The organism is Nocardia sp. NPDC004340 (assembly GCF_053602575.1).
Window position 1 is genome coordinate 55,063 of sequence record NZ_JBSGDW010000016.1, and the last position, 41,000, is coordinate 96,062.

General features: G+C 66.5%; 50 protein-coding genes (1 of these 50 running past the window's edge). 26 read left to right on the forward strand and 24 right to left on the reverse strand.

Annotated elements, in window-relative coordinates; translation table 11 throughout:
• The 3 genes from ACWEOI_RS33750 to ACWEOI_RS33760 form a co-directional block, all read right to left on the reverse strand.
• On the reverse strand, nucleotides 1-2,034 hold the 5' portion of the coding sequence (locus tag ACWEOI_RS33750; protein WP_452362207.1) for a polyribonucleotide nucleotidyltransferase. Its footprint begins 228 nt before the window's first position; 2,034 of the gene's 2,262 nt are visible here — the first part of the coding sequence; it begins with the start codon at nucleotides 2,032-2,034; the stop codon falls past the left edge of the window.
• 448 nt (nucleotides 2,035-2,482) lie between these two features.
• Nucleotides 2,483-2,752: a 30S ribosomal protein S15 gene (gene rpsO, locus ACWEOI_RS33755; protein WP_213556830.1), complete on the reverse strand. Its 270-nt coding sequence runs from the start codon at nucleotides 2,750-2,752 to the stop codon at nucleotides 2,483-2,485.
• Nucleotides 2,753-2,885: 133 nt separating this feature from the next.
• Complete coding sequence (locus ACWEOI_RS33760; RefSeq protein WP_433672225.1) at nucleotides 2,886-3,845, reverse strand: bifunctional riboflavin kinase/FAD synthetase; 960 nt, start codon at nucleotides 3,843-3,845, stop codon at nucleotides 2,886-2,888.
• A gap of 174 nt (nucleotides 3,846-4,019) precedes the next feature.
• Here ACWEOI_RS33760 and ACWEOI_RS33765 point away from each other — a divergent pair, with 174 nt between their 5' ends.
• Nucleotides 4,020-4,793 carry an iron dependent repressor, metal binding and dimerization domain protein gene (locus tag ACWEOI_RS33765; protein WP_433672224.1) on the forward strand — a complete coding sequence of 258 codons (774 nt, stop codon included), beginning with the start codon at nucleotides 4,020-4,022 and terminating at the stop codon, nucleotides 4,791-4,793.
• Between the two features lie 31 nt (nucleotides 4,794-4,824).
• Here ACWEOI_RS33765 and ACWEOI_RS33770 read toward each other — a convergent pair whose 3' ends face one another.
• The gene (locus ACWEOI_RS33770; protein ID WP_452362208.1) at nucleotides 4,825-5,286 is read right to left on the reverse strand and encodes a phage tail protein; all 462 of its coding nucleotides are present in this window, start codon (nucleotides 5,284-5,286) and stop codon (nucleotides 4,825-4,827) included.
• Between the two features lie 178 nt (nucleotides 5,287-5,464).
• Here ACWEOI_RS33770 and ACWEOI_RS33775 point away from each other — a divergent pair, with 178 nt between their 5' ends.
• Nucleotides 5,465-5,737, forward strand: coding sequence for a hypothetical protein (locus tag ACWEOI_RS33775; protein ID WP_433672222.1), 273 nt, complete (start codon nucleotides 5,465-5,467; stop codon nucleotides 5,735-5,737).
• Nucleotides 5,738-5,755: 18 nt separating this feature from the next.
• Here the strand turns inward: ACWEOI_RS33775 and ACWEOI_RS33780 are convergent, their stop codons facing one another.
• Nucleotides 5,756-6,478: an SDR family oxidoreductase gene (locus tag ACWEOI_RS33780; protein ID WP_433672221.1), complete on the reverse strand. Its 723-nt coding sequence runs from the start codon at nucleotides 6,476-6,478 to the stop codon at nucleotides 5,756-5,758.
• 397 nt (nucleotides 6,479-6,875) lie between these two features.
• A complete protein-coding gene (locus ACWEOI_RS33785; protein WP_452362209.1) occupies nucleotides 6,876-7,154 on the reverse strand; it encodes a hypothetical protein in 279 nt (92 codons plus the stop codon).
• A gap of 429 nt (nucleotides 7,155-7,583) precedes the next feature.
• Here ACWEOI_RS33785 and ACWEOI_RS33790 point away from each other — a divergent pair, with 429 nt between their 5' ends.
• Entirely contained in the window at nucleotides 7,584-7,991 is a 408-nt protein-coding gene (locus tag ACWEOI_RS33790) for a YciI family protein (protein WP_433672220.1), read from the forward strand.
• Nucleotides 7,988-9,133 (forward strand): RNA polymerase sigma factor, encoded by a 1,146-nt coding sequence (locus ACWEOI_RS33795; protein WP_452362210.1) that lies wholly within the window; start codon nucleotides 7,988-7,990, stop codon nucleotides 9,131-9,133. Before ACWEOI_RS33790 ends, ACWEOI_RS33795 begins: the two co-directional genes overlap by 4 nt.
• A gap of 8 nt (nucleotides 9,134-9,141) precedes the next feature.
• Here the strand turns inward: ACWEOI_RS33795 and ACWEOI_RS33800 are convergent, their stop codons facing one another.
• On the reverse strand, nucleotides 9,142-9,741 hold the full coding sequence (locus tag ACWEOI_RS33800) for a TetR/AcrR family transcriptional regulator (RefSeq protein ID WP_452362211.1): 600 nt from the start codon (nucleotides 9,739-9,741) through the stop codon (nucleotides 9,142-9,144).
• Between the two features lie 60 nt (nucleotides 9,742-9,801).
• On the opposite strand from ACWEOI_RS33800, the gene ACWEOI_RS33805 reads away from it, so the two are divergent.
• On the forward strand, nucleotides 9,802-10,539 hold the full coding sequence (locus ACWEOI_RS33805) for a nuclear transport factor 2 family protein (protein WP_433672217.1): 738 nt from the start codon (nucleotides 9,802-9,804) through the stop codon (nucleotides 10,537-10,539).
• 3 nt (nucleotides 10,540-10,542) lie between these two features.
• Here ACWEOI_RS33805 and ACWEOI_RS33810 read toward each other — a convergent pair whose 3' ends face one another.
• Nucleotides 10,543-11,004 (reverse strand): PaaI family thioesterase, encoded by a 462-nt coding sequence (locus ACWEOI_RS33810; protein ID WP_452362212.1) that lies wholly within the window; start codon nucleotides 11,002-11,004, stop codon nucleotides 10,543-10,545.
• A 175-nt stretch (nucleotides 11,005-11,179) separates the two neighbouring features.
• On the opposite strand from ACWEOI_RS33810, the gene ACWEOI_RS33815 reads away from it, so the two are divergent.
• Nucleotides 11,180-12,049, forward strand: coding sequence for a class I SAM-dependent methyltransferase (locus tag ACWEOI_RS33815; RefSeq protein WP_452362213.1), 870 nt, complete (start codon nucleotides 11,180-11,182; stop codon nucleotides 12,047-12,049).
• On the opposite strand, the gene ACWEOI_RS33820 is transcribed toward ACWEOI_RS33815, so the two are convergent.
• Complete coding sequence (locus ACWEOI_RS33820) at nucleotides 12,046-13,326, reverse strand: oxygenase MpaB family protein (RefSeq protein WP_452362214.1); 1,281 nt, start codon at nucleotides 13,324-13,326, stop codon at nucleotides 12,046-12,048. The two genes, ACWEOI_RS33815 and ACWEOI_RS33820, sit on opposite strands and share 4 nt — an antisense overlap.
• Before the next feature lie 62 nt (nucleotides 13,327-13,388).
• Between ACWEOI_RS33820 and ACWEOI_RS33825 the strand changes: the two genes are divergently transcribed.
• Complete coding sequence (locus tag ACWEOI_RS33825; RefSeq protein ID WP_452362215.1) at nucleotides 13,389-14,003, forward strand: TetR/AcrR family transcriptional regulator; 615 nt, start codon at nucleotides 13,389-13,391, stop codon at nucleotides 14,001-14,003.
• A 28-nt stretch (nucleotides 14,004-14,031) separates the two neighbouring features.
• Here the strand turns inward: ACWEOI_RS33825 and ACWEOI_RS33830 are convergent, their stop codons facing one another.
• Complete coding sequence (locus tag ACWEOI_RS33830) at nucleotides 14,032-14,640, reverse strand: TetR/AcrR family transcriptional regulator (RefSeq protein ID WP_452362216.1); 609 nt, start codon at nucleotides 14,638-14,640, stop codon at nucleotides 14,032-14,034.
• A gap of 62 nt (nucleotides 14,641-14,702) precedes the next feature.
• Here ACWEOI_RS33830 and ACWEOI_RS33835 point away from each other — a divergent pair, with 62 nt between their 5' ends.
• The 6 genes from ACWEOI_RS33835 (at nucleotide 14,703) to ACWEOI_RS33860 (ending at nucleotide 19,320) form a co-directional block, all read left to right on the forward strand.
• Entirely contained in the window at nucleotides 14,703-15,776 is a 1,074-nt protein-coding gene (locus ACWEOI_RS33835; protein ID WP_452362217.1) for a saccharopine dehydrogenase NADP-binding domain-containing protein, read from the forward strand.
• A complete protein-coding gene (locus ACWEOI_RS33840; protein WP_452362218.1) occupies nucleotides 15,776-16,708 on the forward strand; it encodes an alpha/beta hydrolase in 933 nt (310 codons plus the stop codon). Before ACWEOI_RS33835 ends, ACWEOI_RS33840 begins: the two co-directional genes overlap by 1 nt.
• 111 nt (nucleotides 16,709-16,819) lie before the next feature.
• Entirely contained in the window at nucleotides 16,820-17,707 is an 888-nt protein-coding gene (locus ACWEOI_RS33845) for a patatin-like phospholipase family protein (protein ID WP_452362219.1), read from the forward strand.
• 115 nt (nucleotides 17,708-17,822) lie between these two features.
• Nucleotides 17,823-18,752, forward strand: a complete 930-nt coding sequence (locus ACWEOI_RS33850; protein WP_452362220.1) for a DUF808 domain-containing protein — start codon at nucleotides 17,823-17,825, stop codon at nucleotides 18,750-18,752.
• Between the two features lie 125 nt (nucleotides 18,753-18,877).
• The gene (locus ACWEOI_RS33855; protein WP_433672207.1) at nucleotides 18,878-19,072 is read left to right on the forward strand and encodes a DUF1918 domain-containing protein; all 195 of its coding nucleotides are present in this window, start codon (nucleotides 18,878-18,880) and stop codon (nucleotides 19,070-19,072) included.
• Between the two features lie 47 nt (nucleotides 19,073-19,119).
• Nucleotides 19,120-19,320: a DUF5988 family protein gene (locus ACWEOI_RS33860; protein WP_433672206.1), complete on the forward strand. Its 201-nt coding sequence runs from the start codon at nucleotides 19,120-19,122 to the stop codon at nucleotides 19,318-19,320.
• 209 nt (nucleotides 19,321-19,529) lie between these two features.
• Here ACWEOI_RS33860 and ACWEOI_RS33865 read toward each other — a convergent pair whose 3' ends face one another.
• A complete protein-coding gene (locus ACWEOI_RS33865; protein WP_433672205.1) occupies nucleotides 19,530-20,159 on the reverse strand; it encodes a TetR family transcriptional regulator in 630 nt (209 codons plus the stop codon).
• A gap of 90 nt (nucleotides 20,160-20,249) precedes the next feature.
• Here ACWEOI_RS33865 and ACWEOI_RS33870 point away from each other — a divergent pair, with 90 nt between their 5' ends.
• Nucleotides 20,250-21,689: a carotenoid oxygenase family protein gene (locus ACWEOI_RS33870; RefSeq protein WP_452362221.1), complete on the forward strand. Its 1,440-nt coding sequence runs from the start codon at nucleotides 20,250-20,252 to the stop codon at nucleotides 21,687-21,689.
• On the opposite strand, the gene ACWEOI_RS33875 is transcribed toward ACWEOI_RS33870, so the two are convergent.
• Nucleotides 21,646-22,752 (reverse strand): serine/threonine protein phosphatase, encoded by a 1,107-nt coding sequence (locus tag ACWEOI_RS33875; RefSeq protein ID WP_452362222.1) that lies wholly within the window; start codon nucleotides 22,750-22,752, stop codon nucleotides 21,646-21,648. The two genes, ACWEOI_RS33870 and ACWEOI_RS33875, sit on opposite strands and share 44 nt — an antisense overlap.
• A gap of 87 nt (nucleotides 22,753-22,839) precedes the next feature.
• Here ACWEOI_RS33875 and ACWEOI_RS33880 point away from each other — a divergent pair, with 87 nt between their 5' ends.
• Nucleotides 22,840-23,685, forward strand: a complete 846-nt coding sequence (locus ACWEOI_RS33880; RefSeq protein ID WP_452362223.1) for a hypothetical protein — start codon at nucleotides 22,840-22,842, stop codon at nucleotides 23,683-23,685.
• A gap of 14 nt (nucleotides 23,686-23,699) precedes the next feature.
• Here the strand turns inward: ACWEOI_RS33880 and ACWEOI_RS33885 are convergent, their stop codons facing one another.
• Nucleotides 23,700-25,058 (reverse strand): lipase family protein, encoded by a 1,359-nt coding sequence (locus tag ACWEOI_RS33885; RefSeq protein WP_452362224.1) that lies wholly within the window; start codon nucleotides 25,056-25,058, stop codon nucleotides 23,700-23,702.
• A gap of 178 nt (nucleotides 25,059-25,236) precedes the next feature.
• Between ACWEOI_RS33885 and ACWEOI_RS33890 the strand changes: the two genes are divergently transcribed.
• A complete protein-coding gene (locus tag ACWEOI_RS33890) occupies nucleotides 25,237-25,824 on the forward strand; it encodes a hypothetical protein (protein WP_452362225.1) in 588 nt (195 codons plus the stop codon).
• Between the two features lie 84 nt (nucleotides 25,825-25,908).
• Here the strand turns inward: ACWEOI_RS33890 and ACWEOI_RS33895 are convergent, their stop codons facing one another.
• Nucleotides 25,909-27,216, reverse strand: coding sequence for a nitric oxide synthase oxygenase (locus tag ACWEOI_RS33895; RefSeq protein ID WP_452362226.1), 1,308 nt, complete (start codon nucleotides 27,214-27,216; stop codon nucleotides 25,909-25,911).
• Nucleotides 27,217-27,391: 175 nt separating this feature from the next.
• Here ACWEOI_RS33895 and ACWEOI_RS33900 point away from each other — a divergent pair, with 175 nt between their 5' ends.
• Nucleotides 27,392-27,688, forward strand: a complete 297-nt coding sequence (locus tag ACWEOI_RS33900; protein ID WP_433672198.1) for an antibiotic biosynthesis monooxygenase — start codon at nucleotides 27,392-27,394, stop codon at nucleotides 27,686-27,688.
• A gap of 26 nt (nucleotides 27,689-27,714) precedes the next feature.
• Here the strand turns inward: ACWEOI_RS33900 and ACWEOI_RS33905 are convergent, their stop codons facing one another.
• Entirely contained in the window at nucleotides 27,715-28,125 is a 411-nt protein-coding gene (locus ACWEOI_RS33905; RefSeq protein WP_452362227.1) for a tRNA-dependent cyclodipeptide synthase, read from the reverse strand.
• Between the two features lie 55 nt (nucleotides 28,126-28,180).
• Here ACWEOI_RS33905 and ACWEOI_RS33910 point away from each other — a divergent pair, with 55 nt between their 5' ends.
• Complete coding sequence (locus ACWEOI_RS33910; RefSeq protein WP_452362228.1) at nucleotides 28,181-28,498, forward strand: DUF222 domain-containing protein; 318 nt, start codon at nucleotides 28,181-28,183, stop codon at nucleotides 28,496-28,498.
• A gap of 81 nt (nucleotides 28,499-28,579) precedes the next feature.
• Here the strand turns inward: ACWEOI_RS33910 and ACWEOI_RS33915 are convergent, their stop codons facing one another.
• Nucleotides 28,580-29,236 carry an SDR family oxidoreductase gene (locus ACWEOI_RS33915; RefSeq protein ID WP_433672195.1) on the reverse strand — a complete coding sequence of 219 codons (657 nt, stop codon included), beginning with the start codon at nucleotides 29,234-29,236 and terminating at the stop codon, nucleotides 28,580-28,582.
• Between the two features lie 79 nt (nucleotides 29,237-29,315).
• On the opposite strand from ACWEOI_RS33915, the gene ACWEOI_RS33920 reads away from it, so the two are divergent.
• The 5 genes from ACWEOI_RS33920 to ACWEOI_RS33940 all read left to right on the forward strand — a co-directional run bounded on the left by ACWEOI_RS33920 (nucleotide 29,316) and on the right by ACWEOI_RS33940 (nucleotide 32,825).
• Nucleotides 29,316-30,218 carry a LysR family transcriptional regulator gene (locus tag ACWEOI_RS33920; protein ID WP_452362229.1) on the forward strand — a complete coding sequence of 301 codons (903 nt, stop codon included), beginning with the start codon at nucleotides 29,316-29,318 and terminating at the stop codon, nucleotides 30,216-30,218.
• 62 nt (nucleotides 30,219-30,280) lie between these two features.
• Complete coding sequence (locus ACWEOI_RS33925; RefSeq protein WP_452362230.1) at nucleotides 30,281-31,186, forward strand: class I SAM-dependent methyltransferase; 906 nt, start codon at nucleotides 30,281-30,283, stop codon at nucleotides 31,184-31,186.
• Between the two features lie 38 nt (nucleotides 31,187-31,224).
• Nucleotides 31,225-31,608 (forward strand): hypothetical protein, encoded by a 384-nt coding sequence (locus ACWEOI_RS33930; RefSeq protein WP_433672192.1) that lies wholly within the window; start codon nucleotides 31,225-31,227, stop codon nucleotides 31,606-31,608.
• A gap of 2 nt (nucleotides 31,609-31,610) precedes the next feature.
• Nucleotides 31,611-31,970, forward strand: coding sequence for a winged helix-turn-helix transcriptional regulator (locus ACWEOI_RS33935; protein ID WP_433672191.1), 360 nt, complete (start codon nucleotides 31,611-31,613; stop codon nucleotides 31,968-31,970).
• A gap of 111 nt (nucleotides 31,971-32,081) precedes the next feature.
• Nucleotides 32,082-32,825 carry a hypothetical protein gene (locus tag ACWEOI_RS33940; protein WP_452362231.1) on the forward strand — a complete coding sequence of 248 codons (744 nt, stop codon included), beginning with the start codon at nucleotides 32,082-32,084 and terminating at the stop codon, nucleotides 32,823-32,825.
• A gap of 96 nt (nucleotides 32,826-32,921) precedes the next feature.
• Here the strand turns inward: ACWEOI_RS33940 and ACWEOI_RS33945 are convergent, their stop codons facing one another.
• Nucleotides 32,922-33,473, reverse strand: coding sequence for a S1 RNA-binding domain-containing protein (locus tag ACWEOI_RS33945; protein WP_452362232.1), 552 nt, complete (start codon nucleotides 33,471-33,473; stop codon nucleotides 32,922-32,924).
• Nucleotides 33,474-33,772: 299 nt separating this feature from the next.
• Here ACWEOI_RS33945 and ACWEOI_RS33950 point away from each other — a divergent pair, with 299 nt between their 5' ends.
• The gene (locus ACWEOI_RS33950) at nucleotides 33,773-34,630 is read left to right on the forward strand and encodes an ADP-ribosylglycohydrolase family protein (protein ID WP_452362233.1); all 858 of its coding nucleotides are present in this window, start codon (nucleotides 33,773-33,775) and stop codon (nucleotides 34,628-34,630) included.
• A gap of 167 nt (nucleotides 34,631-34,797) precedes the next feature.
• Entirely contained in the window at nucleotides 34,798-35,322 is a 525-nt protein-coding gene (locus tag ACWEOI_RS33955) for a DUF4334 domain-containing protein (protein ID WP_452362234.1), read from the forward strand.
• A gap of 362 nt (nucleotides 35,323-35,684) precedes the next feature.
• Here the strand turns inward: ACWEOI_RS33955 and ACWEOI_RS33960 are convergent, their stop codons facing one another.
• The 3 genes from ACWEOI_RS33960 to ACWEOI_RS33970 all read right to left on the reverse strand — a co-directional run bounded on the left by ACWEOI_RS33960 (nucleotide 35,685) and on the right by ACWEOI_RS33970 (nucleotide 37,616).
• Nucleotides 35,685-36,092, reverse strand: coding sequence for a hypothetical protein (locus ACWEOI_RS33960; protein WP_452362235.1), 408 nt, complete (start codon nucleotides 36,090-36,092; stop codon nucleotides 35,685-35,687).
• A gap of 333 nt (nucleotides 36,093-36,425) precedes the next feature.
• Nucleotides 36,426-36,896 (reverse strand): hypothetical protein, encoded by a 471-nt coding sequence (locus ACWEOI_RS33965; RefSeq protein WP_433672170.1) that lies wholly within the window; start codon nucleotides 36,894-36,896, stop codon nucleotides 36,426-36,428.
• 108 nt (nucleotides 36,897-37,004) lie between these two features.
• Nucleotides 37,005-37,616 carry a hypothetical protein gene (locus ACWEOI_RS33970; RefSeq protein ID WP_452362236.1) on the reverse strand — a complete coding sequence of 204 codons (612 nt, stop codon included), beginning with the start codon at nucleotides 37,614-37,616 and terminating at the stop codon, nucleotides 37,005-37,007.
• A gap of 129 nt (nucleotides 37,617-37,745) precedes the next feature.
• Here ACWEOI_RS33970 and ACWEOI_RS33975 point away from each other — a divergent pair, with 129 nt between their 5' ends.
• Nucleotides 37,746-38,162 (forward strand): hypothetical protein, encoded by a 417-nt coding sequence (locus ACWEOI_RS33975; RefSeq protein WP_433672168.1) that lies wholly within the window; start codon nucleotides 37,746-37,748, stop codon nucleotides 38,160-38,162.
• Between the two features lie 325 nt (nucleotides 38,163-38,487).
• Here the strand turns inward: ACWEOI_RS33975 and ACWEOI_RS33980 are convergent, their stop codons facing one another.
• From ACWEOI_RS33980 to ACWEOI_RS33995, 4 genes are all read right to left on the reverse strand, one after another.
• A complete protein-coding gene (locus ACWEOI_RS33980; RefSeq protein WP_452362237.1) occupies nucleotides 38,488-38,736 on the reverse strand; it encodes a transposase in 249 nt (82 codons plus the stop codon).
• Between the two features lie 85 nt (nucleotides 38,737-38,821).
• Complete coding sequence (locus tag ACWEOI_RS33985) at nucleotides 38,822-39,409, reverse strand: IS110 family transposase (RefSeq protein ID WP_452362238.1); 588 nt, start codon at nucleotides 39,407-39,409, stop codon at nucleotides 38,822-38,824.
• A 245-nt stretch (nucleotides 39,410-39,654) separates the two neighbouring features.
• Complete coding sequence (locus ACWEOI_RS33990) at nucleotides 39,655-40,302, reverse strand: hypothetical protein (RefSeq protein ID WP_452362239.1); 648 nt, start codon at nucleotides 40,300-40,302, stop codon at nucleotides 39,655-39,657.
• A 171-nt stretch (nucleotides 40,303-40,473) separates the two neighbouring features.
• Nucleotides 40,474-40,947, reverse strand: coding sequence for a hypothetical protein (locus ACWEOI_RS33995; RefSeq protein ID WP_452362240.1), 474 nt, complete (start codon nucleotides 40,945-40,947; stop codon nucleotides 40,474-40,476).
• Nucleotides 40,948-41,000: the final 53 nt, after the last annotated feature.

The following is a 41,000-nucleotide window of genomic DNA, read 5'->3' on the forward strand; positions in this document are numbered from 1 at the left end:
GGCGGTGGTCTTGACGACCGTGCCCAGGAAGCGCTCGCCGACCTTCGGCAGCTGCGGGTTGGCGATGGCGTTGATCGCGTCGATCGCGGCCTGCGCCGACGGGCCGTCGGTCGCACCGACGAACACGGTGCCGTCATCCTCGATGGAGATGTTGGCGCCGGTGTCCTCGGTGATCTGGTTGATCACCTTGCCCTTGGGTCCGATCACCTCGCCGATCTTGTCGACCGGGATCTTGATGGCGGTGACGCGCGGAGCGTAGGGGCTCATCTCGTCCGGGGTGGCGATGGCCTCGGCCATCACGTCCAGGATGGTGTCGCGGGCGTCCTTGGCCTGGTTCAGCGCGCCGGCCAGCACCTGCGACGGGATGCCGTCGAGCTTGGTGTCGAGCTGCAGGGCGGTGACGAAGTCGCGGGTACCGGCGACCTTGAAGTCCATGTCGCCGAAGGCATCCTCGGCGCCCAGGATGTCGGTGAGGGCCACGTAGCGGACCTCGTCCTCACCCTTGTCGTTCTTCACGGTGTCCGACACCAGGCCCATGGCGATACCAGCGACGGGGGCCTTCAGCGGCACACCGGCGTTCAGCAGCGACAGGGTCGAGGCGCAGACCGAGCCCATCGAGGTGGAACCGTTGGAGCCCAGCGCCTCCGACACCTGACGGATGGCGTAGGGGAACTCCTCCTGCGAGGGCAGCACCGGCATCAGGGCGCGCTCGGCGAGGGCGCCGTGGCCGATCTCGCGACGCTTGGGCGAACCCACGCGACCGGTCTCACCGGTGGAGAACGGCGGGAAGTTGTAGTGGTGCATGTAGCGCTTGGAGGTCTCCGGGCCGAGCGAGTCGACCTGCTGCGCCATCTTCACCATGTCGAGGGTGGTGACGCCCAGGATCTGGGTCTCGCCACGCTCGAACAGCGCCGAACCGTGCGCGCGCGGCACCACGGCGACCTCGGCCGACAGCGCGCGGATGTCCGCGAGGCCACGACCATCGATGCGGAAGCTGTCGGTCAGGATGCGCTGGCGGACCAGCTTCTTGGTGACCGAGCGGAAGGCAGCGCCCAGCTCCTTCTCACGACCGGCGAAGGACTCGGCCAGCTCGGAGAGCACGGCCAGCTTGATCTCGTCGATGCGCTCGTCGCGCTCCTGCTTGCCCGCGATGGACAGCGCCTCGTTCAGCTCACGCTTGGCGGTGCCCTCGACGGCCTCGTAGGCGTCGGGCTGGTACGGCAGGAAGATCGGGAACTCTTCGGTCGGCTTGGCCGCCAGGGCGGCCAGGTCGGCCTGCGCCTTGCACAGGCGGGCGATGAACGGCTTGGCGGCCTCGAGGCCTTCGGCCACAACGATTTCCGTCGGGGCGGAGGCGCCGTCGGCGATCAGGGCCAGCACGTTGTCGGTGGCCTCGGCCTCGACCATCATGATGGCGACGTCACCGTCGACCACGCGGCCGGCGACGACCATGTCGAACACGGCGTTCTCGAGCTGCTCGACGGTCGGGAAGGCGACCCACTGGCCCTCGATCAGGGCGACGCGCACGCCGCCGACCGGGCCGGAGAAGGGCAGGCCCGCGATCTGGGTGGACGCCGAGGCGGCGTTGATCGCGACCACGTCGTACAGATCCTTCGGATCCAGCGACATGACGGTCACGACGACCTGGATCTCGTTGCGCAGGCCGTCGACGAAGGACGGGCGCAGCGGCCGGTCGATCAGGCGGCAGGTCAGGATCGCGTCGGTGGAGGGGCGGCCCTCACGACGGAAGAACGAGCCGGGGATGCGGCCCGCGGCGTACATGCGCTCCTCGACGTCCACCGTCAGCGGGAAGAAGTCGAACTGATCCTTGGGCTGCTTGGAGGCCGTGGTGGCCGAGAGCAGCATGGTCTCGTCGTCGAGGTAGGCGACGACGGAACCCGCGGCCTGCTTGGCGAGGCGGCCGGTCTCGAAACGGATGGTGCGAGTACCGAAGGCGCCGTTGTCGATCAGGGCGACGGACTCGAATACGCCGGGCTCGACCTCGGCGGCGGAACTGGTCTGGGTGTCGGACATCTTTGTTATCTCAACCTCTCGTCTTCGCCGGATCCGGCACGTGTTCGTTCACGTGCCCACCGGCAGGCAGCCGTACCCGGCATGGGCGCGTGGCAGCCCTCGTGGCTGCCGCAACGCACACCCGGCCGGTATCCCCTTGGATACGGCGACGCGGAGGCGGTCATCGATCGAAGCCCTCCGGGCGCGCATGGTTCATCTCATACTTCGCGCCCCGAAAAGCCACTACCGAAGACCGACGCCACGCGACGGGTGCATACGGCTCGTGTTGGCGTATACCCGGCCGTGTTCCCCCTCGTGGGGAACCTCCGGCCACATATACGAAAGGCCAACGAGAAGGATTCTATGCCTCCCCGTTGGCCGGTTCGTCAACTACCTCTGCGAACAGAGGTCAAGTCCCTCGGCTGGCCGAGAGAGTATCCCTCGGCGGACCGAGAGAGCGCCACTGAATTCAGCGACGCAGGCCGAGACGCTCGATCAGCGAACGGTAGCGGTTGATGTCCTTGTCCTGCAGGTACTTCGACAGCCGCTTGCGACGACCGATCAGCGCCATCAGACCGTGGCGGGTGTGGTGGTCGTGCTTGTGCTTCTTGAGGTGCTCGGTGATGTCGGCGATCCGCTTCGACAGCAGCGCGATCTGCGCCTCCGGGGAACCGGTGTCCTTCTCGTGGACGCCGTACTCGGCGAGAATGGCCGACTTCTGCTCAGTGGTGAGAGCCACAGATACTCCTTGTTTCAGACCGCGCTCGGAAGTGACCGGGAAAACCCGGTTGGGCGCCACCGCGGACCGCAGCAAACCCGACGGGCCAGCTTACCGGAGCACCTGGTGTCGCGGAAATCGGCCCTGGCGTGCCCTACTCCTCGACTTCGCCGCCGAGGACCTTGCGGGCCTGATCGCAGTCGCGGCGGATGGCCTCGACCAGTTCCTCGATCGATTCGAACTTGCGCATGCCGCGCAGCTGCTCGACGAAGTCGACGGCCACGTGCTTGCCGTAGAGGTCGGCGTCGAAGTCGAGGATATGGGGCTCGACGGTGCGGTTGCGGCCGTCGAAGGTCGGGTTGGTGCCGACCGAGATGGCGGTCATGTGGCGTTCGCCCGCCAGCGGGTCGCCGGGCTCGAGGACGGTGAACCAGCCCGCGTAGACGCCGTCGGCGGGGATGGCGGCGTGCATGGTGGGGGCGACGTTGGCGGTCGGGAAGCCCAGGCCCTTGCCGCGGCCGTCGCCGTGCACGACCACGCCCTCGACGCGGTGCGGGCGGCCCAGCGCCTCGGCGGCGGCGCCCACATTGCCCTCGGACAGGCAGCCGCGGATGTAGGTGGAGGAGAAGGTGACCGCGTGCTCGCCCAGCAGCTGCACGCCGTCGACCTCGAAGCCGTAGCGGTTGCCCAGCTCGCGCATGGTGTCGAGGGTGCCGGCGGCCTGCTTGCCGAAGGTGAAGTTGTCACCCACCACGACCTCGGACACGTGCAGGCGGTTCACCAGCAGTTCCTCGACGTACTCCTCGGGGGTGAGCTTCATGAAGTCGCGGGTGAACGGCATCACCACGAAGACGTCGATGCCGAGTTCCTCGACCAGTTCCGCGCGCCGGTCCAGGGTGGACAGCTGCGGCGGATGCGTTCCCGGGCGCACCACGTCCACCGGATGCGGGTCGAAGGTCATCAGCACCGACGGAACGCCGCGCACCGCAGCGGATTTCACCGCGCGGCTGATCAGCTGGGTATGCCCGCGGTGCACGCCGTCGAACACCCCGATGGTGAGGACACACCGGCCCCAGTCCGCGGGCATCTCCTCGAGGCTTCGCCATCTCTGCACACCGGAAGCCTACGCAAAGCGCGTCTCGGACAATATTCCGCCGTGCGGAAGACCACGGCCGGAAGCATGCCCGTCACCGTGTGTTCACCGGTCCGGGGCGCTCGGTGGCGGGTGCCTCTACCAGCGAGCGCGCCGATGTGTGAAACCGCGCGGCATGTGCCTAAGCTCGGTTACGTGCCCGGAAAACGAGACATCGCCACCCGCCGCGAGCTGGCCGATCCGTCCGCACCTTCCGAACTTCACGGGACCACCCTCACCGCCGCGAGCGGGGCGTCCAGCGTCGCACCGGTGCTGTCGTCGGTGGCCCAGGACTATCTGAAAGTGATCTGGACCGCGCAGGAGTGGTCGCAGGAGAAGGTGTCGACGAAGCTGCTGGCCGAGAAGATCGGCGTGTCGGCGTCGACGGTGTCCGAGGCGGTACGCAAGCTGGCCGATCAGGGCCTGGTCGAGCACGCCCGGTACGGGGCCATCACCTTGACCGAGGACGGGCGGCGGGCCGCCATCGCCATGGTGCGGCGGCACCGGCTGATCGAGACCTTCCTGGTCAACGAGCTCGGCTACGGGTGGGACGAGGTGCACGACGAGGCCGAGGTGCTCGAGCACGCGGTGTCGGAGACCTTGATGGAGCGGATCGACGCCAAACTCGGGCATCCGGACCGGGATCCGCACGGCGACCCGATTCCGTCGGTGGACGGGGCGGTGCCCACTCCCCCGGCACGGCAGCTCAGCGATTTCGGCGCGGGTGAATCCGGGCGGGTGGCACGGATTTCCGATTCCGATCCGGCGATGCTGCGGTACTTCGATTCGCTGGGGATCGCGCTGGATACGCCGATCGCGGTGGTGGAGCGACGCGACTTCGCGGGAACCATCGCGGTGCGGGTCGACGAGCGGACCATCGATCTGGGCAGCATCGCCGCCGAGGCCATCTGGCTGAGCGAAGCCCACTAGTCCGGGTCGGACGCCGCCATCTCGGCGAGGTTCAGTACTCGCCCTTGATGACGAAGAAGGACCCTCGAATGGTGCCCGCCAGCTTCGACTTCTGCCGGGCGAATTTGAACGAGTCCAGCTCCTCGGGGATTTCCATGCCGTCGGAGAGTTTGAATCCGACGGCGCGCTTGCCGGAGTCCGCGAGGGTGTACATCACGTTGATCGACAGGCCGCTCTCGTAGAAGACATAGGCCATGCGAATGCCCTCGACCTCGAATTCCGTTGCCTCGAGCGGCTTCGACTCGATGACGATCCCGCGCTCGTCGGCGAGAATCCTGCTCACCCAGGCGATGGTCTTCTTCGCCTTGCTCGCGGGCTCGACCGTGAAGACGTGGTCGTATTTGTTCTTGAAGTAGCGGGCTTCGTTGGCCCGCAGGCCCGCCAGGGCGGGTGCGACCGGGGACGACTCCAGGCCGACGGTCGAGACCGTGGTGAAATCCACCGCATAGGACATGCCGAATCTCCTGAACGTGTCGGTCGTTTCGTGCCGGACCCTGCTCTCGAATTCTGCGCAATCCTAACTTCTTCGGACGGCCGTCCCGGTTAACCCGCGCCCGGGACTTCCGATAAGTACTCTTTGCCGCGGCATCACCCAGATGCCGGTGCAGCACAGCCATATCCGAAGGACCCGTATGAAGCGCGCATTCGTCACCGGCGCGGCCGCCGCCGCCCTCACCCTCGGCACCGTGGCCTCGGCCGCCGCCGCTCCCCTCGCCCTCGAGCCCGCTCCCGCCCCGGTCGCGGACAGCGGCAGCGGCGGGGGCGGCAGCGTCGGTGTCCTGGAGTACGCCTACCAGCACGGCGGCATCCCCGAGCTGGCGAGCAACCTGCTCAGCTACGCGCTGCTCTCCCCTTCCGCGGTGGCGTGCGGGCTGTCGGTGGACTGCACCCACATCACCCTCTGATGTGCGCCCGGCACCGGCTCACACCAGCCGGTGCCCGCCGTCCACGTGCGCCACGGTCCCAGTGACGAACGCGCTCCTCAGCAGCGAAACCACCGCCACCGCAATGTCTTCCGGCTGCCCCAGCCGCCGCGCGGGCAACTTCTCCGCCATCGCCCGCCACCGCTCCTCCTTGTCCGGCCACGGCATCGCCTCCCAGATCCCGGTCATCACCCACCCCGGTGACACCGCGTTCACCCGGACCGGCGCCAACTCCACCGCGAGCGCCCGCACGAGTCCCTCCAGCGCCGCGTTGACCGCCGCCACCATCGCCCCACCCGCCGCCGGGCGATACGCCGCGATACCGGAAACAACAGTGAGCGACCCGTTCTCGCTGAGCCGCGCATGCTTCGCCAGCAACATCGACCCGATCAATTTCGTCTCGATGAATCCGCGCCCCTTCTCGAAATCGAACGTCGAGATCGGCCCATAGGCCCCCGCCACCTCCGCCGCGGTACTGATCACATGGTCGACGGTCCCCACCGTCTCGAACACCCGCGAAACCTGCCCCTCATCACTGACATCCGCCGCGACGGCGCTGACCTTCCCGTCCCCCAACTCCCGCACGGCATCGGCCAGCCGTTCTTCCGACCTTCCGACGATCACCACCTCATACCCCTCCGAGAGCAGCGAATCGGCAATGGCGAACCCCATTCCCGACCCACCTCCCACCACAACCGCGCGCCCAATCCCGTTTTCCGTCATGCCATTCAGCCAACCGCCGCGGACGCCCCCGGTCCACGACGCTTCCCCGAACCCGCCTTAGCTCCGACCTAACACCCCCGATCACCCGATCGAGGCAACCCGTTCACCGCGTGAAAGGTGATCCGAGGCTCCCCGACAATCCCGGCCCGCCCGGCAACCGGCATGAGCCGCTCAGCAACAAACCGCCGAAACGCCCCCTCCGATTCCCACACCTCCACAACCCGAATCCCGTTCTCCGTGGCCACAACCCACCCGAACAACCCCCCATCCGGCATCGCCCCACCGGCAGGCGCCCCCGCCATCTCCATCACACACGCGTACTGCTCGAGCGTCACCCCGTCGAACTCGATCTCCACCCCGACCACCATGTCCGGTCCCCCTTTCACTATCGAGAAACCTATTGGGCCAGACCACTCCCACCCCAGCACGCCCCCGAAACTCGGGGCTGTAGCAGCGGCTCCGGACCAGCCCGAATCCGGTGTACTCGCCACACGCGTGTCGCTCCGCACGCTCCTTCTGCGGCCCTACCGGCTGCGAGCACCGTGCCATCGGCAAGGACTCCGAGTGTGCGACGCCAGCCCGCGGCGATTGCTACGACGTCCCGCCAGGCAGCTACGTCGCATTGCCCGTCGCTGTTCCATCCGGTCGCCAGCAAGGTCAGCGACTGGCGCGACATCGTCGCCGTTTCGGCCGGCCGCCAGTGCCGACGTGCGCGCTTTCATCCGGGCCTCCCGACCAGTCGAGGTAATGGACGATCAGCCCCTCGGCCTTGCCGAAACCGCCGACCACTTCCGAGGGTGAAGTCGACGAAAACCGTTCTCCGCCAGCCACTACGCCAAGTCCGCCCGATACTCGGCCGATACTACGGCGACCGCTGCGGGCGGTTGAACCGACGTGAGCAGCGAACCGCGGCTGCCCGCGCGGGGTCGGCGCGGGAGGGGTAATGGCGGTGAGCCTGGTCGGCGGGCTGATGCGGTCGCTGACACGCATTTCGGTCGCATCCGAAGTTTGTGTGCGGTGGGTGTCGAGAATGGGCGGGTGGCTCCGTCCCAGGGGTGACAGACACATTCGACCGGGCTGGTCGAAGCGAACCTAGGGAGACATCATGGCCAAGTATCTGCTGCTCAAGCACTATCGGGGCGCGCCGGCGGCGGTCAATGACGTGCCGATGGACCAGTGGACGCCGGAGGAGGTGACCGCGCATGTGCAGTACATGCGGGACTTCGCGGATCGGCTGGAGCGGAGCGGGGAGTTCGTGGACGCGCAGGCGCTGGCGCAGACCGGGACGTGGGTGCGGTCCGACGGGGAGGGGCAGCCGCCGGTGACCGACGGGCCGTTCGCGGAGACGAAGGATCTGATCGCGGGGTGGATGGTGATCGACGTGGACTCCTACGAGCGGGCGATCGAGCTGGCCGGGGAGTTGTCGGCGGCGCCGGGAGCGGGCGGGAAGCCGATCCACGAGTGGCTCGAGCTGCGGCCGTTCCTGAACGAGTCGGCGACGGCGACCGAGTGAACGAGGCGCTGCTGCGTGCGCTCGTCCCCGCGGTGATCGGCGTGCTCGTGCGCCGCGGGGCCGAGTTCGCGGCCGCCGAGGACGCGGTGCAGGAGGCGCTGATCCGGGCGTTGGAGACGTGGGACGCCGATCCGCCGCGGGACCCGAAAGGGTGGCTGGTCGCGGTCGCTTGGCGGAAGTTCCTGGATGCCGCGCGGGCCGAAACCTCGCGGCGGGGACGGGAACTCGCCGTGGAGGAGGAGCCCGCGGCGGGGCCGGTCTCCGCGACCGACGACTCGCTGTGGTTGTACTTCCTGTGCGCACATCCCTCGCTGTCGCCGGGGTCGGCGGTGGCATTGACGCTGCGGGCGGTCGGCGGGTTGACGACCCGGCAGATCGCGGCGGCCTATCTGGTGCCGGAAGCGACCATGGCGCAACGGATCAGCCGGGCCAAGCGGCGGATCACGGGGCAGCCGCTGGATCGGCCCGGGGACCCGGGGACGGTGTTGCGGGTGCTGTATCTCGTGTTCAACGAGGGGTACAGCGGGGATGTCGACCTGGCGGCCGAGGCTATTCGGCTCACGCGGCAGCTGGTCGCGGCGACCGAGGAGCCCGAGGTGTCGGGCCTGCTCGCGTTGATGCTGCTGCATCACGCGCGCCGCGCGTCCCGCACCGGGGCGGACGGTCGGCTGGTGCCCTTGGCGCAGCAGGACCGATCCCGTTGGGACACAGTCCTGATCGCCGAGGGCGTGGCGATTCTGCAAGCCGCCCTGGCCCGCGACCGGCTGGGCGAGTACCAGGCCCAGGCCGCGATCGCCGCCCTGCACGCGGATGCCCCGAGCACCGCCGAGACCGATTGGGTGCAGATCGTCGAGTGGTACGACGAACTGCTGCAGCTCACCGACACTCCCGTGGTGCGGCTGAACCGCGCGGTGGCGGTCGGCGAGGCGGACGGGCCGCGCGCCGGGCTGGCGGAGTTGGCCGACCTGGACCCGAATCTGCCGCGCCACACCGCGGCTCGCGCCTACCTCCACGAACGTGCCGGTGACCTCGGACAGGCCGCGGACCTCTACGCGGAGGCGTCCCGTGTGGCCACCACCGTGCCCGAGCGTGACCACCTCACCCGGGAGGCGGCCCGGGTACGGCAGGCGCTGCGCTCCTGAGCCCGTGATCAGGACCGGGTGACGGCTCCGAGCTGTGGCACGAGTTGTGTTGCGACAGTGGAGACATGCTCGACGAAGGCGGCCCGGTCGGTGCCGAGGCTGCCTTCGGTCCACTCCACGAACAGGGAGATGATCGCCCCGAACAGCGCGGAGAACTGCATCCGGATCGCGGGGTCGTCGGGTGATCCGGCGACGAGATCACCGAGCGTGGCGGTGGTGATGGCCGGAAGGGTGTCGCGGACGTAGCGGCGCAGGCGGGCGTCGGCGACGGGTTCCATCAGCAGGATCCGGCAGATTCGCGGGTCGGACTCCATCAGCCGGGCGGCCGCGTCGAACAGCCCGGCCAGATCGCGGGCGCCGATGGCGGGCCGGATGGCCTCCTCGAGTCGCACGAGCGCCGCCATGTACACGGCGTGCAGCAGGTCGTCGATGTCGGCGAAGCTCTCGTAGAAGAACTTCTGACTCAACCCGGCCGCACGGCACACGGCCCGCATGCCCAGTGCGGCAACGCCTTCCGTCCCGACGATCTCGGTCCCGGCCTCGATGAGCCGGACGCGCCGGTCCGCCACCCGGTCGTCGGTGCTGCGTCCGCCATAGCTCCTTGACACACCGAGACGATATCAGGAAGCATCTGCTTCAGAAAGCAGTTGCTTCCCGATGGAGTCGCGATGTTCACCGACCACCAGTTCCAGCAGGCCCTCGCACAATCCCGCCTGGCCCAACCGATCCCGAAGATCCTGGGCAACCGAGCCGCCCCGGTCGAAGTCCTCGACGAGCAGGCTCTGACCGCCATGACCACCCGGTGGTTCGACGAATACGAGCAGAAGATCGCGTTCTACGCCGACCACGGCCTGGACATCGCCTGGACCCTGGACTGGGCCAAGAAGTACTGGTGGAGCTGGCAAGCCCGCGATATGAGCTACAACCACGAGCTCTACACCCCCGACCTCCGCTACAAGGACGTCACCACTCTGGGCGCCACCATCGTCGGCCTCGACGAGTTCGTGGCCTACAACTTCGCCTTCTTCGACGCCATCCCCGACTGGCGCTACGACCCCATCCCCGGCCAGTCCTTCGTCGACATCACGCCCGGCGGCGAGGTGCGAATAGTGGTGCGCTACTACGGCAGCGGCCATCTGCGCGGGCCCTTGAAACTGCACCCGTACGGCGACGACGCCGTCTCCATCCCCGGCAATGGCGCCTTCGTCCAGTGCACCGCCGTGGACCGCTACCACTTCAACACCGACCACCTCATGTACGAGGGCGAAACCCTCTACGACCTGGTCGACGCCGTGCAGACGGCCGGCTTGCTACCGGGCCCGAAGACGGGCTCCTTCCGGTGGATGATGCGCGGCGCGGCCCTAGCGACGCGGGCGGCAACGGCCCTCGGCCGCAGCGCCCGCTGACTCTCACTTCGACGCGTTCCCGGCGGCGGGGAGTTCGATATTGCGCATGGTGACCAACGCGGTCGCGCACAAGGTCTCCTCGCCCTGGTCGACGCCGAAGACGTCGGCCGCCGCGACCGTGATCGCCTTGCCGGGCTTCACCACCCGCCCACGCGCCACGATCATCTCGCCGCGTGCCGGCGCGAGCAGCTTGACCGTGTAGTCGACGGTCATGTTCACCCACCCGACCGGCAGCAGGGTGCCCGCCGCCGACCCACCCGCGAAGTCCGCGAGCGAACCGATCACCCCGCCTTGAAAGTTCCCGTTGTGCTCGGTCAGCTCCGCGCGGTACGGCTGAATGATCTCCGCCTCCCCCGCGGCCACCCGGCCGAACGAGAACCCGAGGTGCTTCGCCGCCGGCATGCTGAGGACCACCGCCCGCACGGCCTGTAGGACTTCCGGATTCGCCGTCTCCCACTCGCTCATACCGGTACCGTACCTCCCGAATCTGACCCGAACTTGAATTCGGCGTCAAATTTGGACCCAATGCGGGACTCGCCGGTTCCGGCGTGGCACAACCCACACCCACTCCCCCACCTGGATCCTCTATAAATGTAGAGGAAACCCGATACGGATCGGGCGGGCGAAGGAGTTGAGCCGAATGTCGTTGCAACCACTGGTCACTCACGTGTCCGACACCGCGCGGTGGGTGGCCGCGCACCGCGCCATCGAATCCGCCCGGCCGGACGCGCTGTTCCGCGACCCGCTGGCCGACCGTCTGGCCGGTCCGATCGGCCGCGAGATCGCGGCGGCCGCCGGGCAGTCGATGGCGGACGACTGGTTCCTGGTCACCCGCACCCGGCTGATCGACGACCAGATCACCGAGGCGGTCGCGGCGGGTTGCGATCTCGTGCTGAATCTCGGCGCGGGACTGGACGCCCGGCCGTATCGGATGGATCTACCGGCCGAGCTGCGGTGGATCGAAGCCGATCTGCCCGGCCTCATCACCGAGAAGAACGCGCTGCTCGCGGCGGAGACGCCGCGGTGCCGGCTGACCAGGACCGCCCTGGACGTCACCGATTCCGGCGCTGTCACCACCTATCTCGACTCGGTGCTCACCGATGTCCGCCAGGCGCTGGTGATCTCCGAAGGATTGGTGATGTACCTGCGCGAGGCCGACGTGACCGCGTTGTCCGCGGCGCTGACCCGGCCCGAGATCGCCGGATGGTGTCTCGACTTCAGCTCGGCCGGTGTCGCGCACCTGATGACCGACCGCAACGAGGGCCTGCTGCGCCGCGCACCGTGGACGTTCCTGCCCGCCGACGGCGTCGCCTACTTCGAGAACCTCGGCTGGGACGCGACCTACCTCGCATCGATTGTCGTCGCCGCCGCTCGCTTCGATCGGCTCGCGCTCCCGGTCTCCCCCGAGGAACTCGAAGCCCAGCAGCCGGACCCGCGGGCGCCCGGCGACCAGCCCTACAGCGGTGTCGTCCGTCTGACTCCCGCTCGATCCGGGGCCCGCACGCGCTAGCGGCGGAACTCCTCCACGGGCGTGAACTCGGCTTCGCGGTCGCCGACTTCGTTGCGGTACCACTGTTCTCGGCGGTGGCGCTGTACGCGGTCGGCGACCGCGTCGAGGCCGGGAATGGTGCGGCGGAGCATCTCGGCGCCGAATATCAGCGGCGCTTGGAGGATCGGGTGCAGGACCCAGGGGAATCGGCGCGGCATGGTGTGGCGGGCGTAGGTCGCCGGGGGTAGCCAGAAGGCCGTGTAGCCGATCTGGATCCGGTAGTTGATGTGGTCGCGAATTCGCTTGGGCCATGGACTGTCCGGGTTCGGTTCGAAGGCCGGGAGGTAGGACTCGACCAGCTCCTCCCCGTCCGAGCCCGCCGTGTACGCGCGTTTGACGAAGGCGGCGAACATGATTCGCACGGACTCCTGGAAGTTGCGCGGATACCAGGTGGGCTGCACGCCGAGGAGGTGACCCACGTAGCGCCAGAAGTGCAGGGTGGCTTCGATTTCGGTGATGGTGGTCTGGTGGCCGATGCTCCACAGTCCGAGGCCGGGGACCACGCTTCCGGCCAGGAGGGTGAGGGTCGCGTCGCCGATGCTGATCGGGACGCCCCAGGCGGCGTGGTCCCATTCGGGACGCCGCATGAGCTTGCGGCGGATGAAGACGTGCATGATCCGGACTCGCATGGCGGTCTGCCGACCCCGGGCGCCCGGGTCGAGGCCGCCCGGGTCGGAGACGTCGATCCAGAATCGGACGGTTTCCAGTTGGCGTTTGTGCGCGCGGTCTCCGGCGTAGCCGCCGGTGTAGGAGAGCGGTTTGGCGACGGAGCTCTCCGAGTAGATCTCCAGGGTGCTGGTGGTGGCGAAGCTGAAAACCGAGGTGCCCCAGCGGCGGAACACCTTCGCGCCCTGGGCGACCAGGTCGGGGTCGAGCCATTCGGGGTCGGTTTCGAGCTCCTCGAACAAGCGAATCAGGGTCGGGGGCGCGTCCGGGACCGATTCGATGCCGTGGGCGAGGGCCTGATCCAGCATGGCCCGGCCCGCTTTCGGGCCGATCTCGCCCAGGTACACCTCGTCGACGAAGGCTTCGGCGACCGGGTCGGCCTGGTAGTAGGACTCGCCGAAGGTGCGCACCAGGTCGTCGGCGGGCTGCGGGTCGAAGCGGAAGACGGTGCGCCAGGCGCGGCGGGCGCGCTGGACTCTCGGATCGTCGAGCTGCTCCCAGTATCGGAATTCGGCCGGAATCGCGCCTGCCGCAGCAACATCGATGGTTGCCGGAACCTTGTCCCTGGTCATGCGGCCAGCGTAAAGTGAGCTCGTGCTCACTTTCTACTCACTTCTGTGGCGGCGGGGTGCTCATGGCTGAAACCCCGGCCGTACGGCGCAAGAAGCCGAGCCAGGAGCGCGCCCGGGAGACCAAGGAACGGGTTCTCGACTCCGCCGCTCATCTTTTCGCCGAGCACGGCGTCGCCGATGTGTCCACGAATCGCATCGCCGCGCACGCCCATATCAGTATCGGGTCGCTGTACCGATATTTCGACGACAAGGCCGCGATCGTCGATGTCCTGCGCAACCGGCTGCTCACCGAATTGGAAGAGTGCTTCACCGAAGCGGTGCTCGGCAGCCTGGGGCTTCCGCTGCACGAGTCGGTGCAGAGCAGCATGCGAGCCGTCATGCGCGCCTTGACCGCCCGACAGGGCCTGGTGCTCGCGCTGGCCGCCGACGCCACCGTTTCGGGTATCGGTTTCGGCGGCCTGGAACGTCGGCTGCTGGTGCTGACCCGCGGCTACCTGCTGCAGCAGCTCGGCCCACGCCCCGACGACGAACTCGATACCCGCGCTTTCGTCATGGTCAACGCGGGCCTGGCCGCCAGCCTGCGGATCGCGCTGCACCCGCCGGAGGGACTCGACCCGGACCGGCTCATCGAGGAGACCGCGAACATGTTCGGCGACTGGCTCGCCGCGGGAACCTGATCGTCCGACACCGCTGCGGCGCAGTGGATTACGTGTCGCTCACGCCATTGTTCAGCAGGTTCATGGCGGCGTCGACGGTGGCCGTGACGAGGGTGTCGTCGAGCGGTCCCGTGGCGGGAAGCATGGCATGCAGCAGCAGCGGGCCGGTCAGGATGTCGGAGACCAGCGTCGGGTGGGTGAAGGGCGGGATCTCGCCGCGATCGACGGCGCGTTGGAACATCGCCTCGGTCGAGCGGCGCCGCGGCGCCATGAAGCCCTCGTGGAACAGCGCGCTCCACTGGGGTTCGCCGCTCAGATCGCCGAGCAGTCCGGCGATACCCGCTGCGACGACCGGGGTTTGGAAGAACTCGACCTGCCGGCGTTGCAGCTCGATCAGGTCGTCGCGCAGGTTGCCGGTGTCGGGCGCGGGGTCGGTGCCGAAGTGCGCGGCGATGGCACTGGTGAGCAGTGCGACGCGCCCCGGAAAGCGGCGGTACAGCGCGGTGCGGGTGGTGCCGGCGAGGGTGGCGACTCGGTCGACGGTGACCGCGTTGTAGCCGTCGGACAGCAGCAACTGTTCGACGGCGTCGGTGATGGCGGCGTCGAGGGCCGCGTTTCGAGGGCGGCCCATGGCGGCGGATTTCTTCTTCTCAGACATACGCTACGAAGTGTAGCGAATGACCCTTGCCGGACATACGCTACAGGTTGTAGCGTATGTACATGGGCGAAATTTGGATCATCGGCGCGACCGGCCGCGCCGGACGCAACATCAGTGCCGAGTTGACTACCGGTGGCCACCAGCTCGTGCTGGTCGGCCGCAATGCGGAACGGCTGGCCGAGGCCGCCGGCGCAATCGAGGCGCGGAGTGGGCCACCGCCGCGGACGCTGGCCACCGACGATCCGGCGGGTCGAATCACGGCGGACAAGCCGGATGTCGTCGTCAATACGGTCGGGCCATTCGGTGCGACGACCGTACCTACCGCGCGGGCCTGTGTGGCCGCGGGCAGTCATTACGTGGATCTGGCCAATGAATTCGAGCCTGTGCGTTCGTTGCTGGAGTTGGATTCGGCGGCGCGGGCCGCGGGGTCGACGCTGGTGACCGGTGCGGGATTCGGCGTCCTGGCCACTGAGGCGCTGGTGTACGAGCTGTGCGCGGGACGCCCGGCTCCGACCCGGGTCCGGGTCGCGGCGATGCCTGTCGTCGATGGCCTGGGACCGGCGGTCCTGGCCAGCGTCGTGGATGCGGCCGCGACCGGCGGGCTGGTCTACCGCAGCGGCCGCCTCGAGCGGACGCGGCTCGGCGCGCACCTGCAAAGCACGCCGTTGCCCGACGGGACGACACGTTCCACTGTGGCGGTACCGACCGGCGAGTTGGAGGCCGCGGTCCGTGCCTCCGGCGCCGGTGACGTGATCGCGACCTCCAGCGAGGTGCCGACCGGTCGTGCGACCCGAGCCATGCTGCCGGTCGTGGGCGCGATACTGCGGGTCGATGCGGTGCGGCGCGGCGTGATTCGGCTCATCGATCGCTTCAAGCTGACTCCACCGAGCGCGCAGGGCGACACATCGTGGGCATACGCGTACGCGGAATGGGAGGGCGGACAGACCCGCCAGGCGTGGTTGCGGACCGGTGAGGGTTACGCGTTCACCAGCCGTGTGGCGGCCCGGGTCGCAGCCCGGCTGGCCGACGGCGACGGCCGCCCCGGCGCGTTCACTCCCGGCGCCTTGTTCGGCGCCGATCTCGCCCGATCCGCGGGCGGCACAATCACTGTCGACCCGACGGCCGAGGAGCTGTGATGACCGGCTTCATCCGAGAGCACGTGCGTATCCCGGCAGGCGCCGGCACCGAACTGGACTGCTGGCTGTACCTCCCGTCGACGCCGGGACCACATCCGGCGGTGGTGATGGCCCACGGCATCGGCGGAGTCAAGGCGGCGGGGCTGGCGCCGTTCGCGGAAGCCTTCGCCGACAACGGCTTCGCGGCCCTGGTGTTCGACTACCGGCACTGGGGTCGGTCCGGCGGCACCCCGCGCGAACTCCTGTCGATCCGCCGACAGCGGGAGGACTATCACACGGCACTGTCCTGGGCGCGCCGCCATGATTCGATCGACAACGATCGATTGTTCATCTGGGGAACGTCTTTCGCGGGCATGCACATCCTCGATGTCGCCGCCGACGATCCCGGATTGGCTGGAGCCATCGCGCAGTGCCCGCTCGTGGACGGTCCGGCCGGGATGGCGAAGGTGCCCCCGGCTCGCGCGGTGCGGCTGACCGCTACCGCGGTGGCCGACCTGTTCGCGGGCATGGCGGGCAAGCCGCCGAAGTACCTGCCGGTCAGTGTCGGACCCGGCAGCCACGGCGTGATCGCCACGAACGACGCGCTCGATGGACTGGATCGGCTCACCCCGGCGGACGGCGAGCCCTGGCCCAATCGCATCACCGCGCGTTCCTTGCCCGACATCGCCGTGCACCGTCCGGTCCTGGCGGCCGGCCGAATCCGTTGCCCCCTGCTGATGGTCGTCGCCGAAACCGACTCCATGGCCCCCACCGGACCGGCTACCCGGGCCGCCGCCCGCGCTCCCCGGGGCGAGCTCTACCGCAGCCGCGGCGGGCACTACGACGTCTACGCGGGCGGGCTCGGCCACACCGACGTGCTCCGCGTCGAACTGGAGTTTCTGAACAGGCACGCCACCAGCGGCGAACGAGCCGGTCACGCCACAGAAGCGTGAGTGACTCGACTTCCACAAATATTACTTGTGGTGGCGGGCAGCCTGCACGCATGTTCAATCCCGCCGTATCGCCCACCCGGCGGCGATGGCGAATGTCGTTAGGATCGCGACATGGGGAGTCACAGTGTCGATCACATGTCGGGTGGGGCCGTGCGGCGTTCGGTTGTTCTGGGTGGGGGCGGTGTCCCCGGTTCGGCGTGGATGGCGGGATTGGCCGCCGAATCGCGCCGCCGGGGAATCGATTTGGCCGCGGCCGACTCGATCGTCGGCACATCCGCGGGCGCGATCGTCGGGGCCGCGCTGATCGTGGGGCGGGATCTGGATTCGTTCGCCGACGATCCACGCCGTCCCGGCAGCGCGGAATCGCCGAACACGATGCAACCCGAGCTGATCGCCAAGGTCTTCTCGCTGATGGCGGACCGGTCGCTGGATCGCGAGTCCGCGCGCCGCGAGATCGGCCGTCTCGCAATGACAGTCGAGCCCGCTCTACCCGCGCATATCGCCCCGATGGAGTGGCTGGTCGGCGGCAACGACTGGCCGGACGACAAGTTGCGGATCGTCGTCCTGGACGCGGCAACCGGTGAGCGCCGGATCTGGGACAGCGGCAGCGGAGTCCCCTTGGCCACCGCTGTCGCCGCCAGCCGTTCCTTCCCGGGAACCTTCCCGCCCGTCGTCGTGGCGGACCGCCACTACATCGACGGCGGCGTCTGGTCCCCCACCAACGCCGACCTCGCCGCGGACTCCGACATCCTGCTGGTCGTCGAACCGCTGGCACACCGATTCCCGCCGCAACTGCTCCAGTCCGAACTCGCGACCACGGCGGCCGGAACCGTCGTCCGATTCGTCCCCGACGCGGCCATGATCGACGTATTCAACTCGGCCGCCACCAATCCGGACGTCCTCGCGAGCTGGCCGGCGGCGTTTCGAGCGGGTGTCCGCCAGGCCGAGGACCTGGCACAGCGCTTGATCGACGCCGGCTGGCAGTCACCGAGGCCCTGATCGTCGCGAGTCCGGTATCGGACCGGCCGGTCGACAGACTTGATGGTTCGCCCGTGATCGGCGCAGGGATCTCCGAATAGCGGTTCCCGGCGGAATGGCCGGTAACCTGCCAGGCATGAGCGCAGGCCTGTTCGGACTCCTCGATGACGTGGCCGTGCTGGCCCGGCTCGCGGCTGCTTCCCTGGATGACATCGGCGCGGCCACCGGGCGGGCGACCGCCAAGGCCGCCGGTGTCGTCATCGACGACACCGCCGTGACACCGCAGTATGTGCAGGGCATCACCGCCGACCGCGAACTTCCGATGATCAAGCGGATCGCGATCGGATCGCTGCGTAACAAGCTGGTCTTCATTCTTCCGGCGGCCCTGATCCTCAGCCAGTTCGCGCCGTGGCTGCTCACGCCGATCCTGATGGTCGGCGCCGGCTATCTGTGCTTCGAGGGCGCCGAGAAGGTGCTGGGCCGGTTCCTGCACCACGACAGCCACGGCACCGAAACCGAGGGCGCCGCCGATGAGAAGGCGATGACCGCGGGTGCCATCCGCACCGACTTCATCCTGTCCGCCGAGATCATGGTGATCGCCCTCAACGAGGTGGCCCACCAGTCGTTCGTGCCTCGGCTGATCATCCTGGCCATCGTCGCCGTCGTCATCACCGCCGCGGTGTACGGCGTCGTCGGCGTCATCGTGAAGATGGACGATGTCGGGCTGTCCCTGGCCCAGCGCTCATCGACGTTCGTGCAGACCATCGGCCGCGGACTGGTGACGGGAATGCCCAAACTGCTGTCGGCGCTGTCGATCATCGGCACGGTCGCGATGCTCTGGGTCGGCGGGCACATCCTGCTCAGCGGCACCGACACGCTCGGCTGGCACACGCCGTACTCGTGGGTGCACCACGCCGAGGAGGCCGTCCGCGATGCCGTCCCCGGCGTCGGCGGACTGATGGCGTGGCTGACGAACACGGCCGCCTCGGCGGTCATCGGATTCGTCGTCGGCACCATCGTGGTGCTGATCGTGCAGGTGCTGCCCTCGAGAAAAAGCACTGACTGAAGCTGAAACGAGTCTTCGCGGACCAGCCACGGTAGTCTCCAGCTATAGCCGTTTTCGCCAGAATCTTTACGGCCGGATCGGGGTAAGCAAACACCGGATCAGCACTCGCCGAAAAGGGGTTCGTTATGAAAGCCAGCGTAGGTGACCAGCTTCTGGTTCACGGCCGGACCGTCGGACAGCCCGACCATACGGCCGAAGTCATCGAGGTCATGGGACAGGAAGGCTCGCCGCCCTACCGTGTCCGATACGACGACGGGCACGAGACCATCATGAGTCCGGGGCCCGACACCACCGTCCGGCACATCAGCACCGGAGACTGAACCGACGGAATGACGCGGACCCTGATCGAGCACCGAAGGAGCGTGTGATGGACCCGATGGCATTCCTCGAAGGCGGACCGGCCGACCTTCCCACTCGAATCGTTCCGCTCCCGCCACCGGGTGAAGAGGTGAAGATTCAGCACCGCGGCGGATACGAGCATTTCGAGAACTCCCCCGGACATATCGAGACTCCCGAAGGCCGGCTGCCCGTGTACCTGTGGTGCCGACGAACCGAGATCGCGGAATAACGGGACTCCGCGACCATCGGTTCCACGAGTAATTTCCTGTCGGCGGCTACAGGCTGAAGGCCAGGAAGCTGACATTCTGCTGATTGCCCAGATTTCGGTCGGCGGCAGTGGCTTTCACGAGCCCGGTCCCGCACCTGCCGTAGCACGCTCAATTCGCTTGGAACAGAACAACTGTCGAGAAAAAGAGGAACCGACCGGTAGCGATGCGATCAGCGTCGCGCCTGCTCGACGACGCTGACGCACATGCGGGCGCAGGACGCGGCGAGTTGGTCGGCGGTCAGGTCCGTGGCGTGGTCGAGCCAGGTCTCGATGAGCTGGTTGACGCCGCCGGTGATGAACAGGGCCGCGCGGCGCAGCGCTTCGGGGTCGTAGTCGCCGGGCAGGGCGTCGGGGACATTCTGAACGACGAGGTCGGTGATGGTGGCCAGGACCTCGTGGCGGCGTTGAGCCAGGACCGGCACGGCGGTGAAATCGCTGGCGATGATGCGGTGAATGCGCCGGTCGTCGGCGATGGCCTGCAAGAAGGCACCCAGCGCCGCGCGGAGCTTGTCCTCCGCGGTCCCGTCGGCGGTCAGACCGGATCGCACCAGCACGGACAGCAATTCCTCGCGCAGCTCGTCGGCGACGGCGGCGAGGAGTTCGTCGCGATTGGCGAAGTGCTCGTAGAAGTAGCGGTCGATCAGCCCGGCCTGCTTGCACACTCCGCGCACGGTCACCGCGGACAGTCCGGACTCGCCCCAGACTTCTCGCGCCGCGGCGAGCAGCCGGGTACGGCGTTCGGTGCGGCGGTCCTCGGCGCTGATGCCGCCGTAGCTGCGAGCGGTTGCTGATCTGGCCATTGACAGCACTCTAACCCCTCCCTACATTGGCAGACATACGTCATCAGATGACAGTCGTCGTCAGATTAGCGATTCAAAGGAGAATCCGTGATGACCGCCAGCCTCGCCGCGTATCGCGCCACCACCGCACCCCTGCTCGACGAGCACGACTACATGATCGAGCAGATCGACGGGCGGCTGCCCCGCGAGCTGACCGGCACCCTGTACCGCATCGGACCGGGCAAGTTCCAGGTCGGTAAATCCCTGCTGCACAACGTTTTCGACGGCGACGGCATGATCTCGCAGTTCGTGCTCGACGGTTCGTCGGTGCGGTTCCGCAACCGGTATGTGCGCACCCGTCATTTCGAGCACGGGCAGACCAGCGACCGGGTGCGCTACCGCGGTGTCGGTGACCAGATCCCCGGCGGCCCGCTCGCCAATATCGGGCGACTCCCCGCGAACGTGGCCAACACCAATATCGTCAACTACGCCGGTGGGCTCCTGGCCCTGTGGGAGATCGGCAACCCGCACCGCATCGACCCCGATTCCCTGGAAACCCTGGGCCCCACCGACTTCGGCGGTCGACTCGGATTCCTCGGAGCGTTCTCCGCGCACCCGAAGTGGGATCCGGTCACCGGTGACATGTACAACTTCGGACTCGACCTGCTACCCACGCCCCGCCTGCGCACCTACCGCATCGACCGCGCGGGTCGATGCCACCGGCTGGCGACGGTACCCATGTGGGATCTGCCCTGGAATCACGACTTCGCGCTCACCTTCTCCTACATGGTGTTCGTGCTCGACCCTGTGCTCCCGAACATCCCCAAGATCGCGCTGGCCACCGATTCGTTCATCGATTCCCTGGAATTCAAGCCCGCCAAGGCCACTCGATTCCTGCTCGTCCCCAAACACGGCGGCCGCCCACGCATCGTCGAGCACGAAGCCCTGCTGCACGTGCACCTGACCAACGCCTACGACGACGGGGACGACGTCGTCATCGAACTGGTGCGTCTGAACACCGAGTGGGAGCGCTTCCGCGCCATGACCGGCATGGTCAACCTCGACACCCCCGACACCCCGCAATTCCCGGACTCCCGGCTCATGCAATACCGGATCACCAAGTCCGGCACCGTCATCGAACGCGAACTCTCGGACCGCCCAGGCGAATTCCCCCAGTACGACTGGCGCCGCTCCACCCGCGCACACCGCTACACCTACCTCGCCGGCGCGGGCGGCCCCGCCGGACTGTTCAACGCCATCACCAAAATCGACCACCACACCGGCGCCACCACGAATTGCGAACTCGGCGCCAGCTCGGTCGGCGAACCCCTGTTCGTCCCCCGCACCCCCGACGCCGCCGAAGACGACGGATGGCTCCTCGCCCTCAACCACGACCTCACCGAAAACCGCTCCCAACTCCTCATCCTCGACGCCCGCGCCCCCGAACAAGGCCCCCTGACCACCGCCTGGCTCGACCACCACATCCCCTGGGGCTTCCACGGCACCTTCACCCCCCGCCTCGCCCAACCAACCCCACCCCTTCACCCCTGATCACTCCCCCACAAACGCAGTCCGGCCGGATACCGCGGCGAGAAAACGCCGGGTCGATTCGGTCTGGGATGTAGGTCGTGTGGAGTTCGCCGTCGAACAGCTTCCAGAGGAAGGCGTTCATGGTTGCGGCGGCAGGGGCGTGGCGGGTCAGGATTTCGGCTACGGCGGGCGGGACTTCGGACGGGATGTGACCGGCGGCGCAGTGAATTACGTATTCGTTGCGGGCTATTGGGCCGCCGGTGGCGGGGGTCGGGATTCCGCAGACTTCGGTTACCAGCCAGTTGACCAGGCGCATGGCTATGTAGGCGGCGTCGTGGGTGGTGTGGCGTTCGACGAAGTCGCGTTCGTCGGGGGACAAGTCGAAATGTGGTGAGGTGGCCAGGCCGAAGTCGGTGAGATAGAGCTGCTCACCGTCGGTGCGTATGTTGCCCCAGTGGGCGTCCATGTGGAGGAGCTGGTGGTCTCGTAAGAAGGTCACGATCTCGGAGAGCTGGTGTTCGATCGTCGCGGCCTTGTCGACTGGGTTGTCGCTCAACATGTTCGATGCCGCGTGGGGGATGTATTCGGAGAACAGGACCAGCGAGGAGGGGGCTGAGGCTACCGCTTCCATACGGGCACGAACTGCTGGCGACCCGCCTTGGGCGGCGACGACCTTGTCGATGTCGGCGTGTTCGGCTGCGATCGGTGGGCGGCCCGGCAGCACCCTCCAGTGGTAGAGCATGGGGAATGACTTGGTTTCGCCGGCCAGGATCGCGTTGGTGACCATATTGTTCGCGGCCAGCTCACGCCATACGTTGAAGCTCGGGCCGCCGATTCCGTAGTGGCAGTGCAGCGGGAGGTCGAAGAGGTTCGCGGTGGAGGTCGGATTGGCCAGTTCCCGCTCGGATAGCGGGATGCGTTTGGCGAATACCGGTACGCCGTCGACGTCGAGGACCGCTGCACTGCCGCCCACTCCCACGCTGACGGGCCGACCATTGCCTATGAGCTCGGTGAGCTCGCTGTCACTTCGGTATCCCAGCTGATCCGAAAGTCTTTGGTGCCGCTCTTTTCTGGAGGCCGTCACCGGACAAGTCTGCCAGCGGTCGTGGCGAGGCTGCCGGATCGCAAACAGAATGGGAGAGGTTGGTGGATCCGAGTGGAAGGAATTTCTGTGGTCAGCTCCGCGGCTCCGGTGCGCTCCGACACGATCGTTCCTGGTCGCGCTTTGGGTGCGCTGACCGCTCTTGCGCTGGCCCTCGTCACCGCGCTGGTTCTGGCTCCTCCCCCGCTGGCCGACACCGGGAACCGCGGCTTCGCCGATCAGGACACGCTGCGGCAGGCCTTGCGTGACGGCTTTGTGGCGTATTGGAATTCGGGTGGTTCGACTCTGCCGCCGGCTCTGACGAGCGTCATCGACTATTGGTTCCGCTTTCATGTGGTCAAGGGCGTGATCGCGGCGCTGCTGCTGGTCACGCTCATCGCCCTGGCGATGTTGCTCTGGAAGGCCTACCTGCGCGCAGGTGGGCTCGGCGTCGGTCAACAGTCCGCATTGGCGACGGCGGGCGCGTTGATCAGCCTGTTCGCTGTCGGGGCGCTTCTGGTGGTGATCGCGAACGTCCAAGGGGCAGTGGCGCCGTTCTCCTCCTTGCTGCCGATGCTGCCGTCCGGCGCGAAAGACCCCGAGCTGGCCTCCGCCTTCGACCAGGTCCGGCAGCAGCTGAACGAATCCACCAGCACCACACCGCCGGTGGACGACATGGTCGGCGATTTCGCCCGCTACCACGTCACCGTTGCCGTCATCGCCGCTGTACTCGCGATCACCGCCATTGGCCTCACCGTCGTGTCGTGGAGACGGTTCGTGCGATCTGCGAATTCCCGCAGTAGGCGTCTCTTGTGCGCGTCCGGGATCGTCACCGCCTTGCTGTCGCTGGCCTCGCTCGTCCTGCTGGCGGCGAACACTTCGGCGGCGATGAACTCCACGACGGCGCTGGCCGCCTTCTTCAACGGCAGCTGGTGAGCGCTACAGCGCGCTCACGCTCCCGGGAATCCGGGCGGGAGAGGCTGGTAGTCGGCCTTGAACGTGGGGCCGGGCGGTAGGCCGCGCAGAATGGCGCTGGTCCAGGCCGTCGCGGGGATCCAGCCGATGACCGCATTCACGATGTGCTCGGGCGCAGGGACCGTGTAGAAACGCAGATCCGCGCCGCGATTCCAGTAGGCGTCGACCGTGGGCAGGATGATGCTGGGCGGAATGAGCTCGTCCCACATGCCGTGCCACCACAGCAGCGGGGTATCGGGAACGTGGCGGCCGATGCTGTTCTCCGCCAGCACTTGCGCGAACTCGGGAACGTCTTCGAGCCTGGTAGCGGGGTCTTTCAGATACTCGGTGACCGGGCGATAGGCGCCGGTGAGGGCGAGCGTGGCATAGCAGCGATGCTGGATGTCGGCGAGGATCTGACGGCCCTCGGGCGTGAGCAGTTCATCGATGCGTGGCGCCAGTTCAGGGTAGGCGCGCGACCACATGGCGAGGCCGATCCACGCGCCGAAGCTCACGGTGCCGGTGAGACCGGGCTCGGGGCTGGTCGCGTAATTCAGCAGGGACGTCAGGTTCGTCGGCGCGGCACCGAAAGCCGATCCGAGCAGCCGCACATCGGGGGCATAGCTCTGCCGGAGTTCCGCGGCGTGGATCGTGGCCGACCCGCCGCCGGAGTAGCCGTAGAGCGCGATCCCGGAATCAGCGAGACCGAGGCCGGCGTCGTTCTTCATCGCACGCAGACTGTCCAGGACCATCTTGCCCTCGGCATTGGTAATCCAGGTGACAGCCTTGCCGTCATAGTCCGGGATATTGATCGCCATCCCCTGCTCGAGCCAATACTGCAGCAGCAGGGACTCTTTCATCGTTCCGACTTGCAGGGTGTGCGACGGATTGCACGAGGAATCGGTGGAATCGATCGCTTCCTGGAACGACACCACCGGCCGCGAACTCCCGATCCACGGGATACCGGGCACGAGTACCGTCGTGGCGGTGACGATCGGATTGTCATGGTCATCATTGCTCCGGAACAGCAATTGCTTCGTGTACACCGGGAACGGAATCCCGAGCAGCCGCGTCTGCACTTCCCGACTCCGCACGATCTGCCCGGGCGCGTAATCAGCCAGTTCCGAGGGCGCTTCGTACCACGGATCCTGATCCGGGGTCGGAATCGGCAGCCGCCCATACAGATCCGGTTCCGCCGGCAACTGCGGCAACTGATTCTGATCGGGCGGGAACGACGGCGGAAACTCCGGCTCGGCCCACGCGACCCCCGCCGTCATCACGAGACACAGCGACAACGCCGAGAACACCGTTCGACGAATTCCGATTCTACGCATCCCGACCTCCTTGGCGACCACACGACAACGCTGTCTGGGACAGCTCTTCGTAATGTAGGGTGGCGCGCCGGCCTGGATCAACGGTGAATCTTCCAGCTCTCACCCGGTCGGACTGTGCACTTTGCTCGGCTCGATCGTTGCGGCAGAACGAGATCGGCTATCGTCCGACTCACCATCAACGGCATACATGCGAGGGAATGTGGCGAGCGAGGCGAGGCGGGCAACTCCGGCCGATACGGAACTGGATCCCGGGTTGTTCGACGGTGAAGCGCAGCAGTCCGCCGCTTGGCTCGCGTGGAGCGACCGGGCTGCGATCGATGGGCGGATCGAGGCATTGTTCGGCGAGACGTTGCCGAGGCTGGAAGCGGTGCGGGGCAGCGATGGTCGCCCGTCGTTGGATGACCGGTTCAGTGCCGGCGCGTTCGACTGGGTCGTTTCGCAGATCGATGCGGCCGTGCTCGACGAGAACGGGCGGTACATAGCCGAAAACAGCTATCTCGCTGATCAATTCATCACCTACGTCGGTGAGTGGATGGTGCGGCGAGTCGAGGGCGTTTGGTTCAACTCGCCGGGCAACGGGGTGCCGATCTTCGATGGGTTCGGCCCGGCGATCGGCTTCCGATGGTCCCAGGAATCCGCAAACGATCTGCTCGTGTCGCTGTTCATGATGGCTGTCGAAGCAGACGACGCGCCCTACGCGTACTTCGTGGACCTTTTGTACGGGCGCGCGCTGGAGTTCGCGGACGAGCGGGACCAGCCGGATCTGAAAGCGGAGCTATTCGCCTAGCGGTGCGCAGACCTTGAATGAAGTGCGGCCGGCGAGCGCGCGATGAGCGCAGACCCCGCTTCGCGAACGAGGTCTGCGCCGGCTTCAGTGCCGCAATGACACCAGCTTCCGCACCCACGAACGCTTCGGATCCTCATCCGGTTCCTCGGTCGTAGCTGCCGATTCGGCCGAGGTGAAGGGGCACCGCGACCCCGCAGCCGAGGCATCCGCCTCCAGCGGCACTCGCCGTACGAAGGCCGGCCGCAGCCGGGAGTCCGGCGGGTCGTAGTACCGGTGGAAGGTCGGGGTCAGACTCGCCGACAGCGGCGGGTTGATCCAGCTCCAGTCGGCCGGGCATGCCCGGCCCGCGTCCGCTTCGCGCTCGACGTGGTCGATGAACTGCTTGGCGACCGTGTGGTGGTCGACCAGATGGACGCGAGACTGCTTGTAACTGTGCAGGATTGCGCGACTGAGCTCGATCAGCGCGCGGTCGCGCCACAGGGTCCGCTCGTTCGAGCAGTCCATTCCCGCGTGCTCGGCGATCTTCGGGAGCAGGTCGTAGCGGTCGGAATCGCCGAGATTGCGGCCGATCTCCGAGGAGACGTACCAGCCGTTGAACGGCGCACACGGATAGCTGATGCCGCCGATCTCCAGGTCCATGTTCGACACCGCGGGCACCGCATGCCACTTCAAGCCGAGGTCGCCGAACCAGGCGTGGTCGGGATGAGTCAGCGGAACCTCGAGGATGAGATCCGCGGGCACCGGGAACAGGTGCACTTGCCCATCGGGCGACTGGATCAGCAGCGGGAGCACATCGAATCGGCCCTGGCGGCGAGGCCGCCATCCTCTGGCCATCGCGAGATCGGTGAGTTCGACATTCGCGGGATCACCGAGCAGTCCGCCGGGAACTCGATAACCCGCGTATCGAATGAGCTGGGAGTTGAGAATTCGGAATGCCCGCCCCTCGGGATCGGCGGGCGGCCCGACGGTGATGAAGCAGCGGACCGCGCCGCCATTGGTGGCGCGGCGCAGATGCTGCCAGCAGGCCTGCGCGATATCGGCCGCGGTGCGCGCGCCGCGCGCATCGAGGACTTCCAGTGCGCGCCAGTGCTTTCGACCGACGCAGCGATCGTGGTTGCGCCAAGCCAGCCGGGCGCCGACGCGGAGTTCGTCCACGGTGTGCCCGTACGTGCCGGTACTCCGGAACTCGCGCAGTGCGGTCTTCACCCGGTCGGAGGGCAGGTGCGCCAGTTCGGGGTGGGCGAAGAACTCCGCGCACTCGCGCAGGCGCTCACCATCCGCGCCGGTCGCGGAGGGTGAGTCGGCGTGACCGACTGTCGCGTCCTCGGGCTGTCGGCCGGTCGCGGGTGTTCTGCTCCGCCGTGATCCAGATACTGCGGTGGAGATCGTCATGAAGTTGTCGCCTTCGCGCTCGATTCAATCTCGCCTGATATCCAGCCTCGGCCCCTTCCTGACTTCCTTTCCCGCCGCTGAATATCGCACACTTCGCCGAGGGTGCGGGCGGGTTGCTCACGAATCCAACAGCTCCCCGGGAAGAGATTTCGATCGTGATGGGTTGACCAGGCCCATGACTCTCACCGCAATCTCCACGCTGCAAGCTCGCGCCGGTAAGGAAGAGCTGGTGCGCGCGCAGGCGCTGTCGCTGATCGAGCCGTCGCTGGCAGAACCCGGGTGCGTGAGTTACCAGCCCTATCAGCACCCGACTCGGTCCGGGAGCTGGGTCGTCATCGAAACCTGGGACAGCCGTGCGGCTTTCGAGGCGCATCTGAACAGCCCGCATCTGCAGGAGGCGTTCGCGGCGGGGGCCGAGCTGTTGGCCGGACCGCCCCAGGAACAGGTCTTCGAGGTTCCCGGCTCGATCTGATCGGCTTGCCGTCGGAGCGGGGCTGATCAGGGTTCGTTCAGTATCAAGAAGCCCTGGTTGGGCCGGACCTTGATGGGGAATTCGCTGTGGTTGATGCGGTTCCACAGGACCCAGGGGCGGTGGTAGACGATCGCGGACTCCTCGTGGCCGAGGATGTCGGCGGCGCCCAGGAAATACGGCAGCTCGTCGATCAGGTAGGGGACGGCTGTCACCGATTGGGTGTCGTCGACCCGCGCTTCGTCGCCCAGGGCACGCAGGCGGCTGGTGACCGCGTGTCGGCTCATGTCCACGCACGCGCGCCGGAAGGCGTGGTCGTGGTCGTAGGCGCGGGTCACCTCCTCGTGCAACTGGAGGTATTGCAGGTCGTCCGCGAAGTCGGCGAAGTCGTGAATGCCGACCTTTGCGCCCGCTGTCAGGCGAGCGTCTGAGCACGACATACCTTGCCCAGCCAAAACTAGAACACATGTTCGAATGTGCGGTATTCTCGGTCGGGTGAAGACACCTTCGACTGCACTGGCCCAGCGCGCTCCGGCACGGGGATGGTCGGAACTGGCTGATGTCGATTTGCTGCGCACCCTCGTCGAGACCGAACGGCACCGGCGGCGGCTGGGCGCGGCCATGGTCGCGGCTGTCGCCGAGGCTGAAAGGCGGGGTCTCGCCGCCGATACCGGGTACCGCGATACCGCGGAGCTATTGAGTGATCTGTTGCGGATCAGTGCGTCCGAGGCACGGCGGCGGATCGAATACGCCGCGCCGCAGGTTCGCTCACGTTCCAGAAAGGCGTGGAGGGCGTTGACTGCGGCGAGCTGAGGTCGGCATCGCCGCCCTGGCCGAGGAGTTGTCGGCGTGGTCCGCGACGCCGCCCACCGCGTCGCGGACCGACCGGAGGCGTCACGCCAGACGGCCACCGCCGTCGACATGCAGGGTTGTCCCGGTGATGAACGGGTTGGTGAGTGCGAGCAGGGCCGCGGCGGAGATGTCTTCCGGGGTGCCGACCCGGCGAGCGGGGTTGCGTTCGGCGATGGCGGTGAGGAACGAGTCCTTTCCGGGTCCGTCCCAGATGCCCGAGTCGACAATGCCGGGGGCCAGCGCGTTGACGCGTAGCGGCGCGAGTTCGACCGCGAGGGCTGCGGCGGCCGCGGCGGCGGCTGCGTTGGTCGCGGCCATCACCACCCGTCCGGGCGCGGGCCGCCACGCCGCGCCACCGGAGAACAGCAGGATCGCGCCGTCGGGCCGGAAGTTCGGAGCGAGGTGTTTGGCGAGCAGGATCGGACCGATCACCTTGGCGTCGAAGGCGCGGTGGACGGCGTCGCGGTCCAGCTCGGTCACCGGGCCGTTGGCGTGGTCGGCGGCGAGTGACACCAGATAGTCCAGTTCGCCGACGCGCTCGGCGAGGGCGCGGATCGTCGCTTCGTCGGTGAGGTCGAGTTCCGGACGGCCGACCGAAATAACCTGTGCGCCTTGCGCTGTCGCATCCGAGGCGATGCGCCGGCCGATTCCCGATCCGGCGCCGACCACAACCATTTTCTTGTTCTGCAGTGTTGTCATGCTTGCTTCAGCACCGTGCCGCGGACGGATCATCCCTTCGCGATCTGAATGTATTCGATGCTTGCCATAGAATTTGCGAATGCCTACTTTGAGGGCGGTGGAATGCCTGGTCGCGGTCCTGGATGCGGGGTCGATCACCGAAGCCGCGGCAGCACTGCACATGTCACAACCGGCGCTGTCGCATCAGCTGGCGGCGCTGGAACGCGAGATCGGGGCGCCGCTGCTGGAACGCCTGCCGCGCGGGGTGCGACCGACCACTGTCGGCCGGGCGGTGGAGGCCGACGCGCGTGAGGCTCTAGCCGCCGCCAACCGCATGGTCGGTGCCGGGCGCGCCGCGGCGCGCGGCGAAGTCGGACGGATACGCCTGGCCTGCGCGGAGAGTCTGACCGTGAGCCTGCTCGCCCCGGTGCTGCGCGCCTGGCGGCGACGCGCGCCGGATATCGAGGTGCTGGTCGCCGAAGCCACCAGTGCCGACGCGCTCGCCCAGTCCATCGAATCCGGTCGAGCCGACCTCGCGGTCGGTCCGCAGCCGACGCGCTGGACGGGGGCGTCCGCGCTCATCGGCCTCGAGGAGATCGTGGCTGTTCTTCCCACCGATCATCCACTGTCCCAACATGATCGGCTCAGCTTCGACGACCTGCGTGACCAGCCGATCGTGCACTACCACCGCGACAACGGCCTGTCCGGCTGGCTCGACACCGAAGCCGCCCGCCACGGCGTCACCCTCACCCCGATCATGCGCACCCGCCAGGCCGCCACCGCCGCCCAGCTCGCCGCGGCCGGACTCGGCATCGCCTTGGTCCCCACCACCGCCCTCGCCACGGCCGTACCCGCAGACCTGAAACACCTCGATCCCCGCCTGACCCGAGAGCTGGTGTGTCTCCTCGGAGCGCCCAGCGACCCGCTGGTCCGCCGGTTCGCGTCCGACCTCACCGCCCGCGGTGTACCCGTGCATCCACCGATCAGAGTGAAACTCAGCTGACCACGGATCGCCGCCGGTCCGGTCCGAACACCGATTGGGGTATAGCCGGTAGTTTCTCGGGTATGGAGAACGAGGGACCCAGCCGGACGGCGCTCGTGACTGCTTACGCCCGTGCCTATCATCAAATTGCTGACCGGCCAAGGATTCTCACCGATCCGCTGGCGGCACGCCTGCTGGGTGTCAGCGCGGATGAGCTCGCCGAACTCGGACAGCCCTCAGAGGATCGTCCCGGGGCTGATGCGGGGGGCGGAATTCTGCGTCTGGGTGTCAGTGATCGTCCACGCCGCTTGTTCTTCGCTGCCCGTTCCCGTTTCGCCGAGGATCGTGTGGCCGAGGCCGTCGCTGCCGGGGTGCGCCAGGTCGTGATTCTCGGCGCGGGCCTGGACACCTTCGCCTACCGCAACCCGCACCCGAGCCTGCGTGTATTCGAGGTCGACCATCCCGCCACCCAAGCGTGGAAACGCCAACGCCTCACCGAATCCGGCATCGACCCGCCCGACCGATTGACTTTCGTGCCGGTCGATTTCGAAACCGACTCCCTGGCAACGCGATTGGAGGCGGCCGGATTCGTCCGGACAGACCCGGCCGTGTTCGTGTGGCTCGGTGTCGTCTTCTATCTGACACCCGACGCCGCCCGCACCACCCTCGAATACATTGCCGGCCAATCGGAGCCGGTCGAGGTGATCTTCGACTACCTGCAGGCCGCGGACACCGAGGAGGACCGCGCGAAGCTGCGGGCCCGCGAACACCGAGCAGCAGCCGTCGGCGAACCCTGGCTCAGCTATTTCACTCCCGACGACCTCGCCGCCCAGTTGCGCGCACTCGGCTTCACCGACGTCGAAGACCATTCCGCCGCGGACCTCATCGCTGGATACCTGGATGAATCCGCGGAATTCGAGGGCGAACCACCCCAGGCCCTGCGCCCGGTCCACCTACTGCGGGCAAGCCGATCCCGCACCCCTGCCTGATCTGGCCAATCGGCGCCGGGTGCCTCTAAAATAGAGGCATGACCGAGAGTCTCATCCTGCCGGTGTGGCAATCGAAAGACCCCACGCGGCTGCCGGACCTGCTCGCCGAGGAGGCGACGTTCTCGAGTCCGGTCGCCGACTACCACGGCCGCGCCCGTGCAGCGCACCTGCTGGCCACGATCGCAACGGTGCTCGACTCGGTGCACCAGACCCGGCAGTGGACCGACGGCCGAGAAAAGATGTTCGCCTTCACGGCCCGATTCGCCGACCAGGAACTTCAGGGAGTGCTGCGGGAAGAGCTCGCCGAGGACGGCCGCCTGACCCACGTGACACTGTTCCTGCGCCCATACCGGGCACTGCGCGCGGCCATCGCGGAAATGGCACGGCAACTGGAGAATTCACCCGCGCCGCAGGAGATCTGATCGTGCCGACCGGAACACCGCGCCCCGGAATCCCGGTGCGCGGATCGACCACCGGCCGCCCGATCATGGCCCTGTTCGACCTGATCGGGCGGCGCTGGGTACTGCGCGTGCTCTGGGAACTCGACCAGGCCCCAACCCCTCTCACCTTCCGCGAACTACGGACCGCCTGCGGCGACCTCTCCTCGAGCGTGCTGACCCGCCGACTGGCCGAACTCGTCGAGGCGCGCCTCATCGAACATGCGGACGGATACCGGCTGACCAGCGCCGGGCGTGCACTCGTCGAGCGGCTCGCACCGCTGACGCAGTGGGCGGACGAGTGGCAGACGACGATGGCCGAGTCAGCACCCCAAGCTGGGCGGTAGCCTGGCGACCCCGAACGTACGCTCCTGCCGATTATCGAGTGGTGGACGCTGATCTGCTCTGGGATCATCGGGTCGACGTTCGACACCAGTGCCGGTGGGAGGAAATCGCGGATGACCACGACGCGGCGGTTCTGGATCGAATTCGACACGCACGAGTCCATCAACGCCTGGCTCTGGAAGGGTGTCGGCGTGACCGGCTTCGACGTGCGGGATTGCTTGTCGATGGTCGCCGATCTGTTCCCAGATGGACTGTTGCCACCCGTGCACCGAATTACCGTCGACGTCTCGCTGGCAGAGCCACTACCGGTGAATCGCCGCCATTTCGGCGTCTCGGTGTGGCGCGGCGTCTGGTATCCACCCGTGAACCTCGGAATCGGGCCGACCCACGACATCGACCGACGGGGAGCACCCTACGAGTACCCGACGCCTGTCACCGCGTCACGCGGCCGAGTGCGCGCTAACGCGAACCTGCGATTGAAAACCACATGGTGGGGCGAAATCCCGCATATCGATGGACTGCTGTGGCCACTGAGGGACATGCACCGCGCCGAGCGCGGCGGCCCTGGAATGCGGCTTTACGCCCCGGTGCTACGCGACGCCTGCGCGACGGATCCGACCTACGGTGCCCTGGTGCGCGAAGCCCTCGACTTCATGATCGAGTGGCGCCCGACACCGGACGAATGGTTCGATCCGACCGAAATCAAGTTCACCGATCAGAGCGAACTCGACGAGTACCTGCAAGCCTTCCGCGACTACCTGTTCGGAACCCGCCGAAACCCGCTCCCCCCTCCCGGCGGCGAACTGCTCGCACCCGACGAGCAACTAGAACTTCCCACGAGCGAACAAAACCTCTGAGGCCCAGCCCATCCCGTGATCGCAGCTGGGCGCGGCCCAACCAAGGCAGCACGGGACCCGGCTCGAGACATCCGGTCATGCCGCATACCGCGCTGGTCAGAGCTGACTTGTGGTTGATCGGGAGAGGAACAGCTGGCGTTTTTCCCGGTCGATGTGGGTGACAACGACCGTGACATCGTCCCCGATCTGGACGACATCGTCGGGCGTCAGGCCGAGATCTCGGCGATGAATCAGCCCCTCGATCCCATCGGCCACTTGGACAAAGACTCCGAACGGCACCAGCTTGGTGACGTGCCCGTGCAGTTCTTTGCCGACGATTGCGCACTCGACAAAGGCATAGAAGGGATCGGGCTGCGTTGCTCGCAGAGACAGCCTGGCCTCGGCATTCCAAGTGTCGAACTGCAGGAATTCACCCGAAACGTGTTGTCCGACGTGAACGACATCGGAAGCCGCTTCGAAACGCCTCCAGGACAATTCTGGAAGCGTAATGAACCCAACGCCCGGGTAAATCGGATGCGGGGGTCCATCGTCCAACGACACGAACACGCCGAATGATTCAATCGCTGTGACGGTTCCGGACAGGATCTCGCCGCGCCGCAATGACACCAGGAACGCCCAGAGTTCGGGGCTCTCGGCCTGCCAGTCCATCTGCCCAGCCTTTCATGACGCGCTGAGCCCGCCCAACTACCCCGCGGAACGTCGCGCCAGGGCAACCGAGTAGCACCGGAACGCACCCTCATACCGCATACCGCGCTGACCGAACAGGCCAGCGCGGGCGTCGGCGGCCGGAACCTGGTGCGGTGCAGAACGTCCGCTACTGCCGAATCGAGCATGCGCTGGCAGGCGATGGGTTGTCGGCCATTGCAGATGCCGATCATGGTTGGCAGTATTGCCCGGGTATGCCACATCTATCCGATATCGCTCGTGACAGCCTCGACGGTCTGTCCGTGGGGGACGCACTGGGCGCCCAGTTCTTCGTGCCCGGCAGTTCGATTCCCGACCTTCTCGCCGGACGGCCACCCGTTGGACCGTGGCCCTGGACCGACGACACCGAGATGGCTTGCTCGGTGCACACCGAGATCCGCACCCGGGGCGGCATCGATCGCGACGCGCTCGCGACCGCGTTCGCCGACCGCTGCGAGCCCTACCGTGGTTACGGCGCCGGCACAGTCGTTGTGCTGCATGAGATCCGTGACGGGCGTCCCTGGGACGAAGCGGCCGCGGCCGCATTCGACGGACGTGGTTCCTGGGGCAACGGCGCGGCCATGCGCGTCGCCCCACTCGGAGCCCATTTCGCCGGCAACCCGGACCAGGCCGCCACTCAAGCGGCCTTCTCGGCCGAGATCACTCACCGCCATCCCGAGGCGATCCTCGGCGCCATGGCCGTGGCCGTCGCGGCCAGCCACGCCGCCGCCACTCGCGAAACAGGCTGCACACCAGCGGAACTGCTCGCCGCGGTCGACCCGTACCTGATCGACGGACACACCACCGCGGGTATTCGCCGCGCCCGGGAGCTGCTGGGCCGCACGGTCGCCGAGGCCGCCTACGAGCTCGGGAACGGTGCCCGCGTCAGCGCCCAGGACACCGTTCCTTTCACCCTCTGGGTTGCGGCCACCTACCTGCACGACTACCCCGCCGCCATCACCGCCTGCATCCAAGCGGGCGGTGACGCGGACACCACCGCCGCCATCGCCGGCGGCATCGTGGCCGCGCATACCGGCATCGGAGACCGGGCCGACGTCAGAGGCGTACCGCACGAATGGCTTTCCGCCAGAGAGCCTCTCCCGCCGTGGGCGATCCTCTGAACAGATTCCACCGCTTCGTGGCGATCAAATGATCCACCGGACGGGAACGCACTCATCTGCCGCTGGTCGCGCCGATTGAACCGGCGTCAACGACAACGTCGCATGCCCGACTTCGCTTCGGCCATGAGTTTGCCAGTAGATTGCTCCAGCACGCGGCGGTATCGTGAATGCGAGCCTCCGCCGTTGGATTGGAGAGCACCGTGAGCGACGATCCGGCCCGCGAGAAATTCTCCGAGCTCAAGAAACGCGCCGGCCAGCGTCTGGTGACCGGACCACAGCGTTTCCTCATCCCCGACGCCGACCTCGACGAGTTCTGGGCCACGCTGGAGCCCGCGACCATCGACTTCATGATCGGCGAATGGGAGGGTGGCGAGTTCGACACCAGCCATCGCGAAAACGGAACGCTGGCCCAGATCAACTGGTTCGGCAAGACCTTCCATTCGGCCACCGACGTGCAGCCTCTGATCTGCCTGGACGCCGACGGCAACAAGTATTCGAACACCGAGAACGGCGAAGGCAGCCTCTGGATGGAGGAGTTCCGCGGCGAGGTCACCGCGACGATGGTGTTCGACGGGCAGCCCGTTCACGACCATTTCAAGAAGATCGACGACGACGCCGTGATGGGCATCATGGACGGCAAGAACGCCCTCGACGGCGGCCGATACGCATATTTCTATCTCGAGCGGGTCTAGATGTGCCATCTCCTGAGGTTGGTGGCACCGACCTGACCGGCAGTTCGTCAGCGTCATGTGGTTCGACGGGGTCCGGCCGACGACGTGGACCAGGACCATGACCATCGAGCTTCATCTGTTCGTACGCCGACTGACGAAGCGTGTTCCCATCGCCGCCATTCATGAGCCGCAACTCGTTCTGGACTTGCGTGCGAGTGCTAGGCGGCACCGGAAGCACTCAGCCGCAATAGCGGGAACACGAGCCTGATGGCATATTCAGGCCATACGCTCATGCCGCTTACCCCCGACGGAACCGGCCAGTGCCTGTGAGGGCCGGAACCTGGTGCGGTACAGAACGTCCTCAACTGCCGAATTGAGTGCACCTAGGGATTCGGCGGTAGGAAGCGATTCATGTCTTGGTCTGCCCCTATCCACCCGTCGTCGTCCACGGTGATCGGGACGAGTTTGCCCGCCGACGTCACCAACCACGCCACCACCAACTCGGGCGCTGAGTCTGGGTCCTGAGGCCCGTGTCCCCGCTGACAGGCGTGCCACCCGCCCCCTGGGAACGCGGTGACCACTTGGCTGGCCTTTTCCAGGTGCGAGAAGTCGGAATAGTCCGTAACCGGCCGTCGCACACCTGTTTCCGGGTCGACCACCAGCGCGGTTCCGGTGACTGAATCCCATCCGTCGACTGTCCGCTGGCGAGCCATCCGGGTGTCGGTTCCGGTGAAGAAGGCCATCCAGCCGGTGGGGGTGTATTCGCTAGAAAACTGGACGCCCAGGATCATGCCTGGCAAAGACCGCACCCCGTCCAGTTTCCCAGCCCTGGCACGCACTCATCGGCGCATCCCGCGCGCTTCACGGCAGCCAGCGCGACCCGACTGAAGATCAACGGCCCCTGAGCATTCTCAGGGCCATTCTGTGTCCGCACCGAATTGAGTGCGTTGAGCACAGCGAATCTGGTTCAGTTGGTGTCGGTCGAGTAGGGGCGATCGGCCATGATCGAGATACGACATCCGGCGGTGTCGACGTTCACGTCCGAGGCGATCGCGGTGAATCCTGCAGTGCTGCCGATGAGGTCATGCAGATCGAGATCGGCAGGCGGTAGTCACCGGCGACACTCACTCGTGGGCGTCGGTGCCCTCATCTGAATGCCATCGGAACCACATACCGGTATCAGCGGCTCGAAAGCCGTCGCCGTTGTCGAATCTGCGTTCGGCCAGAAGCTTTCGCTTCTTCTCTGGAACTTGACGGTGCGGAGCGACCAGATTGGCCAATTCGTCGTAGCGGGTGTTGATGCCACCGAGACCCGGATGGCTGTCGTCCCCCGCCTTGCCAGCCTCGCGGCGCAGTTCCCAGGCGATGTAGATTGCCCACGACTCACGCTCCCAGGCCACCGCTTCTTCGCTAGCGGGCCAGACGTAGTACTCGTACATGTCGTCAGCGTGGTCGAAGGCCCAGCCGTTGTAATAGTGTGGCTGACCGCCGACATCGGCTAACCCGGCTCGCGGCCAGTCATACCGTTCTGATTCGGTGTACACACGCTCGAAGCCGTCCGCGATCAGGTCTGCCTCGTCCCATTCTCTACGCACGCACGAATGCTAAACCGGATCGAAACCTTCACCCGCCGAGGACATCATCCACTCTTGCCGTTTCCCGCACTGACGAGACCGGCCAGTATCGACCCTCCGCGTCGAGATCTACCGTGGCTCTGGAACATTCGCGACATTCAAGCGTTCCACGCGCCGCCGATAGCTCGGGACAGCGGCTCGGACATACAGGCTTCGAAGCAGCGGAGGGCGCGGTCCGCCGCGTTCCCGGGCCAAGAGCATCTCCATGACCGGCCGACCCATCACCTCGGTCACCAGATGATCCGTCCGATAGATCATTCGCCGAGTCCACGACACGACCACCGCCAGGAGGGCGAACATCGACAGCACCATCACCACGGCGGACCCCAGCGCCGCTGACGAGCCCACCGCAGTGAAAAAAATCGTCAGTGGCACAGCCACCCCGAGCACGAATCCAACGATTTGCGAGATTCGTTTCCATCCAGCGCTATCGCGGTTGGCCGGTGCACCCGCATAGCCACCGGAAGCCGCGACCATATAGGCAAGCGCACCCTCCTGTTCGACCGCTGATAGCCCTTCGAACGCATTGCCGACCACGACCACGACATGCCGGTTCTTTCGGCGCAGGCGCAAACCACTCAGGCACCACTCCGGCAAGTTGCCCGACTCGACGTCCGGCGCCGGCACCCCGAGCCGCGCGGCGAGTGCTTCGCTGCGGCGACCGACTTCATCCAGATCCACCCGCACATGATCCGCCATGAGAGCACAAACCGCTTGGTACCAGCCACGGAGCCGGATCCGACGACGGCTTGTCTGCTGGAGGTCGTGGTACGGCTGGCCGGTCACGTGCCGCCGTGGTGAAGTGTCCGCATGCTGGAAGAAGGCGAGCCTGGTTCCTACGGGCCCACACATCGGTTAATGGTGAACGGGCGCGAAATCACGGATGTGAACGAACTCAGCGAACGTGAGTACCTCCAACTTTTCGCTAAACGACCCGGCATGTACATCGGCTACGAATCCGTACGCGGTGTAGTGAGCTTCCTCAACGGATTCGACTACGCTGCCCGCCACCACGGCGGACAAGGCCTGGACGGCTTCCGCGAGTGGCTACTCACCAACCATGTGCGCCGCAAGAGCAGCCTTGCCTGGTGGGCCCTCATCGAGAATATTGCGCTGCCGGACAAAGAATTTGGCATCAAGCGAACCCCGGAACAGGAAGCGCACGTCCTGGCCGTTCTATTCGACCTGCTCGATACCTTCCTCGCCGAGCGCGAAACGGTTGCGTAAGCCGTCCGGTTCTGCCGCTTACGGGGCGGCTCGGACAGGCCGAGTCGGGGGCCGGCCGAACGCACCCTCATGGCTCCCCTTTATGTCAAGACGCTGCTGCGGGTGCGGGGTTAGCCTTGTTGGTGGCAGGTCCGGGATGTGGCTTTTCCGAAGGATGGGTGTGCGGGGTGAGGCCGGTCGCGCTGGATTGCAGAGTCGTTCCCGAGTGCCCTCCCGGGCTTGCCTTTTCGTGTTGTCGCTGGTCGGCGAGCATGCGGGTGTAGACGACGTTGGAAAGTCGGCGTTTGAGTGAGCGCATGGATTCCATCGAGGTCATGCCTGCGGTTTAGCGGGTGTCGAAGTAGAGGCGGCCTCGGGTCGGATTGCGTAGCTGGACCACTGCCATGATGTGCAGGACACGGTTGATGCGCCGGTTCCCGGCGCGGGAGAGTCGATGCCGCTGCTGCTCGCCGGAGGACGCGTCCAGGGGTGCGGTGCCGTTCCAGGAGGCGAACCTGTCCCGGTTGGCGAAGCGGTGAATATCGCCGGTATCGGCGAGAAGCCTTGCGGCGCTGGATGGTCCGATGCCGACCAAGTCCATCAATGTCGAGCCGCGGTCGATGATGAGTTGGCGCAGCTCTTTGTCGGCGGCTTTGATCTTTCGGTCGATGGTGTCGAGATCAGCGATCAGCTCGACGGTCAGCCGGTGTCGGGCTTTGCCGAGCGGATCGCGTGGTTTGATCGTCGTGATCAGCGCGCGCCTTCGTGGCGGACAAGAATCTTTCGGCCCCTCCAGGGAAAAGTTCGAGCAGGAACCGGTGCAGGCGGTTGATGGTTTCGGTGCGGGCGCGTCCGAGTTCGTCGCGGCGATCAGCGAGCATGCTCAGAAGGAGCAGGCCTGTTTCGGGTTCGACCCGACGCAGGTTCGGTGAGTGCAGTGCTGTGATCGCGACCGAGTGGGCGTCGACGGGGTCGGTTTTGCGGCCGTTGCCGGTGGCGAACACTCGTATCTGGGCGGAGAGTTTCGCTGGCACGTCGAGTACGGTTTCCCCGTCGTGGACCAGACGATGGGCGATATGGCGGCCGATACCGTTGCAGCCTTCCGCCGCCCACACCCTGTTTCCGAATTTCCTACCAGCCGTGAGAATTTCGGCGTATCCGGCTTTGTCGGTGCCGTATCTTCCGACAGCTCGGATCTTGCCGGTGTGGTCGATGACTTCGATGGTGGCTGAGCGCTTGTGTGGATCCATGCCGATGATGACTGCCATCGGTGTCCTCCCTGGTCTACGGGGTTATCGGCGAGGGAGGGCAACGCTACTTCGAGCTCGGGCAGACCCCTTTCCAGCCACTCCTCGCGCGGTGCCCGGCGAGAGGCAAGCCATGAGAGAGCCACACCAATGACGCGGGCGGGCAGCCGATTAGGGAGCTTCTCACCGGGCACCTGGACTTGATCCTGGCCGAGATCAAGTCCTGACACCAGTCTTAAGTAGCCGATGAGCGGCCAGTGCGGTCACTACGTACCAATATTGCGCTGCAACCGGCAGATTGGACCTCCAGCTCCGGTATCGAATTGCTCGGCCCGGACGGATGCCAACGCGGCTACCTTCACGTGCAGATCCGGTGATTCCGACGTGACGCCTAGATCCTCCCTGAGGACTTGACGGAGCAACCACACCGCTTCTAGGACAGGGCCATCCAACCATCGATGCAACTTGTCCAGGCGCTCGGCTTCTGTTCGATCAACCGTGTTGTGTATGACCCGATATGTATTGGCCAAACACCTGTCAAGCTCGGCGGAAACCTCAAGCACCCGGTCCGGGATGACCATTTGCGCTTGGGCATAGATCTCGCGGTAGCTTTCGCGGGCGGCTTCGAGCCCGTCACGATCAGGTTGCCCACCGCGCTCCAGCTCTATCACACAGTGGTGCAGGTACATTCGATAATTCCGGGCCGCGGTGTTGAAGGCTGAGTACGCAGATTGCTTCTGCTCGTGCTGCTGCTCCATCCTTGACTGAAGCCGTTGTTCAGCGTGCTGATCTCGTTGAATCTCAGCATCAAGGCGTTTGCCACGAAACCCCGCCCACTGCGCGGCCACTGTCGCACCCAGCGTCCCAACAACTCCAACGCCTGCTACTGCCAAACCAATCAGCTCCGCTCCCACAGACTGATTATCAGTCATCACAGCTTCCAGTTGGTGACACACGTACGACTGGGAGCATCCGCTCATGCCGCATGGCGCGCTGACCGAACCGCCTGAGCGTGGTCTTATCAGAACGGCGGGCTCGACACACAGGACAGGGGAACACGTGGCGATGGCGACTTCAGCGCGAAGTTAATCGGAATCGGCAGAGGGCTGCGCCAGCTGACGGGTTGCGCTGATCAGAGCCTCGAGTTCATTCCGGGGGAAGGGACGACCCCATTGGTCCAGGTATCCCTGAAAACCGTAGTGTCGCAGGACGTCGCGGAAGCAGATGCACACCGAGGCGGCGAGCGCCCAGACGGTTTGACAGCTGCGCCAGCGTTGGATTCCTGACGAGTCGGGCAGATCGTAGTTGTCCACTTCGAGCAGCCGGATGTCGATCTCATTGCCCTGGCGACGAAACAGCCACCGGTAGACGGTCGGCTCGGCCTCGAACTCGGCGCGGGCCTCGGGAACGCCACGCACGATGTCGGTGACTGCTCGCAGGAGGTATTGCGGCGCACCAGTGACGTAGGAGGCGACCGCGGTTGCCTCGATGTTCTCGTCGGACACGCGAACATTCGCCCATCCGAAGTCTTCCAGCTGCCAGTGGATGGACATGCTCATCGTCGGTGCCTCCTAGTTCGAAGATCGGAGACACGCTCCACGAACGCACGATA

Excerpts from the sequence above, each read along its gene's own strand:
- ACWEOI_RS33770 (WP_452362208.1), bottom strand. The coding sequence starts at position 5,286 with ATGTCCTATGCGGTGGATTTCACCACGGTCTCGACCGTCGGCCTGGAG.
- ACWEOI_RS33775 (WP_433672222.1), top strand. The coding sequence starts at position 5,465 with ATGAAGCGCGCATTCGTCACCGGCGCGGCCGCCGCCGCCCTCACCCTC.
- ACWEOI_RS33780 (WP_433672221.1), bottom strand. The coding sequence starts at position 6,478 with ATGACGGAAAACGGGATTGGGCGCGCGGTTGTGGTGGGAGGTGGGTCG.
- ACWEOI_RS33785 (WP_452362209.1), bottom strand. The coding sequence starts at position 7,154 with ATGTCGCGCCAGTCGCTGACCTTGCTGGCGACCGGATGGAACAGCGAC.
- ACWEOI_RS33790 (WP_433672220.1), top strand. The coding sequence starts at position 7,584 with ATGGCCAAGTATCTGCTGCTCAAGCACTATCGGGGCGCGCCGGCGGCG.
- ACWEOI_RS33805 (WP_433672217.1), top strand. The coding sequence starts at position 9,802 with ATGTTCACCGACCACCAGTTCCAGCAGGCCCTCGCACAATCCCGCCTG.
- ACWEOI_RS33810 (WP_452362212.1), bottom strand. The coding sequence starts at position 11,004 with ATGAGCGAGTGGGAGACGGCGAATCCGGAAGTCCTACAGGCCGTGCGG.
- ACWEOI_RS33815 (WP_452362213.1), top strand. The coding sequence starts at position 11,180 with ATGTCGTTGCAACCACTGGTCACTCACGTGTCCGACACCGCGCGGTGG.
- ACWEOI_RS33820 (WP_452362214.1), bottom strand. The coding sequence starts at position 13,326 with ATGACCAGGGACAAGGTTCCGGCAACCATCGATGTTGCTGCGGCAGGC.
- ACWEOI_RS33825 (WP_452362215.1), top strand. The coding sequence starts at position 13,389 with ATGGCTGAAACCCCGGCCGTACGGCGCAAGAAGCCGAGCCAGGAGCGC.
- ACWEOI_RS33830 (WP_452362216.1), bottom strand. The coding sequence starts at position 14,640 with ATGTCTGAGAAGAAGAAATCCGCCGCCATGGGCCGCCCTCGAAACGCG.
- ACWEOI_RS33835 (WP_452362217.1), top strand. The coding sequence starts at position 14,703 with ATGGGCGAAATTTGGATCATCGGCGCGACCGGCCGCGCCGGACGCAAC.
- ACWEOI_RS33840 (WP_452362218.1), top strand. The coding sequence starts at position 15,776 with ATGACCGGCTTCATCCGAGAGCACGTGCGTATCCCGGCAGGCGCCGGC.
- ACWEOI_RS33845 (WP_452362219.1), top strand. The coding sequence starts at position 16,820 with ATGGGGAGTCACAGTGTCGATCACATGTCGGGTGGGGCCGTGCGGCGT.
- ACWEOI_RS33850 (WP_452362220.1), top strand. The coding sequence starts at position 17,823 with ATGAGCGCAGGCCTGTTCGGACTCCTCGATGACGTGGCCGTGCTGGCC.
- ACWEOI_RS33855 (WP_433672207.1), top strand. The coding sequence starts at position 18,878 with ATGAAAGCCAGCGTAGGTGACCAGCTTCTGGTTCACGGCCGGACCGTC.
- ACWEOI_RS33860 (WP_433672206.1), top strand. The coding sequence starts at position 19,120 with ATGGACCCGATGGCATTCCTCGAAGGCGGACCGGCCGACCTTCCCACT.
- ACWEOI_RS33865 (WP_433672205.1), bottom strand. The coding sequence starts at position 20,159 with ATGGCCAGATCAGCAACCGCTCGCAGCTACGGCGGCATCAGCGCCGAG.
- ACWEOI_RS33870 (WP_452362221.1), top strand. The coding sequence starts at position 20,250 with ATGACCGCCAGCCTCGCCGCGTATCGCGCCACCACCGCACCCCTGCTC.
- ACWEOI_RS33895 (WP_452362226.1), bottom strand. The coding sequence starts at position 27,216 with ATGACGATCTCCACCGCAGTATCTGGATCACGGCGGAGCAGAACACCC.
- ACWEOI_RS33900 (WP_433672198.1), top strand. The coding sequence starts at position 27,392 with ATGACTCTCACCGCAATCTCCACGCTGCAAGCTCGCGCCGGTAAGGAA.
- ACWEOI_RS33905 (WP_452362227.1), bottom strand. The coding sequence starts at position 28,125 with ATGTCGTGCTCAGACGCTCGCCTGACAGCGGGCGCAAAGGTCGGCATT.
- ACWEOI_RS33915 (WP_433672195.1), bottom strand. The coding sequence starts at position 29,236 with ATGACAACACTGCAGAACAAGAAAATGGTTGTGGTCGGCGCCGGATCG.
- ACWEOI_RS33920 (WP_452362229.1), top strand. The coding sequence starts at position 29,316 with ATGCCTACTTTGAGGGCGGTGGAATGCCTGGTCGCGGTCCTGGATGCG.
- ACWEOI_RS33925 (WP_452362230.1), top strand. The coding sequence starts at position 30,281 with ATGGAGAACGAGGGACCCAGCCGGACGGCGCTCGTGACTGCTTACGCC.
- ACWEOI_RS33930 (WP_433672192.1), top strand. The coding sequence starts at position 31,225 with ATGACCGAGAGTCTCATCCTGCCGGTGTGGCAATCGAAAGACCCCACG.
- ACWEOI_RS33940 (WP_452362231.1), top strand. The coding sequence starts at position 32,082 with ATGACCACGACGCGGCGGTTCTGGATCGAATTCGACACGCACGAGTCC.
- ACWEOI_RS33945 (WP_452362232.1), bottom strand. The coding sequence starts at position 33,473 with ATGGACTGGCAGGCCGAGAGCCCCGAACTCTGGGCGTTCCTGGTGTCA.
- ACWEOI_RS33955 (WP_452362234.1), top strand. The coding sequence starts at position 34,798 with ATGCGAGCCTCCGCCGTTGGATTGGAGAGCACCGTGAGCGACGATCCG.
- ACWEOI_RS33960 (WP_452362235.1), bottom strand. The coding sequence starts at position 36,092 with ATGATCCTGGGCGTCCAGTTTTCTAGCGAATACACCCCCACCGGCTGG.
- ACWEOI_RS33975 (WP_433672168.1), top strand. The coding sequence starts at position 37,746 with ATGCTGGAAGAAGGCGAGCCTGGTTCCTACGGGCCCACACATCGGTTA.
- ACWEOI_RS33985 (WP_452362238.1), bottom strand. The coding sequence starts at position 39,409 with ATGGCAGTCATCATCGGCATGGATCCACACAAGCGCTCAGCCACCATC.
- ACWEOI_RS33995 (WP_452362240.1), bottom strand. The coding sequence starts at position 40,947 with ATGAGCATGTCCATCCACTGGCAGCTGGAAGACTTCGGATGGGCGAAT.